55 protein-coding genes and 4 tRNA genes (1 of these 59 cut by a window edge) are annotated in these 55174 nt (G+C 59.5%); 35 read left to right on the top strand and 24 right to left on the bottom strand.

Annotated features, from left to right (window positions below; genetic code table 11):
* The first annotated feature begins 64 nt into the window (after window positions 1–64).
* Window positions 65–1279: an MFS transporter gene (locus M0808_RS18370; protein ID WP_247842079.1), complete on the top strand. Its 1215-nt coding sequence runs from the start codon at window positions 65–67 to the stop codon at window positions 1277–1279.
* 229 nt (window positions 1280–1508) lie between these two features.
* The gene (locus M0808_RS18365) at window positions 1509–2294 is read left to right on the top strand and encodes a sulfite exporter TauE/SafE family protein (protein ID WP_064586898.1); all 786 of its coding nucleotides are present in this window, start codon (window positions 1509–1511) and stop codon (window positions 2292–2294) included.
* An 80-nt stretch (window positions 2295–2374) separates the two neighbouring features.
* Here M0808_RS18365 and M0808_RS18360 read toward each other — a convergent pair whose 3' ends face one another.
* Window positions 2375–2848 carry a GNAT family N-acetyltransferase gene (locus M0808_RS18360; protein ID WP_135295383.1) on the bottom strand — a complete coding sequence of 158 codons (474 nt, stop codon included), beginning with the start codon at window positions 2846–2848 and terminating at the stop codon, window positions 2375–2377.
* A 209-nt stretch (window positions 2849–3057) separates the two neighbouring features.
* On the opposite strand from M0808_RS18360, the gene M0808_RS18355 reads away from it, so the two are divergent.
* Window positions 3058–3630 carry a DUF4174 domain-containing protein gene (locus tag M0808_RS18355; RefSeq protein WP_247842078.1) on the top strand — a complete coding sequence of 191 codons (573 nt, stop codon included), beginning with the start codon at window positions 3058–3060 and terminating at the stop codon, window positions 3628–3630.
* 87 nt (window positions 3631–3717) lie between these two features.
* Here M0808_RS18355 and M0808_RS18350 read toward each other — a convergent pair whose 3' ends face one another.
* Entirely contained in the window at window positions 3718–4338 is a 621-nt protein-coding gene (locus tag M0808_RS18350; protein ID WP_247842077.1) for a retron system putative HNH endonuclease, read from the bottom strand.
* Window positions 4331–5698 (bottom strand): AAA family ATPase, encoded by a 1368-nt coding sequence (locus tag M0808_RS18345; RefSeq protein ID WP_247842076.1) that lies wholly within the window; start codon window positions 5696–5698, stop codon window positions 4331–4333. The genes M0808_RS18350 and M0808_RS18345 overlap by 8 nt, the downstream gene beginning before the upstream one ends.
* A gap of 119 nt (window positions 5699–5817) precedes the next feature.
* Between M0808_RS18345 and M0808_RS18340 the strand changes: the two genes are divergently transcribed.
* Window positions 5818–6144 (top strand): hypothetical protein, encoded by a 327-nt coding sequence (locus M0808_RS18340; RefSeq protein WP_247842075.1) that lies wholly within the window; start codon window positions 5818–5820, stop codon window positions 6142–6144.
* 115 nt (window positions 6145–6259) lie between these two features.
* Complete coding sequence (locus M0808_RS18335) at window positions 6260–6493, top strand: hypothetical protein (RefSeq protein ID WP_247842094.1); 234 nt, start codon at window positions 6260–6262, stop codon at window positions 6491–6493.
* A gap of 62 nt (window positions 6494–6555) precedes the next feature.
* Here M0808_RS18335 and ampC read toward each other — a convergent pair whose 3' ends face one another.
* Window positions 6556–7722 (bottom strand): class C beta-lactamase, encoded by a 1167-nt coding sequence (ampC, locus tag M0808_RS18330; protein WP_247842074.1) that lies wholly within the window; start codon window positions 7720–7722, stop codon window positions 6556–6558.
* 160 nt (window positions 7723–7882) lie between these two features.
* Between ampC and M0808_RS18325 the strand changes: the two genes are divergently transcribed.
* Window positions 7883–8755, top strand: coding sequence for a LysR family transcriptional regulator (locus M0808_RS18325; RefSeq protein ID WP_098968074.1), 873 nt, complete (start codon window positions 7883–7885; stop codon window positions 8753–8755).
* A 133-nt stretch (window positions 8756–8888) separates the two neighbouring features.
* Here M0808_RS18325 and gudD read toward each other — a convergent pair whose 3' ends face one another.
* Window positions 8889–10232: a glucarate dehydratase gene (gene gudD / locus M0808_RS18320; protein WP_247842073.1), complete on the bottom strand. Its 1344-nt coding sequence runs from the start codon at window positions 10230–10232 to the stop codon at window positions 8889–8891.
* Between the two features lie 34 nt (window positions 10233–10266).
* Window positions 10267–11613 (bottom strand): MFS transporter, encoded by a 1347-nt coding sequence (locus tag M0808_RS18315; RefSeq protein ID WP_103369510.1) that lies wholly within the window; start codon window positions 11611–11613, stop codon window positions 10267–10269.
* A 366-nt stretch (window positions 11614–11979) separates the two neighbouring features.
* On the opposite strand from M0808_RS18315, the gene M0808_RS18310 reads away from it, so the two are divergent.
* Both M0808_RS18310 and M0808_RS18305 read left to right on the top strand, forming a co-directional pair.
* Window positions 11980–12693, top strand: coding sequence for a FadR/GntR family transcriptional regulator (locus tag M0808_RS18310; RefSeq protein ID WP_247842072.1), 714 nt, complete (start codon window positions 11980–11982; stop codon window positions 12691–12693).
* Window positions 12694–12785: 92 nt separating this feature from the next.
* A complete protein-coding gene (locus M0808_RS18305; RefSeq protein WP_247842071.1) occupies window positions 12786–13016 on the top strand; it encodes a hypothetical protein in 231 nt (76 codons plus the stop codon).
* Between the two features lie 135 nt (window positions 13017–13151).
* On the opposite strand, the gene M0808_RS18300 is transcribed toward M0808_RS18305, so the two are convergent.
* Window positions 13152–14045 (bottom strand): DMT family transporter, encoded by an 894-nt coding sequence (locus M0808_RS18300; RefSeq protein ID WP_247842070.1) that lies wholly within the window; start codon window positions 14043–14045, stop codon window positions 13152–13154.
* A gap of 101 nt (window positions 14046–14146) precedes the next feature.
* Here M0808_RS18300 and M0808_RS18295 point away from each other — a divergent pair, with 101 nt between their 5' ends.
* Window positions 14147–15010, top strand: a complete 864-nt coding sequence (locus M0808_RS18295; RefSeq protein ID WP_247842093.1) for a LysR substrate-binding domain-containing protein — start codon at window positions 14147–14149, stop codon at window positions 15008–15010.
* A 140-nt stretch (window positions 15011–15150) separates the two neighbouring features.
* Here the strand turns inward: M0808_RS18295 and yegQ are convergent, their stop codons facing one another.
* Window positions 15151–16494: a tRNA 5-hydroxyuridine modification protein YegQ gene (yegQ, locus tag M0808_RS18290; RefSeq protein ID WP_247842069.1), complete on the bottom strand. Its 1344-nt coding sequence runs from the start codon at window positions 16492–16494 to the stop codon at window positions 15151–15153.
* 192 nt (window positions 16495–16686) lie between these two features.
* On the opposite strand from yegQ, the gene M0808_RS18285 reads away from it, so the two are divergent.
* Window positions 16687–17373 carry an isochorismatase family protein gene (locus M0808_RS18285; RefSeq protein WP_210557591.1) on the top strand — a complete coding sequence of 229 codons (687 nt, stop codon included), beginning with the start codon at window positions 16687–16689 and terminating at the stop codon, window positions 17371–17373.
* A 117-nt stretch (window positions 17374–17490) separates the two neighbouring features.
* The gene (locus M0808_RS18280; protein WP_027613894.1) at window positions 17491–18552 is read left to right on the top strand and encodes an AI-2E family transporter; all 1062 of its coding nucleotides are present in this window, start codon (window positions 17491–17493) and stop codon (window positions 18550–18552) included.
* On the opposite strand, the gene M0808_RS18275 is transcribed toward M0808_RS18280, so the two are convergent.
* The 3 genes from M0808_RS18275 to M0808_RS18265 all read right to left on the bottom strand — a co-directional run bounded on the left by M0808_RS18275 (window position 18549) and on the right by M0808_RS18265 (window position 19608).
* Entirely contained in the window at window positions 18549–18731 is a 183-nt protein-coding gene (locus M0808_RS18275) for a hypothetical protein (RefSeq protein WP_097087786.1), read from the bottom strand. The genes M0808_RS18280 and M0808_RS18275 overlap by 4 nt on opposite strands.
* 102 nt (window positions 18732–18833) lie before the next feature.
* On the bottom strand, window positions 18834–19028 hold the full coding sequence (locus M0808_RS18270) for a hypothetical protein (protein WP_025108897.1): 195 nt from the start codon (window positions 19026–19028) through the stop codon (window positions 18834–18836).
* Window positions 19029–19257: 229 nt separating this feature from the next.
* Window positions 19258–19608, bottom strand: a complete 351-nt coding sequence (locus tag M0808_RS18265) for a hypothetical protein (protein WP_007965394.1) — start codon at window positions 19606–19608, stop codon at window positions 19258–19260.
* 257 nt (window positions 19609–19865) lie between these two features.
* Between M0808_RS18265 and M0808_RS18260 the strand changes: the two genes are divergently transcribed.
* Entirely contained in the window at window positions 19866–20684 is an 819-nt protein-coding gene (locus M0808_RS18260) for a shikimate 5-dehydrogenase (RefSeq protein WP_103369500.1), read from the top strand.
* 212 nt (window positions 20685–20896) lie between these two features.
* Window positions 20897–21415, top strand: coding sequence for a cupin domain-containing protein (locus M0808_RS18255; protein ID WP_247842068.1), 519 nt, complete (start codon window positions 20897–20899; stop codon window positions 21413–21415).
* Window positions 21416–21547: 132 nt separating this feature from the next.
* Here the strand turns inward: M0808_RS18255 and M0808_RS18250 are convergent, their stop codons facing one another.
* Window positions 21548–22192: a DUF480 domain-containing protein gene (locus M0808_RS18250; protein ID WP_247842067.1), complete on the bottom strand. Its 645-nt coding sequence runs from the start codon at window positions 22190–22192 to the stop codon at window positions 21548–21550.
* Window positions 22193–22317: 125 nt separating this feature from the next.
* Here M0808_RS18250 and M0808_RS18245 point away from each other — a divergent pair, with 125 nt between their 5' ends.
* The gene (locus M0808_RS18245; RefSeq protein WP_247842066.1) at window positions 22318–22827 is read left to right on the top strand and encodes a DUF1993 domain-containing protein; all 510 of its coding nucleotides are present in this window, start codon (window positions 22318–22320) and stop codon (window positions 22825–22827) included.
* Window positions 22828–23066: 239 nt separating this feature from the next.
* On the opposite strand, the gene sstT is transcribed toward M0808_RS18245, so the two are convergent.
* Window positions 23067–24299 (bottom strand): serine/threonine transporter SstT, encoded by a 1233-nt coding sequence (gene sstT / locus M0808_RS18240; RefSeq protein ID WP_098968087.1) that lies wholly within the window; start codon window positions 24297–24299, stop codon window positions 23067–23069.
* 337 nt (window positions 24300–24636) lie between these two features.
* Here sstT and M0808_RS18235 point away from each other — a divergent pair, with 337 nt between their 5' ends.
* Window positions 24637–25800, top strand: coding sequence for an MFS transporter (locus tag M0808_RS18235; protein WP_210557597.1), 1164 nt, complete (start codon window positions 24637–24639; stop codon window positions 25798–25800).
* Here the strand turns inward: M0808_RS18235 and nhaR are convergent.
* Window positions 25795–26694, bottom strand: a complete 900-nt coding sequence (gene nhaR / locus M0808_RS18230) for a transcriptional activator NhaR (RefSeq protein WP_086794737.1) — start codon at window positions 26692–26694, stop codon at window positions 25795–25797. The two genes, M0808_RS18235 and nhaR, sit on opposite strands and share 6 nt — an antisense overlap.
* Before the next feature lie 152 nt (window positions 26695–26846).
* Between nhaR and M0808_RS18225 the strand changes: the two genes are divergently transcribed.
* Window positions 26847–27089 carry a hypothetical protein gene (locus M0808_RS18225; protein ID WP_007965379.1) on the top strand — a complete coding sequence of 81 codons (243 nt, stop codon included), beginning with the start codon at window positions 26847–26849 and terminating at the stop codon, window positions 27087–27089.
* 29 nt (window positions 27090–27118) lie between these two features.
* Window positions 27119–27868, top strand: a complete 750-nt coding sequence (locus M0808_RS18220) for a TerC family protein (protein WP_027613902.1) — start codon at window positions 27119–27121, stop codon at window positions 27866–27868.
* A gap of 88 nt (window positions 27869–27956) precedes the next feature.
* On the opposite strand, the gene M0808_RS18215 is transcribed toward M0808_RS18220, so the two are convergent.
* Complete coding sequence (locus tag M0808_RS18215; protein ID WP_179353273.1) at window positions 27957–28112, bottom strand: hypothetical protein; 156 nt, start codon at window positions 28110–28112, stop codon at window positions 27957–27959.
* Between the two features lie 244 nt (window positions 28113–28356).
* Between M0808_RS18215 and M0808_RS18210 the strand changes: the two genes are divergently transcribed.
* The 3 genes from M0808_RS18210 (at window position 28357) to M0808_RS18200 (ending at window position 29531) form a co-directional block, all read left to right on the top strand.
* A complete protein-coding gene (locus tag M0808_RS18210) occupies window positions 28357–29028 on the top strand; it encodes a peptidase C39 family protein (RefSeq protein WP_247842092.1) in 672 nt (223 codons plus the stop codon).
* A gap of 89 nt (window positions 29029–29117) precedes the next feature.
* Window positions 29118–29324 carry a DUF6021 family protein gene (locus tag M0808_RS18205; RefSeq protein ID WP_047597456.1) on the top strand — a complete coding sequence of 69 codons (207 nt, stop codon included), beginning with the start codon at window positions 29118–29120 and terminating at the stop codon, window positions 29322–29324.
* Window positions 29325–29336: 12 nt separating this feature from the next.
* Entirely contained in the window at window positions 29337–29531 is a 195-nt protein-coding gene (locus M0808_RS18200) for a hypothetical protein (RefSeq protein ID WP_047291581.1), read from the top strand.
* 150 nt (window positions 29532–29681) lie between these two features.
* Here M0808_RS18200 and pbpG read toward each other — a convergent pair whose 3' ends face one another.
* On the bottom strand, window positions 29682–30620 hold the full coding sequence (gene pbpG / locus M0808_RS18195; RefSeq protein WP_247842065.1) for a D-alanyl-D-alanine endopeptidase: 939 nt from the start codon (window positions 30618–30620) through the stop codon (window positions 29682–29684).
* A 229-nt stretch (window positions 30621–30849) separates the two neighbouring features.
* Window positions 30850–31704, bottom strand: coding sequence for a bifunctional methylenetetrahydrofolate dehydrogenase/methenyltetrahydrofolate cyclohydrolase FolD (gene folD, locus M0808_RS18190; RefSeq protein WP_003223627.1), 855 nt, complete (start codon window positions 31702–31704; stop codon window positions 30850–30852).
* Between the two features lie 275 nt (window positions 31705–31979).
* Between folD and M0808_RS18185 the strand changes: the two genes are divergently transcribed.
* From M0808_RS18185 to M0808_RS18140, 10 genes are all read left to right on the top strand, one after another.
* Window positions 31980–32056, top strand: a tRNA-Arg gene (locus M0808_RS18185).
* 32 nt (window positions 32057–32088) lie between these two features.
* Window positions 32089–32164 (top strand) — tRNA-His (locus M0808_RS18180).
* Window positions 32165–32222: 58 nt separating this feature from the next.
* Window positions 32223–32307: transfer RNA gene (locus tag M0808_RS18175), tRNA-Leu, on the top strand.
* 76 nt (window positions 32308–32383) lie between these two features.
* Window positions 32384–32459 (top strand) — tRNA-His (locus M0808_RS18170).
* 398 nt (window positions 32460–32857) lie between these two features.
* The gene (gene tig / locus M0808_RS18165; protein ID WP_027614582.1) at window positions 32858–34168 is read left to right on the top strand and encodes a trigger factor; all 1311 of its coding nucleotides are present in this window, start codon (window positions 32858–32860) and stop codon (window positions 34166–34168) included.
* A 92-nt stretch (window positions 34169–34260) separates the two neighbouring features.
* A complete protein-coding gene (gene clpP / locus M0808_RS18160) occupies window positions 34261–34896 on the top strand; it encodes an ATP-dependent Clp endopeptidase proteolytic subunit ClpP (RefSeq protein ID WP_007951559.1) in 636 nt (211 codons plus the stop codon).
* A 112-nt stretch (window positions 34897–35008) separates the two neighbouring features.
* Entirely contained in the window at window positions 35009–36292 is a 1284-nt protein-coding gene (gene clpX / locus M0808_RS18155) for an ATP-dependent Clp protease ATP-binding subunit ClpX (protein ID WP_003223632.1), read from the top strand.
* A gap of 162 nt (window positions 36293–36454) precedes the next feature.
* Window positions 36455–38851 carry an endopeptidase La gene (gene lon / locus M0808_RS18150; protein ID WP_003223634.1) on the top strand — a complete coding sequence of 799 codons (2397 nt, stop codon included), beginning with the start codon at window positions 36455–36457 and terminating at the stop codon, window positions 38849–38851.
* A 148-nt stretch (window positions 38852–38999) separates the two neighbouring features.
* On the top strand, window positions 39000–39272 hold the full coding sequence (locus tag M0808_RS18145) for an HU family DNA-binding protein (RefSeq protein WP_008077714.1): 273 nt from the start codon (window positions 39000–39002) through the stop codon (window positions 39270–39272).
* A gap of 236 nt (window positions 39273–39508) precedes the next feature.
* Window positions 39509–41380, top strand: a complete 1872-nt coding sequence (locus tag M0808_RS18140; RefSeq protein ID WP_247842064.1) for a SurA N-terminal domain-containing protein — start codon at window positions 39509–39511, stop codon at window positions 41378–41380.
* Window positions 41381–41939: 559 nt separating this feature from the next.
* Here the strand turns inward: M0808_RS18140 and M0808_RS18135 are convergent.
* Entirely contained in the window at window positions 41940–43133 is a 1194-nt protein-coding gene (locus tag M0808_RS18135; RefSeq protein WP_247842063.1) for an MFS transporter, read from the bottom strand.
* Between the two features lie 120 nt (window positions 43134–43253).
* Here M0808_RS18135 and M0808_RS18130 point away from each other — a divergent pair, with 120 nt between their 5' ends.
* The gene (locus M0808_RS18130; protein ID WP_247842062.1) at window positions 43254–44153 is read left to right on the top strand and encodes a LysR family transcriptional regulator; all 900 of its coding nucleotides are present in this window, start codon (window positions 43254–43256) and stop codon (window positions 44151–44153) included.
* Between the two features lie 91 nt (window positions 44154–44244).
* Window positions 44245–45123 carry a DUF2242 domain-containing protein gene (locus M0808_RS18125; RefSeq protein ID WP_247842061.1) on the top strand — a complete coding sequence of 293 codons (879 nt, stop codon included), beginning with the start codon at window positions 44245–44247 and terminating at the stop codon, window positions 45121–45123.
* A gap of 387 nt (window positions 45124–45510) precedes the next feature.
* Here M0808_RS18125 and M0808_RS18120 read toward each other — a convergent pair whose 3' ends face one another.
* A complete protein-coding gene (locus tag M0808_RS18120; RefSeq protein ID WP_247842060.1) occupies window positions 45511–46551 on the bottom strand; it encodes an AraC family transcriptional regulator in 1041 nt (346 codons plus the stop codon).
* 3 nt (window positions 46552–46554) lie between these two features.
* Entirely contained in the window at window positions 46555–47685 is a 1131-nt protein-coding gene (locus tag M0808_RS18115; protein WP_247842059.1) for a carbon-nitrogen hydrolase family protein, read from the bottom strand.
* 206 nt (window positions 47686–47891) lie between these two features.
* On the opposite strand from M0808_RS18115, the gene M0808_RS18110 reads away from it, so the two are divergent.
* Both M0808_RS18110 and M0808_RS18105 read left to right on the top strand, forming a co-directional pair.
* Window positions 47892–49931 (top strand): NADPH-dependent 2,4-dienoyl-CoA reductase, encoded by a 2040-nt coding sequence (locus tag M0808_RS18110; RefSeq protein WP_247842058.1) that lies wholly within the window; start codon window positions 47892–47894, stop codon window positions 49929–49931.
* A 227-nt stretch (window positions 49932–50158) separates the two neighbouring features.
* Window positions 50159–51082, top strand: coding sequence for a pyridoxal-phosphate dependent enzyme (locus M0808_RS18105; RefSeq protein WP_247842057.1), 924 nt, complete (start codon window positions 50159–50161; stop codon window positions 51080–51082).
* A gap of 126 nt (window positions 51083–51208) precedes the next feature.
* Here the strand turns inward: M0808_RS18105 and M0808_RS18100 are convergent, their stop codons facing one another.
* The 3 genes from M0808_RS18100 to M0808_RS18090 all read right to left on the bottom strand — a co-directional run bounded on the left by M0808_RS18100 (window position 51209) and on the right by M0808_RS18090 (window position 54035).
* Window positions 51209–51763, bottom strand: a complete 555-nt coding sequence (locus tag M0808_RS18100; RefSeq protein WP_134785965.1) for a cytochrome b — start codon at window positions 51761–51763, stop codon at window positions 51209–51211.
* Between the two features lie 193 nt (window positions 51764–51956).
* Window positions 51957–52784 carry a phosphonoacetaldehyde hydrolase gene (gene phnX, locus M0808_RS18095; protein ID WP_007961173.1) on the bottom strand — a complete coding sequence of 276 codons (828 nt, stop codon included), beginning with the start codon at window positions 52782–52784 and terminating at the stop codon, window positions 51957–51959.
* A gap of 141 nt (window positions 52785–52925) precedes the next feature.
* Window positions 52926–54035 (bottom strand): 2-aminoethylphosphonate--pyruvate transaminase, encoded by a 1110-nt coding sequence (locus M0808_RS18090; protein ID WP_225138419.1) that lies wholly within the window; start codon window positions 54033–54035, stop codon window positions 52926–52928.
* A gap of 113 nt (window positions 54036–54148) precedes the next feature.
* On the opposite strand from M0808_RS18090, the gene M0808_RS18085 reads away from it, so the two are divergent.
* Window positions 54149–55009, top strand: coding sequence for a LysR substrate-binding domain-containing protein (locus M0808_RS18085; protein WP_247842056.1), 861 nt, complete (start codon window positions 54149–54151; stop codon window positions 55007–55009).
* Window positions 55010–55131: 122 nt separating this feature from the next.
* On the opposite strand, the gene M0808_RS18080 is transcribed toward M0808_RS18085, so the two are convergent.
* On the bottom strand, window positions 55132–55174 hold the end of the coding sequence (locus tag M0808_RS18080) for a LysR family transcriptional regulator (RefSeq protein ID WP_135295403.1). Its footprint extends 830 nt past the window's final position; the window shows 43 of its 873 coding nt (coding positions 831–873); the start codon falls outside the window, past its right edge — the gene reads right to left on this strand; its stop codon occupies window positions 55132–55134.

Raw genomic sequence — 55174 nt, 5'->3', positions numbered from 1 at the left:
TTGCGCGTGGGATTTTTGTATACAATCCATCGCTACTATTGATCCAAAGGGAGCTGCATCTGTCATGACCGACTCCGCAAGCACCGACTTCAACCGTATCGACCGCGCTACCCGCACAGAAAAACTGCCCTATGCCGCGTTACTGGCGTTCGCCATGACCGGCTTCATCGCCATCCTCACCGAGACCCTGCCGGCCGGGCTGCTGCCGCAGATCGGCGCCGGGCTTGGGGTCAGCGAAGTGCTCGCCGGGCAACTGGTGACGCTGTATGCACTGGGCTCTATTGTTGCGGCGATTCCGCTGACCGTCGCCACCCGGGGCTGGCCACGGCGGCGGGTACTGCTGATGACGGTCGGTGGCTTCCTGGTGTTCAACACCGTGACTACGTTCTCCAGCCATTACGGCTTGACCTTGGCGTCGCGGTTCTTGGCCGGGATGGCGGCAGGGCTGTCGTGGGGCATCATGGCCGGCTACGCCCGTGGCATCGTGCCGGTGCACCAGCAGGGGCGGGCACTGGCAATCGCCATGCTCGGCACCCCGGTGGCGCTGTCGCTGGGCACCCCGGCGGGAACCTGGCTGGGCAACCTGATCGGCTGGCGCGCTTCGTTCGGGATCATGTCGGCGCTGGCGTTGGTGCTGGCGGCGTGGATTGTGCTGGCGGTGCCGGATCGTCCGGGTCAGGCCAGCGCCGAACGCCTGCCGTTGCTGCAATCGCTGCGCCTGCCGGGCGTACGGCCGGTGCTGTTCGTGGTGCTGACCTGGATGCTTGGGCACAACATTCTCTACACCTACATCGCGCCATTCCTGATGCAGGCCGGGCTGGCCGAGCGCGTCGATCTGGTGCTGCTGGTGTTCGGCCTGTGTTCGCTGATCGGGATCTGGATCATCGGCCTGCTGGTGGATCGCTGGTTGCGCTGGCTGACGCTGATCAGCCTCGCGGTGTTTGCTGTGACCGCACTGGTGCTGGCGCTGATATCCCCGTCACCGTGGCTGATCTACACCTGCATGGCCGTGTGGGGCCTGTCATTTGGTGGTTCGGCGACGTTGCTGCTGACGGCGGCGGCGGATTCGGCCGGCGAGCATGTGGACGTGGTGCAAGCGATGCTCACCACCTCCTGGAATGTGGCGATTGCTGGCGGCGGCCTGTTTGGCGGGTTGTTGTTGGATCGGGCGGGGGCGATGTCGTTTCCGTGGGCGCTGTTGATCCTGTCGCTGATTGCGCTTGCGACGGTGTGGATCAACCGGCATCACAGTTTCAAACCGGGCCGGCGCGTGCATTGATCTACCTGGCACCATAGAACCCCTGTGGGAGCGGGCTTGCTCGCGAAAAGGGCGTGTCAGTCGATATCTACGTGAATGACACACCGCCTTCGCGAGCAAGCCCGCTCCCACTCAGATAAAGGCGGTGTGGCTGGAAGGCATAACGATAGACCGCATCGATATATGTGGTTATATGAAAAATCGCTATGCTGCGGGCCAGATTTTTCCTGTCGTTTTTCTGGACGTCTTAATGGAATTGGCAAATTTCGGCCTGGTGATTGCCGGGCTGGTGGTGGGTTTTATTGTCGGCATGACCGGTGTCGGCGGCGGTTCGTTGATGACGCCGATCCTGCTGTGGTTCGGCATCAACCCGGCAACAGCGGTGGGCACCGACCTGTTGTACGCGGCCATTACCAAATCCAGTGGCGTGCTGGTGCACAAAAAGAACAACAACATCGACTGGGCCATCACCGGCTGGCTGACCCTCGGCAGCGTGCCGGCAGTCGCCATGACCCTGTGGTTTCTCAGTACGCTGCACACCGCGCCCGAGGCGATGAACGCGATCATCAAACAGGCCTTGGGCTTCGTGCTGTTCGCCACGGCGCTGGCGATTCTGTTCAAGAAGCGCCTGCTCGAATTCGCCCACAAACGCGCGGGCGGCAACTACAACCCGAGCGGCGCGCGCCTGAATGTGATGACAGTGATCACCGGGCTGATCCTCGGCACCATGGTCGCCCTGACCTCGATCGGCGCCGGCGCCCTCGGCACGGTCGCGTTGTTCATCCTCTATCCGCTGCTGCCCACCCGGCGCCTGGTCGGCACCGAAATCGCCCACGCCGTGCCGCTGACCCTTGTTGCAGGTCTGGGCCACGCGAGCATGGGTAACATGGACTGGGGCGTGCTGGGCTTTCTGCTGATGGGTTCGCTGCCGGGCATCTGGCTGGGCAGCCACCTGACCGGGCGCATTTCCGATGAGTTGCTGCGCCCGTGCCTGGCGACCATGCTGCTGTTGATCGGCTATAAGCTGGCGTTCTGATGTAGGAGCTGCCGCAGGCTGCGATCTTTTGATCTTCGTTTTTACGATCAGGATCAAAAGATCGCAGCCTGCGGCAGCTCCTACGCTGCGGTATGAAGGATGTTGAATTTCATGACGGTCACCGGCAAATCCTCGTAGACCAGATCCTCGACCACCTCCCAACCCAACCCCGCATACAGCGATTGCGCAGCGTCGGTGTACAGATACAACTCAGTCACTCCCAGCGTCGCCGCCTCGGCGACGATCCTGTTGACCAGTTGCGAAGCAATTCCGCGTCCGCGTTCTTCGGCTTTCACGTAGACGCCCGCCAGCCACGGCGTCAGTTGCGGGCGGATCTTCATGTCGCTGTCGATCAGCAGCGCGCCACCGAGCAATCTGTCGTCTTCAATGGCCACCACCACGCTGGGAACCGCACCCTTGCCGCAGGCCGCGCGCATCCGCTCGGTGCGGGCTTCAAGGGTATCGCCGTCACGGAATTCGCCCCATTCCTTGAAATTGAGTTCGGCGAGTTCCTCAATCAAATGCGGGTGATCGCACAGGTAGTCGATGTGCATGGGTTGAACTCCATTTCGTGGGCAGAATGACCACCCTAATGCGCTCACAAAAGGTAATCAAATCCGCGTCACGATTACGCCGATGCAGTTGCGCAATGACGCGGCTGACCTAAGCTTCTGACAAGGCGAAACATATTTGCCGGGCACGACCCCGGAACAATCGCCGCGATGCGCAATCATTAGAGCGTGGATATCAAAAGGAGATGCGCATGCTCATCAGGTCACTGACCCTGACACTCTTGCTGGCGATTGCCGGCCCCTTGTTCGCCGCTGACAATGACTCGCCCATAGCCGGGGATATGGGACGGGCCCGACCGTTGATCGTAATTGCACAAAGTACCGTCGACCCGGTGTGGGTGGGACTGAAAAAGTCGCTGGAAGATCCGGCGAACAAGAAGGGCGTCGCCGACCGCAACATCAAGGTCTACACCATCCTCAATATGGCCGGACAACTCGATGGCAAGGATCTCGGCCAGCAAGACACCATGGCTTTGCTGCGGTCGCTGAAACTCGGTGCCGGCGCGTATCCTAAAGTGTTCCTGCTGGGCAAGGACGGCGAGACCAAACTGTCGGCCTCGGGCGATGAAGCGAAATCGGTGGACCTGAAGAAAATCTTCGACACGGTTGACGCGCTGCCGGCCAGCGAAAAGGAAATCAGCGCACCGACAGTCGCTGAAACCAAGGCCACCGCCGCCGAACCGGCAGCCAAGAAAGGCGAGAAGGGCGCCAAGCCAGCCAAACCGGCGAAACCGAGCAAGCCACCGGAAATGCCGGATGATTGATTGAGGCAGGCTCTGAATAAAAAATGGCGGACGCTTTAAACGTTCGCTATTTTTTTGTCCGCTTGGATGACCACGATACTCTGAATATCAGGGCAGGAGCTGACGGATGACATTGACCAGAACCGGAGAAAAAGCCGCAAGCTGGCCATTCTTGGGAGTCAGCATGTCATCAAGGAGAATGCCCAGAAGCTCTTCATCTTCAAGGTCACCGGGTTGCATGCCTCCTGTAAAGATCAACTGATCAACCAGTTGTTTCCGTGCCCCTATGAGTCCGCGATTGCTTTCTTCGGTATGACCGAGATTCAAAATTTCCAGAGCCGAATTTGCGCGTTCGGTTTTGCCGGTCACTCTACCGGACAGATAAAACTTCAATTCCGACTCGCATTCCTCCATCAAGGGCGTCAGATCTAGTGGGCGCGTGCCTCGATGATGTCCACATTGATTCTGGCGCTGGCAACTGGCGACGATGTTGGTGAACTCCAAGGTGCGATTGGGAGCTTTATCCTGGGCCTCAACGTGCTCGTTATGTGAGTTGTCGCCTGCAATGGTCTGGCAGCAATAGGCGCAAAGGCTGAACTGTTCCGCTATACAGGCCGTGCGCACGCTCACGCGTTCTTCGCCGGGCAGGTCCCGGTAACGTAATGTTGTGTTGGCGCGTTTCCATCTGATGAGTTGTTCCGGCTCGGCTCCCTTGGTGATCTTACGCACGGCGCAACTCCAGTTTGCGCAGCAACAGCGCGGCTTTCGCCAGTTCGATATGACCGTCCGGAAGTTCTTCTGCCAGTTCGGCGAATAGTTTTTGTGCGGTTTCCAGATCACCGTCCTGCAAGCGTTCGAGCAGTGCGTTCAAGCGTTTTTGAACGTCGCTGTTACGGATGTCGGTGTCCATGACTTCCAGCAGCACCTGATTGGCATCAAGTCCGTACAGGCCGTTGTGTTCGTGAAGTTCACCGTCATTGAGCACGTAAACCAGCACATCTTTTGCGTCGCTGATGACCAGTGGTGAGTGCGTGGTCAGCACGAACTGGCAGTTGGGGAAGGTTTCGCTCAGTTGGCGGATCAGACTGCGTTGCCATTTCGGGTGCAGGTGAAGATCCACTTCGTCGATCAGCACGATGCCGTCCCCGTGGAGCGGGTTGTCCAGCGACTGGTTCATCATTGCCAGACGACGGGCGATATCACCGACCAGCGCCATCATCGACTTCTCGCCTTGCGAGAGCTGGGCGACGTTGAGAGTGACGCCGTCCTTGTCGATGGCCATGTGCAGGCGCGGCTTGCGTTGCACGCGCAGGTTGGTGAAGCCAGGCATGAAAGCGGCGATGGCGGAGCGGACGGCGGTTAGCTGACGGTCGCGGGAAGAGGCTTTCAGGTTGGACAGGGTTTTCCAAACATCACTTTCATAGCCGAACTTTATGGAGATTTCAGCCAGTGCAGTGTCGGAAATACCCGTCTCGTTTTCGCTGTCCTCACGCTCGCGAAACCACTCGAAGAAGCGGCGGAAGTCTACGCCTCGGTTGAGCGAGTTGTCGTAACCGTCGAGTTGGTCGAAGGTGTGTTTGGTTTTGATTTTTAAAGGGATTTCGAGAACGGAACGTTCGACCGGGTAGTAGGCTATTAATGGAAGCGAAGCTTTGTCATCGGTCGTTAGCAGAGTTCGATAGTGGTCTGCAAGTTGACTCGCTTGCACTAGTTCGCTATGGAGTGCGGTCTTTCGCCCTTGCCTGCCGCGTGCAATACCCCATCCGAACAAATGTCTTTTCGATTGCACTTCGGAAAGGTCGGAGCTGCGAAGTAGATAGTCGGCAGCGACCGTTGAGATGTAAGCGTCGGTAGCGCTGTTCTGAATGTCTCCTTCAGAGATATGGTTGCCATTGCCTTTCTCGGTACGAATCCTTGCGACCAGCCAGCTTAGGGCAGTGGCAAGCGATTTCAAAAGGGTGGTCTTTCCTGCACCGTTGTTCCCCACTAGAACTGTCACGTTCGATGTGTGCTTACCTGTGGGTGCTAGCAGAATGCTCAGATCTTTGAACCGACCTACATTCCTGAGACTGAGACCTCTGATTTCCATTAAATCGCCCTTTGACGGTCAGCGGGGTTAAATATCGTATTCATTATGTCATCGCTAGCTACGGATTGATTCGATGCAGTTTAGATACATCCACTCCGGTCGGTCATCCATGTGAATAGTTGCCGCATATTCCTATCAAAGTGGCCTGCGTAAGGGCCTTCAACCCTGTCGGAAATTTCCTTCAAAGCGCGGCGGCGTTGGTGAACTGGTGGCTTGGGTTGAACGCCGATAACCTCTTCGGGCCGCTGCAAAATCAGCGGCCGGATGTGGAAGTCCGGTTTGCAGACTCATTCACCAAGCCCCGTTATGCGCATGGCGACATCTTTTATGTCAACATCGCTAACTTATGGTGGCTGTATGCGGGAGCGCTTTCGAGTGCGCCGGGTTCGGGTGATTGGCTCGGTCTTCCACACCTGCGTGCAGCTGCCACCTTCATGTGGAAGTGAGATGAGTAGCGTTTTCAGCAATCCCCATTGGAGTTTCACCCATGAAGAAAACGGATGTCGAATCACCTGAAATTTCCACCGATTCAACCAAACCCCGCTACATCCCCATACCGGCATCGACTGCCAGATCCCCTGCCTCCTGATCGACCGCGAAGCCCCGGTAGATGTACTCCACGGCACCGCCGCCTACCGCTTGCGCAGCGTGACGCAGTTGTTGGAAACCCTCTCGCTCGGCGACGGCATCGGCCACGATGCCTTGTTGCTGCAGGATTTCGCCCGGGTGCTGGCAATCCCTCTGCGCGACAGCTGCGACCTGATGGATGTATTGGGCTGGAAGCTACAGGCGTAGTTTTCAATCCCCTCAAATAAAAATGGGCGACCTTCACAGGTCGCCCATTTTTCATGGTCCGATTACCGGGTGAGCTCACCCAGAATCTTGTGCGCAATCTTCACCCGCTCCGCATTCGGGTAGTTCCGGTTCGCCAGAATCACGATCCCGACTTTCTTCGACGGCACGAACGCGATGTAGGCGCCGTAGCCTGCGGTGGAACCGGTCTTGTTCAGCAGCACGTTCGCCGGCTCCGGCTGTGGCGGGTTGAGCCATTTGACCTTGTGCGCTTCCATGGCCATCGGCGTCGAGTTGCCGTCCAGCAGGCGGTCGAGGCTGATCGGGTAGGTGTAACGTTCCCAGCCCAGGCCCTGGGTCATGTCGCCGACGGTGTAGTAGCCGGTGTGGGTGAGGGCGATGGCTTTTTGAAGGGGTGTTTCGAGTTTGGCGGTGTCGAGGTTGGCCTGGACGAATTGCAGCAGATCAGCGGCGCTGGTTTTTACGCCGTAGGCTTCGGAGTCGAGGGCGCCGGGGCTGACTCGAATCGGTTTGTTGTTCTTGTCATAGCCTTGGGCGTAGAGCTTTTGTTCAGACGCCGGCACCGACAGGAAGGTGTGCTTGAGCCCGAGTTTCGGCAGCAGGGTTTCAGTCATGACCTGATTGAACGGTTGGCCAAGGCTTTTCGCCGCCAGATAGCCGAACAGGCCGATGCTCGGGTTGGAATACAGGCGATGGCTGCCGGGCGGAAAAGTCGGTTTCCACTGTTGGTAATAGCCGAGCATCTTGTCGGAAGAATCCGCAGCATCCGGGAATTGCAATGGAAGGCCGCCGGCGCTGTAAGTGCCCAGTTGCAGCAGGCTGATGTGGTCAAAAGCGCTGCCATTCAGCTCGGGCCAGTGCTGGCTGGCCTTGTCGGAGAATTGCAGTTTGCCGCTGGCCTGGGCGTAGGCGGCGAGGGTTGCGGTGAAGGTTTTGCTTACCGAGCCGATTTCGAACAGGGTGTTTTCACTCACCGGTTGCCCGGTGCTTTTGTCGGCGACACCGTAGTTAAAGTAGTGCACCTTGCCATCGACGGTCACGGCCACGGCCAGCCCCGCGATGTTCTGTTGCTGCATGACCGGGGTCACGGTGGTCTTGACCAGCGCCTGCAACTGATCGTCGGTTTGCTGGGCAGCCATGCACGCGGTGGCGCCGAAAAACAGGCCGAAAGCGCTGCGGGAAATGAATTTGCTCGGGGTGATGAAGGACATGAGTGAACCACTCTCCATGAGTGTTGAGGGTGATATCCCGCTACACTGCGGGCGATTTTGTTGTTGGGCAACTGATCAGCGCCGACAATTTAGGCAGTCTGGCACTCGTCGACAAACGATGAAAACTCGGACGAGCCATTAGAAAAATTTGGGACCAGGCATGATTCGACCTCAACTGCCGCTCAATGCACTGCGCGCGTTCGAAGCCTCGGCGCGGCATTTGAGCTTTACCCGCGCCGCTGTGGAATTGTGCGTGACCCAGGCGGCGGTGAGCCATCAGGTGAAAAGCCTCGAAGCGCAACTCAACGTCACCCTGTTCAAACGCCTGCCTCGCGGGCTGATGCTGACCAGTGAAGGCGAGACCCTGTTGCCGGTTTTGACCACGTCGTTCGATCATATCGCGCAGATGCTCGAGCGACTGGCTGGCGGTCAGTATCGGGAAATGTTGACCGTGGGTGCCGTCGGAACCTTCGCGGTCGGTTGGTTGCTGCCACGGCTGGCAGACTTCCAGGCGAAACATCCGCTCATAGATTTGCGGCTGTCGACTCACAACAACCGGGTCGACGTCGCCGCCGAGGGGCTGGATTACGCGATTCGTTTTGGCGCCGGAGCGTGGCATGGCATCGAGGCAACGCGTCTGCTCGACGCTCCACTATCGGTACTGTGCGTACCGGAAATTGCCCGGCAGCTGCACACCCCGGGCGATCTGCTGCAACAGCGCTTGCTGCGTTCCTATCGCACCGATGAATGGCCGGAATGGTTTCACGCCGCCGGCCTGGCGACCCACGCGGCGCCGCCGCAGAGCATTGTCTTCGATTCGTCGCTGGCGATGATGGAGGCCGCGCTGCAGGGCAGCGGGGTGGCGTTGGCACCGCCGCTGATGTTCGCCCGGCAACTGGCGGCGGACGTGATTCGTCAGCCGTTTGCGATTGAAATCACCACCGGCAGTTATTGGCTGACGCGCTTGCAGTCACGGCCGGAGACGGCGGCGATGACGGCGTTCAAGCAGTGGCTGGTACAAAACTCTGCCTGACACAAGTCCCCTCCTGTGGGAGCGGGCTTGCTCGCGAAGGCGGCGTGTCAGTCAACTCAAATATTGACTGATGCACCGCCTTCGCGAGCAAGCCCGCTCCCACAGGGGACAGTGGTGGACTGCAGATCAGAATTCAGCGCACCAGACACGGCCGCTTGTTATCGAACGTCCACCCCGGTATCAAAAACTGCATCGCCACGCTGTCATCCCGCGCGCCGAGACCCATGCCTTTGTACAGTTCGTGGGCCTTGGCCAGCTGATCCATGTCCAGCTCCACCCCCAGCCCAGGTTTCTGCGGCACTTGCACGCAACCGTCGACAATTTGCAGCGGTGCCTTGGTCAGGCGCTGGCCGTCCTGCCAGATCCAGTGCGTGTCGATGGCGGTGATGTCGCCCGGTGCCGCCGCCGCGACATGGGTGAACATCGCCAGCGAGATATCGAAGTGGTTGTTGGAGTGTGAGCCCCAGGTCAGGCCCCACTCATGGCACAACTGCGCGACACGTACCGAGCCTTGCATGCTCCAGAAGTGCGGGTCGGCCAATGGGATGTCCACCGACTGCAGCTGAATGGCGTGACCCATCTCGCGCCAGTCGGTGGCGATCATGTTGGTCGCCGTCTTCAGTCCGGTAGCGCGGCGGAACTCGGCCATGACTTCGCGCCCCGAGTAACCGTTTTCCGCACCGCACGGGTCTTCGGCGTAAGCCAGCACCTTATGTTGATCGCGGCACAGGCGGATCGCTTCTTTCAGTGACCACGCGCCGTTCGGATCGAGGGTGATGCGTGCCTCGGGAAAGCGTTCGGCCAGAGCCGTCACGGCTTCGATTTCCGCGTCGCCGCTAAGCACGCCGCCTTTGAGTTTGAAGTCCTGGAAACCGTATTTTGCCTGGGCCGCTTCGGCCAGACGCACCACCGCTTCGGCGCTCATGGCCTTTTCGTGACGCACGCGGAACCAGTCGTTATCGGCGTCCGGATCGCTGCGGTAGGCGAGGTTGGTCTCACGTTGATCGCCGACATAAAACAGATAACCGAGCATCTTCACTTGATCGCGTTGCTGGCCTTCGCCGAGCAGCGCCGCGACCGGTACGTCGAGGTGTTGCCCGAGCAAGTCGAGCAGGGCGGCTTCGAGTCCGGTGACCGCGTGGATGGTGATGCGCAGGTCGAACGTCTGCAGGCCACGGCCGCCGGCATCACGTTCGGCGAAGGTCTGGCGCACCTGATTGAGGATCTTCTGATAGTTACCTATTGTGCTGCCGAGCACCAGGCTGCGGGCATCCTCCAGCGTCTGGCGGATGCGCTCGCCACCGGGCACTTCACCGACGCCAGTGTGGCCGGCGTTGTCCTTGAGAATGACGATATTGCGGGTGAAAAACGGCCCGTGGGCGCCGCTCAGGTTGAGCAGCATGCCGTCGTGGCCGGCCACGGGAATCACCTGCATGTCAGTGATGATTGGCGCTTTGGCAGTGTCGTGTGCGGTCATGTTTTTATCCTTGTCAGCATTCTTCAAAACGAATTCAGGCGTGCTTCGGCGCGGCTTCGGCCACGGCGAGGTCAGCAGCGGGTTTCGGGGTGGTGCGTGCAGCGAAGACGATGATCGCGGCGATGATCGAGGTTGCGGCCAGGCCATAGAGGCCGCCCTGAATCGAACCAGTGTGTTCTTCGAGCAGGCCGAAGGTGGTCGGCGCGACGAAGCCGCCGAGGTTGCCCACTGAATTGATCAACGCAATTACTGCCGCGGCGATCCGTGCATCCAGATACGCCTGTGGAATCGGCCAGAACAACGACGAGGCGGACTTGAAGCCCAGCGCGGCAAAACAGATCGCGACAAAGGCGAAGATCGGCCCGCCGGTGGTGGACATGAACATCCCCGCCGCGGCGATCAACAACGCGGTGGCGACCCAGGCTTGCTGGTGCTTCCACTTGGCCGAGAAAGCGGCGAAGGCGTACATGCCGACGATCGACAGCAACCACGGGATCGAGTTGAACAGCCCGACCTGGAAGTCACTCATCTCGCCCATTTTCTTGATGATGCTCGGCAGCCAGAACGTCGCGGCGTAGATCGTCAGCTGAATGAAAAAGTAGATCAGGCAGAACAGGATGATTTGCCGGTCCTTGAGCAGTTTGCCCATCGATGGGCGGATCGGCGTCGCGGCTTCGCGGGCCTTCTGTTCATCGTCGATGGCGCTGACCAGTGCGTCCTGTTCGGCGCGGGTCAGCCATTTCGCGTCATGCGGTTTGGCGTCGAGCCAGAACCAGACGAACACGCACAGCCCGACGGAAAACATGCCCTCGATGAAGTACATCCATTGCCAGCCGTGCATGCCGAGGCCGTTGATCTGCAAGAGCAGGCCGGACAGCGGGCCGGAGATCAGCGAGGCCACTGCCGAACCACTGAGGAAAATCGCGATCGCCTTGCCGCGTTCGGCGCCGGGCAGCCAGCGGGTGAAGTAGTAGATCACCCCGGGAAAGAACCCGGCCTCGGCCACGCCGAGCAGAAAGCGCAGGATGTAAAAGTGCGTTTCGTTCTGGATGAACGCCATGCCGGCGGCGACCAGGCCCCAGGTGAGCATGATGCGGGTCAGCCAGATACGCGCGCCGACTTTCTGCAAAAGCATGTTGGACGGCACTTCGAACAGCGCGTAACCGATGAAGAACAGACCGGCGCCGAAGCCGTAGGCGGCAGCCCCGATGCCCAGGTCATGTTCCATGTGAGTGCGGACGAAACCAATGTTCACCCGGTCAATGTAATTGACGATGAACATGATCACGAAGAGCGGCAGGACGTGGCGTTTCACTTTCGAGATGGCGGACGCGAGTGTCGAATCGACGCCCTCGTTCATCCCGGAGACGGAGGTTTTCACTTGGTTTTCTCCCACTGATTATTTTTATGCGGGGTAGGGCTGGATGCTGCGTTGTTGATAGACATCATACAACTTGATTTTTTTGTCCTACAAGTGGGGTGCAGCGATTAAATTTGTCTGGTGAAGGAATTTTTTATTTCTTTTTGGTGTTTTTCCCCGTTTTTATTGGTTTTAATCGCGGCCGTCAGACGCGCCTCTTGGGTTCACGATCCAAATGTTCAAACAGGGTGTAGCGCTTGATTGTTGCGTTTTTTTTCGTTTTATTGAGTGTTGTCATACAAGTTGGGGGCGGTTTCGGCGCTAAAATCGACTCGTCAGCCACCGCGCAGTGCTACGATCGACAAGCCCCGATGACCGGAACCGATCATGCAAGAAGACCTCGGCGCCCCTGCGCCCAAACGTGCACACAACCTCGCACACGATCTGGTGGAGAAACTCACCCAGAGCATCCTGCTTGGCCAGTTGTCGCCCGGCGACAAGCTGCCGTCGGAGAACGCCATCGTTCAGGAGCACGGCGTCAGTCGCACGGTGGTGCGCGAAGCGATTTCCAAGTTGCAGGCCTCGGGCCTGGTCGAGACGCGGCACGGCATCGGCAGTTTTGTCATCGAGCGCGCTGCCGAGCAGGGCTTGCGACTGAATGTCGACACCGCTCTCGGGGTGCGCAGCATTCTGGAATTGCGCATGGGCCTGGAGACGCAGGCTGCGGCGTTGGCCGCGTCACGTCGCAGCGAGCAGCAATTGCTGCAAATGCGTCAGGCGCTGGATGACTATCAGCGTTTGCTGGACAGCAATGACAGTTGTGTCGAGGCTGATCGACGTTTTCATCTGCTTATTGCCGAAGCCACCGGCAACGTCTGCTTCAGCGAAATCATGCAGCACCTGGGCAGCGCGATGATTCCACGTCAGCGGCTCAATGCCGCCGAGCGTGGCGCGGCGGATCTGAGCAAGCTGGGGCAGTTGGCCCATCTGGAGCACGAAGCGATCCTGAATGCGATCAAGCGGCAGGATCCGGACGCGGCGCGCGCGGCCATGTGGCTGCACCTGACCAACAGCCGCGACCGTTTCAGTTCTCAAGGCTGATTGCCGTTGGTCTGCTCGATAGCACCGCCTGCAGATGTACGCTTCCAAGCTGTATGGCCCGGGTTCTCCGGACCTCCTTGGTGAGGTGTGTCATGGCTGATGATTTGCTGTTTCAGGGTGGTGTGCTGCCGACCGATCCAACCCGTCCGGTACCCGGCACGGATGAACCGACACTGGCCGATCACGATGCGCCGCCGGGCATGAGCCCGGGGCGCGATCCGTTGAGTGATGCCGATCGGCCGGAAGACTGGAAGGACCCGGCGGCGGACGATGATGTGCCGCCAGCGGATGAGCCGACGCCGTTGTCGGATGACAGGCGCTGAGGCTAACCCGGCATGAGATATTTATAGTCTGCGCCGGCCCTTTCGCGAGCAAGCTCGCTCCCACAGGCAGAACGCATCCCCCTGTAGGAGTGAGCCTGCTCGCGATGGGGTCATAGCCTCAGTAAAAAACCTCGATCAGACCTCAACCGGTCGACCCTCCACCCGCCGCTCCAGATTCAACGCCAGCACACTGATCAACACCACCGCCGCGCCAATCAGAACCATCAGCGCCGGCTGCTCGCCGAGGCCCACTGAAGCAATCCCCATCGCTGTCGGCGGTATCAAATAAAGTGTCATCGTCGCCCGACTCAAGTCCACATGTTTGAGCACAAAGCCCCAGGCCAGATAGGCCAGTGCACTGGGAAATACCCCCAGTGCCAGCACTGCCCACTGCACTTGCAGCGGCGCTTTCACCACCGCCGCACTCAGCCCCGGCAGATAAATCAGCAACAGCAGCGTCCCCGACCACACCGCATAACAAGCCAGACTGAAACCGTCATAACGCCGTGCGTGATGTTTTTGCAGGGCGAAGTAAATGCTCCATGAGAGCGCTGCCAGCAGGATCAGCAAGCCATGCGCGTCGATCTGCCCCAGGCCCCGATCGGCGCTGACCACGATCACCACCCCGACCAGTCCCAGCAACACGCAGCCCCATCGCCAGACACTGACCTGATCCTTGAACACGTAGCGCGCCAGCAGCGTACTGAACAGCGGGCTCGACTGCGCCAGTACGCTGGAGGCGCCGGCACTGACGCTTTGCTGGCCGATGTTCAGCGCCACGTGATGCAGGCTGACGGCAAAAAATCCCAGGGCGAACAACAGCGGTACGTCGCGCGGTTGCGGCAGGCGAATGCCCTTGAACGCCGCAATCACGGCCATGAACAACGACGCCAGCAGAAACCGCAGCAACGCCAGATGCCCGGGGTCGTAGGCTTGCAGGCCGATGTGAATGCCGGTCGGCGAATAGCCCCAGCAGCCGACCACGAAGGCCATGGTCAGAATGATTTTCAAGGGAGAAGGAGACGGCATGATCGGCGCACCGCAAGGGTTGATGCGCCGAGTATCCGGGCGGCGAACAAGTCTCCACAACTGACTTATACTGCGCCGAATATTCACTTTGAGTGATGAGTATGGAGCTGGCGCAGATCCGCATGTTCAAGACCGTGGCCGACGAGGGCAGCATTGCCCGGGCCGCTGAAAAGCTGTTTTGCGTGCCATCGAACATCACCGCACGGATCAAGGCGTTGGAAGCTGAACTCGGTGTGGCGCTGTTTCTGCGCGAAGGGCGCGGGCTGCGGATCAGCCCGGCGGGGCATACGTTTCTTGCGTATGCCGAGCGGATTCTGGCGCTGACCGCCGAAGCCAAGCGCGCGCTGGATCCCGTCGCTGAACCGTCCGGCCCGCTGCGTATCGGCGCGATCGAGTCCTCGGCCACCGGGCGTTTGCCGCGGCTGTTGGCCAAGTTTCACCAGCGCTATCCGCAGGTGGTGCTGGAATTGACCACTGGCACCTGGGGCCAATTACTCGACGACACCGTCAGCCATCGCCTCGACGGTGCGATCGTCGCGGTGGACGTCGAGCGCGCGCAACTGAAACGCACGCCGATGTACCGCGAAGAATTGCTACTGATTGCCTCGACATCATTCGGCCCCGTGCGCGACATTCATGATCTGCAGGACAAAACCGTGTTCATGTGGCCGCAGGGCTGTCCGTATCGGGCGGCGCTGGAGCACTGGCTGTTGCGTCAGGGGCAGGCGCTGCCGATTGTCAGCCTGGCGAGTTACGGGGCGATTGTCGGTTGCGTGAGTGCTGGCGCCGGGGTGGCATTAGTACCTAAAGGCGTGTTCGAGCAATACGCCAAAGGCGCTGGATGCGTGGGCTATGAGTTTCCCGAACTGACGGCGATCGACAACCTGTTTTACTGGCACGAAAACGCCGGGGTACACCCGGCGCGTGAGGCGTTCGTGGCGATGTTGCGCGAGGAATTCCTCTGACTACAGAGCTTCACTGTGGCGAGGGAGCTTGCTCCCGCAAGAGTGCGCAGCACGCTCAATAAAAGCGTTGATTGCGAAATCGTTTGGTCGCCTCGCACCCGGCGCGAGCAAGCTCGCTCGCCACCGTTTATCCACGTATTTCAGTTCGATTGAGCAGTCAGGTCGCGCATCAGCAGGCCAAAGCGCAAATCCACCGCATCCGGAATCGGCAGGTACACCGTGTGCCCATCCCCCGGCGCAACCTCGATCGCTTCACCCTTGGCACTCTGCAACTGGTGCAGATCGAAGTGGAAATTGCCCTTGGGCGTCATCAATTCCAGATGATCGCCCAAGGCAAAACGGTTCTTCACTTTGACCTCGGCCAACCGGTCGCGGCGCTCGCCGGTCAGTTCGCCGACGAACTGCTGACGCTCTGACACCGAGCTGCCATTCTGATAATTCTGGTATTCGTCATGCACATGGCGACGCAGGAAACCTTCGGTGTAGCCGCGCTGGGCCAGTGATTCCAGATCGGTCATAAGGCTGCGATCGAACTCACGTCCGGCCACTGCATCGTCGATCGCCCGTCGATAGACCTGGGTGGTGCGCGCGCAATAGAAGTGCGATTTGGTCCGGCCCTCGATCTTCAGCGAATGCACGCCCATGCGCGTCAGGCGTTCGACGTGTTGCACCGCGCGCAGATCCTTGGCGTTCATGATGTAGGTGCCGTGCTCGTCTTCAAAAGCGGGCATCAACTCATCGGGGCGATTGGCTTCCTGCAGCAGAAACACCTGATCGGTCGGCGCGCCGATGCCCAGGGTCGGCTCCGGCTGGAAGGTCTGCACGATCTCGCCGAGCTGGTTTTCCGTGGCTTGCTGCGCCGAATACTTCCAGCGGCAGGCGTTGGTGCAGGTGCCCTGATTGGCGTCGCGCTTGTTCATGTAGCCCGACAGCAGGCAGCGCCCGGAGTAGGCCATGCACAGTGCGCCATGGACGAACACTTCCAGTTCCATGCCCGGTACCTGTTCACGGATTTCGCCGATTTCTTCCAGCGACAATTCCCGCGACAGGATGATCCGGCTCAGGCCTTGTTGCTGCCAGAACTCGACGCTCGCCCAGTTCACCGTGTTGGCCTGCACCGAAAGGTGGATCGGCATCTGCGGGAAATGCCGGCGCACCAGCATGATCAGGCCCGGGTCGGACATGATCAGCGCGTCCGGCGCCATCTCGATCACTGGCGCCAGATCCTTGAGGAAGGTCTTCAGTTTGGCGTTGTGCGGGGCGATGTTGACCACCACGTAGAAGCGCTTGCCCTGGGCCTGCGCTTCGCGAATGCCGAGGGCGAGGTTGGCGTGGTCGAACTCGTTGTTGCGCACCCGCAGGCTGTAACGCGGCTGGCCGGCGTAGACCGCATCGGCACCGTAGGCGAAGGCATAGCGCATGTTCTTCAGGGTGCCGGCAGGGGCGAGCAATTCCGGGGCGGTGAGGGGGAGGTCTGGCTTCATGGCGGCATCGGTCGCAAAAGCGCGGCAGGGTAGTGCAGTGGCAAGTGCGGTTTATTGATCTGGATCTACGTTTGAGTGCGTGGACTTTATCTGTGCAGAAAGGGCACAGATCATGTGTCGGTTTCACTGTGTTCGGTTTGACGTTGGCTTCGTAACCTTGGCGCATCCACTCAACCGCAAGAGAAACTTCCCATGCAGAACTTTACTCGTCGTTTTCTCACCGCTTGTGCATTTTCCGGTGTAATGGCCAGCAGCGCAGCGATGGCCGACAACCACCCGACCATTCGGGCAATGTCCGGCGCGACACCGGCTGATCATTTGCCAGCGGGCAAATCCGCACTGGTGGTGATCGATTTCCAGAATGAATATTTCAGCGGCCGGATGCCGATCCCGGACGGTGCCGCTGCCCTGGCCAAGACTCGTGAGCTGATCACTTTCGCTGACAGTCACAAGATCCCGGTGTATCACGTGCAGCACGTTGCTCCGGCCGGCTCGCCAGTGTTTGCCATCGATGGCCAGACCGTTAAATTTCACCCGGACATGCAGCCGCGCCCGCAAGACGTGGTGCTGCAAAAGAGCACCGTCAGTGTGTTCGCCAGCACCGACCTTGACCAGCAACTGAAAAAGGCCGGCATCCAGACCCTGATCATTTCCGGCCTGATGACCCACGCCTGCGTGGCGGGTGCCGCACGGGACGCCGCGCCTCTGGGCTACAACGTGATTGTCGCGTCCGATGCCTCGGCGACCCGCGCCATCACCCGCGCCAACGGCGTGTCAATCGACAAGGATTCGCTGCACAAGGCCGCGCTGGCGGAAGTCGAAGACACCTTCGGCGATGTGTTGAGCACTGCGCAGATCGTCAAACTGCCGGTGCGCTGATTAGCCGGGCTGCATCGTCCAGGCAATCTATGCTCCATGAACAAAGATGGCACTCGCGCGCGCCCCGGCTGACTAAGGTTCGGGGCGTGCGAGACGCCTGACTGACATGGATCGGACATGAACGAAAAAACCCTGCAATTCAAATCCCTCACCGTGCTGTTGCTGTTGGTGACGGTCGCCTTCATCTGGATTCTGCTGCCGTTCTACGGCGCGGTGTTCTGGGCGGTGATTCTCGGCATTCTGTTTGCGCCGATGCAGCGCAAGTTACAGCTCAAATTCGGCTGGCGGCGCAACCTGACAGCGCTCTGCACTCTGGGCATCTGCCTGGTGATCGCGATTCTGCCGGTGATCATCCTCAGCATCCTGTTGGTCCAGGAAGGCGCGACGGTGTACAACAACATCGAAAGCGGCCAACTGGACATCGGTGCCTATCTGGCACAGTTCAAACACAGCCTGCCCCCGTATTTTCAGCATTTGCTCGATCGCTTTGGCATGGGCGAACTCAACGGTCTGCGCGAGAAAATCGTCAAGGCGTCGATGCAGGGCAGTCAGGTGCTGGCCAGCCAGGCGTTCAGTTTCGGTCAAGGCACATTCGAGTTCGTGGTCAGCTTCGGCATCATGCTGTACCTGCTGTTTTTCTTTCTGCGCGATGGCGCCGAGCTGGTGCGCAAGGTACGCACCGCGGTGCCGTTGGAAGAGAGCCACAAACGCCGTTTGCAGTTGAAGTTCAATCGGGTGGTACGCGCGACGGTCAAGGGCAACCTGGTGGTGGCGGTCACTCAGGGCGCATTGGGTGGGGCGATTTTCTGGTTTCTCGACATTCCCAGCGCGTTGCTGTGGGCGGTGCTGATGGGCTTTCTGTCGCTGTTGCCGGCGGTGGGTGCGGGGATCGTCTGGGCGCCGGTGGCGGTGTACTTCCTGCTCAGCGGGATGATCTGGCAGGGCGTGGTGCTGGGGCTGTTCGGGGTGTTTGTGATCGGTCTGGTGGACAACGTGCTGCGCCCGATCCTGGTCGGTAAGGACACGCGCATGCCGGATTACATGATCCTCATCTCGACCCTCGGCGGCCTCGCGGTGTTTGGCCTCAACGGTTTCGTGATCGGGCCGCTGATCGCAGCGCTGTTCATGTCCAGTTGGGCGTTGTTCATCGAGACCAAACCGAAAGTCCAGTTGCCTTAAGCGTGGAATGGGCCGCTGACGATTTTCTGTGACAGGGCCTGTGCGGCGGGCAGTGAAGTGAGCGGGCCGCTGATCGGCTCGCCATCGCGCACCAGATACCAGCAGGCGAGCAATCCCGACGCTCTGAGCGATGCGGGAACAGCGCTACCGACTACCGACATGATTTGAACCTGAGCCATGACAAGTACCTCCATCAATCTGTGGAGCTACCTTAGGGATTCGCTGCGCTCAGGGACAATCAACGCTTTCGATAGTGGTCATTGATCACAGTGAGGACTGCATCAGTCGACAACCTGGTCGAGCATGTGCACCACTTCGCGCTCATTGAGCAGGCCCTTGTGCACGAGATTCTCCGCCAGCAACGAAAGAAACTTGGCGCAGCGGTGGCCTTCCAGGTGTTTCAGTTCAGTCAGCGCGCTGTACACCTTGCTCGAAGTGCACAGGCCGACGATGCGGTGCGGATTTTGTGTAGGCATGGGTCGTCCTTGTTTTTATCAACCTGTTGTTTACGGACGGATTCAGATTGCGGTTCCGTCATGACAAATGGATGACCGTTTTGTGTTTTGCCCCCGACGGTCAAGTCCATCATGCCGACTTTAGCTGCCGGGACTGTCCTCACAGCGACCTTGGCGAGATTTTTTCAGACTCTGCCCGACCGACGGTCATAAAAAAGCCCCGCTATAAAGCGGGGCTCGTTGGTTGCGATTACCAGCGCGGGCCACCGTAGTAGCCGTGTGGCCGGCCGTAGTAGCCGCGTGGTGGGCCGTAGTAGACCGGGCCAGGCACGTAGACCGGTTGTTGCACATAGACCGGCGCCGGCTGGTAGTAGACCGGTGGCGGCGGCTGTTGCACATAAACCGGTGCCGGTTGAGCGTAAACAGGCTGTTGCACGTAGACCGGCCGGTCCTGGTTGATCAACGCGGAGCCGATGATGGCCGAGCCGACGATCGCACCAAACACTGCCGGACCCTGCCAGCCACCGCCGTGGGCTTCTGCCTGACCTGTGATAGCGAATGCACCAATCAACAAGGCCACGATGGGGAGTTTACGAATCATGATAATTCCTCGGTTCTTCGACCCGGCGTCCGGGCCTGCACCAGGCCCAAAGTTGTCGCGGGGATACTTCTATGACAGCGAAATTCTGAAAATCAGCACAGCCGCTGGGTAAATTTTGTGTAAGGTCTGTACCGGCTTCTTTACCGGTTGGTCAAAGGGGCTCGCAGCCCGTTGCAGACAGGCGCTTATGATCGTCCAGAACCCGATGGAATGGCTAACTCCGTCCATCCGAAAGTCCGTTTTCAAGGAGAAGTTTCATGCAGATGAATCCCAACAAAGACACCCAGCTGTGCATGTCCCTGTCGGGGCGCCCGGGGAATTTCGGTCTGCGCTTTCATAACCATTTGTATGAGCAGTTGGGCCTGAACTTCTATTACAAGGCGTTCAGCAGTCAGGACCTGCCGGGGGCCGTCGGCGGCATTCGTGCGCTGGGGATTCGTGGTTGCGGAGTGTCGATGCCGTTCAAGGAAGCCTGCATCGCGCTGGTCGATGAGCTGGATGCGTCGGCAGCGGCGATCCAGTCGATCAACACCATCGTCAACACCCACGGCCATCTCAAGGCTTACAACACCGATTACATCGCCATCGCCCAGTTGCTGGAAACCCACGCGGTACCGCAAGACACGACGTTCGCCCTGCGCGGCAGCGGCGGCATGGCCAAAGCGGTGGCCAGTGCCTTGCGCGATGGTGGCTACAAGAATGGCTTGATCGTTGCGCGTAACGAGCGCGCCGGACGGGCACTGGCGGACTCGCTGGGCTATCGCTGGCAGGCGGAGCTCGGCGAAGAGCGGCCGCAGATGCTGATCAACGTCACCCCGGTGGGCATGGACGGCGGGCCGGAGGCCGGGCAACTGGCGTTCGAGCCTGAAGTGATCCAGGCCGCCGACACGGTATTCGATGTGGTAGCGATTCCGTCCGAGACGCCGCTGATCGTGCGTGGGCGGGCTGAGGGCAAGAAGGTGATTACCGGGCTGGAAGTGATTGCGATCCAGGCGCTGGAGCAGTTTGTGCTGTACACCGGGGTGCGGCCGAGTGAAGAGCAGTTTGCGGCGGCGGTGGCATTTGCTCGCAGCTGATCATTGAGTTTTGCGCTGATCCATCGGGCCTCTTCGCGAGCAAGCCCGCTCCCACAGGTATCAGGTTGCAACACAACCAGGTGAGCAACCACAAATCCTGTGGGAGCGGGCTTGCTCGCGAAGGCCGCGACTCGGTTGTTAGTCGGTTGCCTATACTGCGGCCTCAGCAAGCCCAGACTTGCCCCTCATAAAAAACCTGATCGAGGCTCCCCATGCATCCGCCCATCCTCAACCTGCACCAGGTCGAACTCGAATCCCTGCCCGAAGCCCTTGCCCCGGAAGGCGAAACCGCTGGTCGTTATCAACAACGCATGGCGCGCATCGGCCAGCAGCTTGGTGCGCAGAAACTCGGCTATCGGTTGTACGCCTTGCCGCCAGGCATGCGCGGCAGTCCGTTTCACAGCCATCGGGTCAATGAAGAGATGTTCTATGTGGTGGCCGGGGAGGGCGAAGTGCGACTGGGGGCTGAACGCTTTCCGATTCGCGCGGGCGACGTGATCGCCTGCCCGCCAGGCGGCCCGGAAGCGGCGCATCAGATCATCAACACCAGCGACGCGGAACTGCGTTATCTGGCGGTCAGCACCCAGCAGCAACCGGATATCTGTGAGTACCCGGACTCCAACAAATACGCGGTGATGGACAACTTCAAAGTCGATGACCAAGGCAATGCGTCAGGCTTCGTTGCCGTGGCGCGGCAGGCGGATGGTGTGGATTACTGGGATGGTGAATAAATAGAGATCTTCGGCTTGGTGCAGACCCTGTGGGAGCGGGCTTGCTCGCGAATGCGGTGTGTCATTCACAGTGATTCGACTGACACAGCCCCTTCGCGAGCAAGCCCGCTCCCACCATAGGATTGGGGGTGATTATTCGAGGCGCGCCAGGCGTTCTTCCAGTGCGGCAATCCGTGCTTCCAGTTCTTCGATGCGTTCAACTGACACACCGCTGGTCGCGCGTTCCCCAGGATTCTGCCGCGCCGTCAGGATCGCCTCGATATCCGCCGGATCGCCCAGCGCATGGGTGTAGCGGTCTTCGCGCTGCCCGGCCTGACGTGGAATTAACACCGCCAGTCCGCGCGCGATCAGGCGCTCAAGCTGATGCACCACTTGCTCGGCATCTTCGAAATCGTGCATCCGGCCGCTGCGGGTCAGCAGCTCATTCACTGTCTGCGGGCCACGCAGGAACATCAAGCCAGTGAGAATCACCTGGGCCGGCACCAGCTCCAGCGCCTTGTCGAGCTTGTGCTCCCAGCGATCGGCGCGACTGCCCATGACCAGTTTGGCGTAACCGTGGCTTTCCAGCGCACGCAGGCTCTGGCCGACCTGGCCTTGAGTCAGGTTCATCACCGGCTCGCGGCTGGTTTTCTGATTGCAGGCCAGCACCAGCGCATTGAGGGTCAGCGGATAGGTTTCCGGGCTGGTGGCCTGTTTTTCGATCAACGCACCCAGGATGCGGATTTCCGTGGCATTGAGCCGTGGTTCGTCGGTGGTGGTTGCAAGTTCGGTGGTCATCGCGCGTTCCCTCAGCAGTCGAAGGCGCCTAGCCTAATCCTTGGCTAACAAAAGGCAAGCCGTGTGGTCATCAAGCATGGCTATAATCGCCTCCACGTTCCACCCAGCCACCACACGAGACTGCCATGACCATTTCCCTGTACGCCGCATCCGTCCCGGTTTTTCAACAAATGCTCAACGCCCTGAGCGATGTCCTGAAAAAGGCTGAAGCCCAGGCCACCGAGAAAAACATCGACCCGAACGCCTTCCTGCAAGCGCGCCTGTACCCGGACATGTTCCCGCTGGTGCGTCAGGTGCAGATCGCCGTCGACTTCGCCAAGGGCGTTTCCTCGCGTCTGGCCGAAGTTGAAATCCCGAAATATGACGACACCGAAACTACCTTCGCCGAGCTGCAAGCGCTGATCGCCAAGGTTCTGGCCTACATCGGCGAGATCAAGCCGGAGCAGATCAACGGCAAGGAAGGCATCGAGATCGTGACCCGTCCGGGCACGCCGAAGGAGAAGCGCTTCAGCGGCCAGGCTTACCTGCTGAGCTACGGTCTGCCGCAGTTCTTCTTCCACGTCACCACCACCTACGCGCTGCTGCGCCACAACGGTGTTGAAGTGGGTAAACGCGACTACATGGGCGCGTACTAAATCGTTAGAAGCCCTCACCCTAGCCCTCTCCCAGGGGGAGAGGGACTGATCGCGTTGTTTGTTCGAGATACGCCGACTTGATCTATCGAGTCGAACTCAAGGCTTGAATGCGACAAAGATCGGCTCCCTTTCCCCCTCGCCCCTTGGGGGGAGAGGGTTGGGGTGAGGGGGGAAAGATCTCGGCCACAAAAAAGCCCGCCAGGGTTCACACCTTGGCGGGCTTTTCATTGCAGCAATTGTTACGCAGTGCGCTGGGCTTTCGCCTCTTCACCCAGGCACGCCGCGGCGGTAAACAGCACATCGGTGGACGAATTCAACGCCGTCTCCGCCGAGTCCTGCAACACCCCAATGATGAAACCGACCGCCACCACCTGCATGGCAATCTCGCTCGGGATACCGAACAGGCTGCACGCCAGCGGAATCAGCAGCAGCGAGCCGCCGGCCACGCCCGAGGCGCCACAGGCGCAGATCGCTGCGACGACGCTGAGCAGGATCGCGGTTGGAATGTCCACGGCAATCCCCAGCGTGTGCACCGCGGCCAGGGTCAGCACGGTGATGGTGATCGCCGCGCCAGCCATGTTGATGGTTGCGCCCAGCGGGATCGATACCGAGTAGGTGTCTTCGTGCAGGCCCAGGCGCTTGCTCAGTTCCAGGTTGACCGGAATGTTCGCCGCCGAGCTGCGGGTGAAGAACGCGGTGATCCCGCTTTCGCGCAGGCACTTGAGGGTCAGCGGGTACGGGTTGCGACGCAGTTTCCAGAACACGATCAGCGGGTTCATCACCAGCGCGACGAACAGCATGCAGCCCAGCAGTACGCCCAGCAGGTGCGCGTAACCGATCAGTGCGCCGAAGCCCGAGGTCGCGAGCGTCGAGGCCACCAGACCGAAAATGCCCAGGGGGGCGAAGCGAATCACCACGCGCACGATCAGCGTCACGCCGTTGGACAGGTCGCCGAGCACTTCGCGGGTGGTGTCACCGGCGTGGCGAATGGCAACGCCCATGCCGATCGCCCAGGCCAGAATGCCGATGAAGTTGGCATTCATCAGGGCGCTGACCGGATTGTCGACCACGCTCAACAGCAGACTTTGCAGCACCTCGGCGATGCCGCCTGGCGCGGTGACTGACACGTTGTCGGTGGATAACACCAGATGCGAGGGAAACGCCATGCTGGCGACAACCGCCACCACCGCCGCAGCGAATGTGCCGAGCAGATACAGAAACAGGATCGGCCGGATGTGGGTTTCCTGGCCGTGCTTGTGGTTGGCAATCGACGCCATCACCAGCACGAACACCAGAATCGGCGCCACGGCTTTCAGTGCCGAGACGAACACTTTGCCGATGAACGCCGAGCCTTTCGCCGCTTCCGGGGCGAACAGCGCCAGAGCGATACCGGCAATCAGGCCGATCAGGATCTGCGTGACCAGGCTGAGGTTTTTCAGGCGTTGCAATAGAGAAGGGGATGAAGCGGTCATAACGGCATCTCTGATTTTTTATAGGGTGCAAGGTTGCGTGAAACCGGTGATACATCGGGGGGCAGGTCACCGGCACGAACCGAAAGGGCTGACGCGCCATCAACGCTGTTAAACAGGCCGCTGAATAGGGTGTACGTTTTTCAGGGCGCGGACTTTATCACAGCGTAGGCGTTATCCTTCAGGCCTGTGACGATCTGCCACCGGATTGATCGGCAAGTCGGCAGGTTTGTGCAAGTCAGCCCGGAAACACTCTGTTAAGATTCGCCATCCTCATTTTCATAGTCTTCCAGCGGGCCTCTTGGTCATCGCTGGTGTCGTCGTTTTGCTGGAGTTGCTCATGCTGTTGCCCATTCTTCTGTTGTCCGCCGCCGGATTCACGGTGCTGACCACGGAATTCGTCATCGTCGGCCTGTTGCCGGCCATTGCCCGCGACCTGGCGGTAACCATTCCGCAGGCCGGTTTGCTGGTGACTCTATTCGCTTTCACGGTGGCGACGTTCGGTCCATTTTTGACCGCGTATTTCGCCCGCTTCGAGCGGCGCAAGTTGTTCATCACGATTTTGATCATGTTCGGCCTGGCCAACACCGTTGCGGCGCTGGCGCCGAACATCTGGGTCATGGCCATCGCCCGGTTGATCCCGGCGCTCGGCCTGCCGGTGTTCTGGGCCTTGGCCAGTGAGACGGCTGTAGACATCGTCGGCCCGGATCACGCCGGCCGCGCGATTGCGAAGATCGGCTTCGGCATTGTTTGCGCGACGGTGTTCGGCATTCCGGTGGGCACCTTGATTTCCGATGCGTTCGGCTGGCGCAGTGCGTTCGCGATTCTGGCGGTGATCGCTTTCGCCAAGGCCTTGCTGCTGTTTGTTTACCTGCCGAAAACCAGTCTGCACCAGCATCAGGTCAGTTTCGCTTCGCAGTTCAAGATCCTGCGCAACCCGCTGATGATCGGCCATGTGCTGTTGTCGATTCTGGTATTCAGCGGCATGTTCACCGCTTATACCTATCTGGCCGACATTCTTGAGCGTCTGGCCGGGTTCAACGGCACGGTGGTCGGCTGGTGCCTGATGGGCTTCGGTGCGGTCGGGCTGATCGGCAACTCGCTGGGCGGCCGCGCCGTGGATCGACATCCGCTGGGCGCTTCGGTGCTGTTCTGCGCGTTCATGATTGCCGGCATGGTCTCGCTGGTGCCGAATATTCACTCGACGGTGGGGCTGGCGGTGGCCATGGGCATCTGGGGCATCACCCAGGCTGCGTTGTTCCTGGTCAGCCACGTGCGCCTGATGAAGGCCGCACCAGAAGCGCCAGCCTTTGCCGCCTCGCTGAATATCGCCGGGGCCAACCTCGGGATCGGCCTCGGTGCGATGATCGGCGGGCGGGTGATCGACAGTGCCGGCCTGGGTTTTCTGGGGTTCGCCGCTGCCGGGTTCATCCTGCTGTCGGTGTTCCTCGCCATGGTGTTGATGACGCTCAAGCCGCGCGACGCGTGCGCCCAGGCGTCATAACGCGGTAAACAGCTCGCGTCGGGCACCTTCGGTAATCGCAACGATGCCGGGGTGCTTGACCTTGCGCTCCACCGAAATGGCATAGAACGACTCGGTCACCGCATCGGTCTGGCCAATCACTTCGACGCCGTACTGGCGTTTGACTTCATCGGCAATCACGCTCGGACCGATGAAGATCCCGCTGCCCGATTGGCCGAAGGCCTGCATCAGGGCGCTGTCATCGAACTCCCCGACGATTCGCGGCTGGATCTGCTGCTCGGCAAACCAGCGCTGCAAACGGCTGCGCACCACGGTTTCCGCGCCGGGAATCAACAGCGGTGCGCCGTTGAGGCTGCGCGGGAAATCCTGCCCGTATTGCGCCGCCAACTGCGCGGTGGCGAAGAAACTGATCCCACATTCGCCGAGCTTCTGGCTGTAGCCCTTGATGTCGAGGTGCGACGGCATCGGGCTGTCGGAAATCACCAGATCCAGGCGCTGGATCGCCAGATCCGCGAGCAGGCGTTCGAGTTTGTCTTCGCGGCAGGTGATGCGTAGCGGCTCGTGCAACTCCATGGTCGGCGCAATCAGGCGATAGACGATGGACTTGGGCACCACGTCCGCCACGCCGACGCGGAACAGTATCTGCTGCTCGTTGGGCTGGGCACGTAGCATCAGCTCCAGTTCGCCGCCTAACTGGAACATCTGCTCGGCATAGGGCAGGGCCTGACGCCCGGCTTCGGTCAGCTCCAACTGACGGCCGACCCGTTGAAACAGTTCGATGCCGTAAGTTTGTTCGAGCAGCGAAATCTGCCCGCTGATGGTTTGCGGCGTGAGGTTCAGCTGTTCGCAGGCGCGTACGATGCTGCCGGTCTTGGCGACCACCCAGAAGTAATGCAGTTGTCGGTAGTTGAGCATGAGCAATGGCCTCTGACTGGATTGCGCAATGTTCGTTAAAACCGAAGTATAGCCGCTAAAAATACGAATTTTACTGAAGTGTTTGTCTCCCTAGAATGCCCAGCCATCGACGGGTGGTCTGTGACCCTGTCTGTTCATTCGAAGGAAGTCCCATGAAATACACAATTCCAGCGTTGATGTTTACGTCTTTACTGCTTATGGCCGGTTGCGATCAGGCCGAGAAAAGCGCCCAGCAGTTGATGGGCAAGGCCGCCGAAAGCGCCAAACAGGCGATCGACGATACGCACAAAGCTGCTGAACAAGCACTCAGCGACGCCACCGGCGGCCTGATCGAGAAAAAAGAAACACCGGAAAAAGATGCGGAAAAATCCGAATCTTCCTCCAAGACCATCTAAACCGTCTTACACAGAGTCAGGACTGACCCATGGAATATCTGTTAGAACTCGCCGCCAGCCCCGCCGCCTGGGTTGCTTTGGCCACACTGGTGGTGATGGAAATCGTGCTCGGCATCGATAACCTGATCTTTATTTCGATCCTGACCAACAAACTGCCCGTGCAGCATCGGCAGAAGGCGCGGCGCATCGGTATTGGCATGGCGCTGATTCTGCGTCTGGCTCTGTTGAGCACCATCGCCTTCATCGTGCAGTTGACTGCCCCTGTGATCGAAATCATGGGCCAGGCGTTCTCTTGGAAGGACATGATCCTGATTGCCGGTGGTCTGTTCCTGGTGTGGAAAGCCACGACCGAGATTCATCACAGCATGGACCCGGCACCGGAAGACCCGAAATCCGCAACATCGACCGTGACCCTGGGTTTTGCGGCTGCGATCGGTCAGATCCTGATGCTGGACATGGTGTTCTCCATCGACAGCATCATTACTGCAGTGGGCATGACTGAGCACTTGCCGATCATGGTGATCGCAGTGGTGGTCTCGGTAATGGTGATGCTGTTTGCGGCTGAACCGCTGGCCAAGTTCATCAACGACAACCCGACGGTGGTGATGCTCGCGCTGGGCTTCCTGATCATGATCGGCATGACGCTGATCGCCGAAGGCTTCGGCGCCCACGTACCGAAAGGTTATGTGTACGCGGCCATGGCGTTCTCGGCAGCGATTGAGGTGCTGAACATGATGTCGCGTCGGGCTAAGCAGAAGAAGCTGGCTCAGCAGGCGTAAGCGCTGACCAGCCAAAAGCCCCCTGAGCGCCAAGCGTTCAGGGGGCTTTTTTATGGGCGGAACGTTTGCAGTATCAACGTTTGCAGTATCAATGTGCGGTCGCGTGCCGTGCGTTGTGCTTTTGCGGTTTTTCGACCGCCACAGGTGGCTGCGGGTGATGGTGGCGCCGCGAAATCCGCAGCACGCCCCACAACATGGCAGTGGCCACGGCCAGCCAGCCGGCGATCAGCATTACGATAGTCATGGTCAGGCTCATCAGTGCCTCCTCTTTGCCCTGCGTCGGGCACTCACTTTTTCAATTCGCTCTGTTTCAGTGACAGTCTAGACAATGGGGTGTTTCAGACTATTGACCAAAGGTCGGTAATGACCAATCAGTTCGCTCTATGCAAACGATCAGTCTGCGGTTTAAGGCTATACCGCAGGCGTGCGTCGCCCTATGATCGCAGGCGTTGCCGGAACACGATGACCGGCGTCTGACGAGAGTGATGATGGTGCAGGTATTTTCTCGATTGCGAGGGGCGTTGCTGGTGGCCGGTTGCGCGGCGGTGTTGGCAGGGTGTGCGGGCAGTGTCGCGCCGCAGGTCAAGCGTCTGCCGGAACGGGTCGAACTCAGCCGCACGTTCTATCGCGGCGAAGCCAATCAAAGTGGTCCGCAAGTGCTGGCCAGCCTGTTGTCGCAGCAAGGCATCATGATCACCCCGGGCTTGCTGGAAAAACCGTTGCATCTGCCGGGGGCACAGGATCAGTTGCAGCAGAATCTGCAGAACCTGGCCCGTGATTACGGCATGGTGGTCTACCCGCTGGACAAGAACCTGCCTGCCTTGTTGACTCAGGTGGCGGCCGGTTATCCGGTGATGGTGCGCTTTAGTGAAGGCTCGGCGTTCTGGGCTGAACCGCGTTACGCGATCCTTTCCGGTTATGACCGGCTGAAACAGAAGGTGCTGTTGCGCGCCGGGATGAATCGCCGCGAACTGATGAGTTTCAGTTCCTTTGAATCCGCCTTCGAAAAATCCGGCGGCTGGGCGGTACTGATCCAGAAGCCGTCGCAGATTCCTGCCGAAGTCGACCGCCAGCGCTGGCTCAAGGCCGCGGACGAGCTGGCGCAGGCCGGGCAGGAACGTGAAGCGGCGCAAGCCAGAAAGGCCTTGGCCGCACATTAAGACTCCGTTCGTCATCTGCCGGGCACCCTCACGCCCGGCAGGCCTCTCACTGATAGAGCCCGAATGTGCGGGTGAATCAGGAGGCGAGCATGGCAGATTCCCCATCCCCGAAAGGCCCACACTCAAGCGAGCATTCGTCCGGTCATGATCTGGGTTTCGATCCGGATTCACCGGATCTCGACGATCCGCAAGTTGATCCGGTCGGCCCCGCCAAGGCGCCGCGAGACGTGCAACCGGACGACGACAGCCAGCGACCGGCCAAGCCCTATGATCCGTTGGCCGATCTGAAACCATGAAGTGAGGTGCGTATGAGTACCGATTCCAGCTTCGACGATAAAAAACCGGACAGCGTGCCGACCACGCCTGAGGACGACGTGGACCCTGTGCTGGATCCGGACAGCCCGCTGCGCGATCCGCTGGCGCGACCTAATGTGCTGACGCCAGATCCGAGCGCTGGTGACGGCATTCCGGACGACGACAAAATGCCGTTACCCAATGATTGAATAACGGGTATTTAACCACTGGCTGAATAACTCTGTGGCGAGGGAGCTTGCTCCCGCTGGACTGCGCAGCAGGCCTTTTCTGTTAAAAAAGAAGGTCCTCTACGCGCCCCAGCGGGAGCAAGCTCCCTCGCCTCAGTTGGATATTTCTAATTACTTGGAGGCTTCGACCACGCCGCTCTGGCGCGACTTGAGGTTTTTCTCGGCCTTGTATTGCTGCGCAACTGCCGGGACGCTGGCGCTACGACCGGTTTCCATCCAGCTGCGGATACGGCTGGCATCGGCAAAATGCGTGTACTTGCCGAACGCATCGAGAATCACCAGGGCAACCGGGCGGTTGCTCATTCGCGTCACCAGCACCAGGCAATGACCCGCCGGGTTGGTGAAGCCGGTTTTGGTGATCTTGATGTCCCAGTCAGCCTTGTTCACCAGGTGATCGGTGTTGCGGAAACCCAGGGTGTAATTGGGTTTGCGGAACGCTACGGTTTTTTCCTTGGTGGTGGTCAGCTCGCTGAGGATCGGATGCTTGCTAGCGGCCACCAGCAGTTTGCTCAAGTCGCGGGCGGTGGACACGTTGCGTTCCGACAACCCGGTCGGCTCGACATAGTGCGTATTGGTCATGCCCAGCGCTTTGGCCTTGGCGTTCATTGCGGCGATGAACGCGGCGTAACCGCCTGGATAGTGATGCGCGAGGCTGGCGGCCGCACGGTTTTCCGAGGACATCAGGGCAATCAGCAGCATCTCGCGACGCGGCAGTTCACTCTTCAGTTTGACTCGGGAGAACACGCCTTTCATTTCCGGCGTATGGCTGATGTCGACGTCGATCCATTCGTCCATGTTCTGGTGCGCTTCAACCACGACCAGTCCGGTCATCAATTTGCTCACCGAGGCGATCGGCACGATCACATCCGGGTTGCTCGAATAGATGACTTTATTGGTCTGCAAATCCATAAGCAGGGCGCTGCCGGAGGCGATCTTCAGTTGTGAAGCGTCGCGTGGCGCGGCGGTGGTTTCTGCGGCGTTGACCGTTGGCGTGACGAATGTGCCTGAAACAGCAAATAACAGGCTCAGGATCGAAAGACGAATTTTCACGCGGGCGAACTCATAAAGGTTGGATATTCCGTTAGTTTGTAACGGGTTATTTCTTCAAAGCGTCGCATTCTAGGAGTATGGCTGAAGATCTGTCGATGGTTGTTTGAATGACCTGAAAATCTCGTGAAAAGGCCTGTAAAAAGAGGGGTTTCCGGCGAACGGTTAGTGTTTTTTCTCAGATACGAAAAACCCCGCACAAGGCGGGGTTCTTTTATTGCGGAAAAACGTCTCAGGCGTGCAGGGTTTCTGCCGCGTAGAGGGTGTTTTCCAGCAGGCAGGCACGGGTCATCGGGCCAACGCCGCCGGGAACCGGAGTGATCCAGCCAGCGCGGGGCAGGGCGGTTTCATACACCACGTCACCGACCAGCTTGCCGTCGTCCTGACGGTTGATGCCGACGTCGATCACGATCGCGCCTTCCTTGATCCACTCACCCTTGACCAGTCCCGGCTTACCGGCGGCGACCACCACCAGATCAGCGCGACCGACGTGGCCGGCCAGGTCCTTGGTGAAGCGGTGGGTGACGGTCACGGTGCAACCGGCCAGCAGCAGTTCCATCGCCATCGGGCGGCCGACGATGTTGGACGCACCCACCACCACCGCATCCAGACCATAAAGGTCAACGCCGGTGCTTTCCAGCAAGGTCATGATGCCTTTTGGGGTGCACGGACGCAGCAACGGAATGCGCTGGGCCAGGCGACCGACGTTATAAGGATGGAAGCCATCGACGTCTTTGTCCGGGCGAATGCGCTCCAGCAGTTTGGAGGCGTCCAGGTGCTCGGGCAGCGGCAGTTGCAGCAGCACGCCGTCGATGGCCGGGTCGTCGTTGAGGCGATCGATCAGATCGGTCAGCGCTTCTTGAGTGGTTTCGGAAGGCAGGTCGTAGGCTTGAGAGAGGAAGCCGACCTCTTCACAGTCTTTACGCTTGTGCGAGACATAAACCTGAGAGGCAGGATCGCTGCCGACCAGGATCACCGCGAGGCCGGGAGTGCGCAGGCCTTGCTGGCGACGCTCGGCAACTCGTTGGGCGATCTGCTGGCGCAGGCTGGCGGCGATCGATTTGCCGTCGATTAGTTGTGCAGTCATTGCGCGTGATTAACCATCGAGAGGGGAAAAAAAGAGAACGCATTCTCGCATGTCAGACGGTGAGGGCAAAGGCGCTTGGTCAGCAAATTCCCCTAACTCCTTTAATTAAATGAATTTTTTTCAAAAAGGATTTGACGACCTTGGGAGCGCTCTATACTATTCGTCGCACTTGTCGGGCACAGCCTAGCACTGGTTAAGAAGGTCGAGCGGAATTAGCGTTCTGCGAAGCTGGAAAGCATTTAGTTTGTAGTCCTCCAAGAGTACAGATTAATAAGGCGCCCGTAGCTCAGCTGGATAGAGCATCCGCCTTCTAAGCGGATGGTCGCAGGTTCGAGTCCTGCCGGGTGCGCCATTAGGCAGCTTTGGCACAAGTAGCGCGATATGGTGGGCGTAGCTCAGTTGGTAGAGCACGGGATTGTGACTCCCGTTGTCGTGGGTTCGATCCCCATCGTCCACCCCATATTTCGAAAGGCGTCAGATGTAACAGTCTGGCGCCTTTGCTTTAAAAAGCTTCATCTGCGGATGTGGTGGAATTGGTAGACACACTGGATTTAGGTTCCAGCGCCGCGAGGCGTAAGAGTTCGAGTCTCTTCATCCGCACCAATTAAAGCTTCATTCATGCCGCAGGTCTGATGAAGTTCAGCAAAGAAGTTGAATGGCTTTTTTGTGACGCAATATGGTGGGCGTAGCTCAGTTGGTAGAGCACGGGATTGTGACTCCCGTTGTCGTGGGTTCGATCCCCATCGTCCACCCCATATTTCGAAAGGCGCCAGATTTAACAGTCTGGCGCCTTTTTTGTTTTACGGCTGGTGGTTTGTCGCGCAGCGTTTCGGGTCGAAGGGCAGGGCGTTTCGTCGTGTTCAGGGGCTTGCTGTCAGTGTGCCGACCGCCGGCCATGTTCGCGGGATCAGCCGTCAGGGAGATGGCTCGCAGTCTCTTCTATATATAGAAGCGGTTGAAGCAGAGCCTTGGCGTGATGGTCTTTATTCGTCTTCGAGGTGGAGTGCATTGCTGCATTCACACCTATAAATGGCCTGCTGTTTTTTTACCCGTTTTCAGTAGGGTGACTTCTTGAGTTTGACCCACTAGAATGCATGCCCTTGATTCTGGGGTCGGAAACGGCCGGCTAACGTCTGTGCAACGAGGAATATCCATGCAAGTTTCTGTTGAAAATACTACTGCTCTTGAGCGCCGCATGAGCGTCACCGTGCCGGCTGAGCGCATTGAGAGCCAGGTCAACAAGCGTCTGCAGCAGACTGCCCAAAAGGCCAAGATTGCTGGCTTCCGTCCAGGCAAAGTGCCAATGAGCGAAATCAAGCGCCGTTTCGGTGCTGACGCTCGTCAGGAAGCTGTTGGTGATGTCATCCAGTCCTCCTTCTACGAAGCCGTGGTTGAGCAGAAGCTGAACCCTGCCGGTTCGCCTTCGATCGAGCCGAAGTCGCTGGAAGCTGGCAAAGACCTGGAATACGTTGCCGTATTCGAAGTGTTCCCTGAGTTCACCGTTGCCGGTTTCGACGGCATCACTGTCGAGCGTCTGAGCGCTGAAGTGGCTGACGCCGATCTGGACAAGATGCTGGACATCCTGCGCAAGCAGAACACCCGTTTTGAAGTGGCCGATCGTGCCGCTCAGAACGAAGACCAGCTGAACATTGATTTCGTTGGCAAGGTTGACGGCGAAGCCTTCGCTGGCGGCTCGGCCAAAGGCACTCAGCTGGTGCTGGGTTCCGGTCGCATGATCCCGGGCTTCGAAGAAGGCCTGGTGGGTGCTAAAGCGGGCGAAGAGCGCGTTCTGAACCTGACCTTCCCTGAGGACTATCAGAACCTGGACCTGGCCGGCAAAACCGCCGAGTTCACCGTGACTGTAAACACCGTGTCCGAGCCGAAGCTGCCAGAGCTGAACGAAGAGTTCTTCGCTCAATTCGGCATCAAGGAAAGCGGCATCGACGGTTTCCGCACCGAAGTTCGCAAGAACATGGAGCGTGAGCTGCGTCAGGCCATCAAGTCCAAGGTAAAAAATCAGGTAATGGACGGTCTGCTGGCCACCAACCCGATCGAAGTGCCGAAGGCTCTGCTGTCCAACGAAGTTGACCGTCTGCGTGTGCAGGCTGTTCAGCAGTTCGGTGGCAACATCAAGCCTGACCAACTGCCGGCCGAGCTGTTCGAAGAGCAAGCCAAGCGCCGTGTAGTGCTGGGTCTGATCGTGGCCGAAGTGGTCAAGCAATTCGACCTGAAGCCTGACGAAGCCCGCGTTCGCGAAATGATTCAGGAAATGGCTTCGGCTTACCAGGAACCTGAGCAGGTCGTGTCCTGGTACTACAAGAACGAGCAGCAACTGAACGAAGTTCGTTCGGTTGTGCTGGAAGAACAAGTTGTGGATACTGTTCTGCAGAAAGCTAGCGTGACCGACAAATCGGTCTCTTACGAAGAAGCGGTCAAGCCGGTAGAAGCTCCAAAAGCCGACTGATTGTTTTTGCGTTAAGAAGTACACACATAAGCCAGCCTTCGAGCTGGCTTATGCGTATTCAAGACATAACTATTTGGGAGTGACTGCAGAGCATGTTCCGTAATTCGTATATTCAGCAGAACTCTGATATCCAGGCCGCTGGCGGCCTGGTCCCGATGGTTGTCGAGCAATCTGCTCGTGGCGAGCGCGCCTATGACATCTACTCGCGCCTTCTGAAGGAGCGCGTCATTTTTCTGGTGGGTCCTGTAGAGGACTACATGGCCAACCTGATCTGTGCGCAATTGCTGTTCCTTGAAGCGGAAAACCCGGACAAGGACATCCATCTCTATATCAACTCCCCGGGCGGTTCGGTGACAGCGGGCATGTCGATCTACGACACCATGCAGTTCATCAAGCCAAACGTCTCGACGACGTGCATTGGTCAGGCGTGCAGCATGGGTGCATTCCTGCTGACGGCCGGTGCTCCAGGCAAGCGTTTCTGCCTGCCGAACTCGCGTGTGATGATTCACCAGCCACTGGGCGGTTTCCAGGGCCAGGCCTCGGATATCGAAATCCATGCCAAGGAAATCCTCTTCATTCGCGAGCGTCTGAACACGCTGATGGCCAAGCACAGCGGTCGTACGCTTGAAGAAATCGAGCGTGACACTAACCGCGACAACTTCATGAGTGCAGAAGCTGCGAAGGAATACGGCCTGATCGACGAAGTCATCAACCAGCGTCCTGCGTAAAATAAGCAGCTCAAAATAAGGTGGGTCGGCAGGTCCGACCACCAGCGGGCTTGAAAAAGCCCGCAATAGCCTTCATCTTGTGTTGCAAGCCTATCGGATTTGGATCGAACGAATGACTGACACCCGCAACGGCGAGGACAACGGCAAGCTGCTCTATTGCTCCTTCTGTGGCAAAAGCCAGCATGAAGTGCGCAAATTGATTGCCGGCCCCTCGGTCTTTATCTGCGACGAGTGCGTCGACCTGTGCAATGACATCATCCGCGAGGAGGTGCAGGAAGCACAGGCCGAAAGCAGCGCGCATAAATTGCCTTCGCCTAAAGAAATCAGCGGCATCCTTGACCAGTATGTAATCGGTCAGGAGCGTGCGAAAAAGGTTCTGGCCGTAGCGGTGTACAACCACTACAAGCGCCTGAATCAGCGTGACAAGAAGGCTGACGACGTCGAACTCGGCAAGAGCAACATCCTGCTGATCGGCCCGACAGGCTCCGGTAAAACCCTGCTGGCCGAAACACTGGCCCGCCTGCTGAACGTTCCGTTCACCATCGCTGACGCAACCACCCTCACCGAGGCCGGTTACGTAGGTGAAGATGTCGAGAACATCATTCAGAAATTGCTGCAAAAGTGCGATTACGACGTGGAAAAGGCCCAGATGGGCATTGTCTATATCGACGAAATCGACAAGATTTCCCGCAAGTCCGACAACCCGTCGATCACCCGCGATGTTTCCGGTGAAGGCGTGCAGCAGGCCTTGCTCAAGTTGATCGAAGGCACGGTCGCTTCCGTTCCACCGCAAGGTGGTCGCAAGCATCCGCAGCAGGAATTCCTGCAGGTCGACACCCGTAACATCCTGTTCATCTGCGGTGGTGCGTTCTCTGGTCTGGAAAAGGTTATCCAAAACCGTTCCACCAAGGGCGGCATCGGTTTCAACGCAGAAGTGCGCAGCAAGGAAGAAGGCAAGAAAGTCGGTGAATCCCTGCGTGAAGTCGAGCCTGACGATCTGGTCAAGTTCGGTCTGATCCCGGAATTTGTCGGTCGTCTGCCGGTTCTTGCGACGCTGGACGAGCTCGACGAGGCTGCGTTGATGCAGATCCTCACCGAGCCGAAAAATGCTCTGACCAAACAGTATGCCAAGCTGTTCGAGATGGAAGGCGTGGATCTGGAGTTCCGGACCGACGCACTGAAATCGGTCGCCAAGCGTGCCCTGGAACGTAAAACCGGTGCCCGTGGCCTGCGGTCGATTCTCGAAGGTGTGCTGCTCGACACGATGTACGAAATCCCTTCGCAGTCTGAAGTGAGCAAAGTCGTCATCGATGAAAGCGTGATTGAAGGCAAGTCCAAGCCACTGTATATCTACGAAAACAGTGAGCCGACGGCCAAGGCAGCGCCGGACGCGTAAGCGTCCACACTGCCGGAACAAAGAAGGGGCCTTCGGGCCTCTTTTTTTTATGTCGTTTTTTACATCCGCTTTGCGCTTGTTTTTTTTCAAGGCAGCCCCCATCTTGGTTTCAAGTTTAATTCCATCTGATTACGGCCATATGGCCGCCGTAGAGGCGAAATCATGAAGACAACCATCGAATTGCCTCTCCTGCCATTGCGTGATGTCGTGGTTTATCCGCACATGGTTATCCCGCTGTTCGTGGGGCGCGAGAAATCCATCGAAGCCCTCGAGGCCGCGATGACGGGCGACAAGCAGATCCTGCTGCTGGCCCAGAGAAACCCGGCTGACGATGATCCCGGTGAAGACGCTCTCTATCGCGTAGGTACTATCGCCACTGTGTTGCAGCTGCTGAAGCTGCCGGACGGCACCGTCAAGGTTCTGGTCGAAGGTGAGCAGCGCGGTGCTGTAGAGCGCTTCAGCGAAGTCGACGGGCATTGCCGCGCCGAAGTCTCGCTGATCGACGAAGTCGACGCCGCCGAGCGCGAATCCGAAGTGTTCGTGCGCAGCCTGCTGTCGCAGTTCGAACAATATGTGCAGTTGGGCAAGAAAGTCCCGGCTGAAGTCCTGTCGTCGCTCAACAGCATCGATGAGCCTGGTCGCCTGGTTGACACCATGGCCGCGCACATGGCGCTGAAGATCGAGCAGAAACAGGAAATCCTCGAAATCATCGATCTGTCGGCCCGGGTCGAGCACGTGCTCGCCTTGCTGGATGCCGAAATCGATCTGCTGCAAGTTGAAAAACGCATTCGCGGCCGCGTCAAAAAGCAAATGGAGCGCAGCCAGCGCGAGTACTACCTGAATGAGCAGATGAAGGCCATTCAGAAAGAGCTGGGCGACGGTGACGAAGGTCACAATGAAATCGAAGAGCTGAAAAAGCGCATCGATGCTGCCGGCCTGCCGAAAGATGCCTTGGCCAAAGCCACCGCCGAGCTGAACAAGCTCAAGCAAATGTCGCCGATGTCCGCTGAAGCCACCGTGGTGCGCTCCTACATCGACTGGCTGGTGCAGGTGCCGTGGAAGGCGCAAAGCAAGGTACGCCTCGACCTGGCGCGTGCTGAAGACATTCTCGACGCCGATCACTACGGTCTCGAAGAGGTCAAGGAGCGCATCCTTGAATACCTCGCCGTGCAGAAGCGCGTGAAGAAGATCCGTGGCCCGGTGCTGTGCCTGGTGGGTCCTCCTGGCGTGGGTAAGACCTCGCTGGCAGAGTCGATTGCCCACGCCACTAACCGTAAATTTGTGCGTATGGCCCTTGGTGGCGTGCGTGATGAAGCGGAAATTCGTGGTCATCGTCGGACTTACATTGGTTCGATGCCAGGAAGATTGATTCAAAAGATGACAAAGGTGGGCGTACGCAACCCGCTGTTCCTGCTCGATGAAATCGACAAAATGGGCAGCGACATGCGTGGCGACCCGGCGTCGGCGTTGCTGGAAGTGCTCGATCCGGAGCAGAACCACAACTTCAACGATCACTATCTGGAAGTCGATTACGACCTGTCCGATGTGATGTTCCTGTGCACCTCGAACTCGATGAACATCCCGCCGGCATTGCTGGACCGGATGGAAGTCATTCGTCTGCCGGGCTACACCGAAGACGAAAAGATCAACATCGCCGTCAAGTACCTGTCGCCCAAGCAGATTGCCGCTAATGGTCTGAAGAAGGGTGAGCTGGAATTCGACGAGGAAGCGATCCGCGACATCATCCGTTACTACACCCGTGAAGCCGGTGTGCGTGGCCTCGAACGTCAGATCGCCAAAGTCTGCCGCAAGGCCGTGAAAGAACATGCGCTGGAAAAACGTTTCTCGGTAAAAGTGACAGCTGACCTGCTGGAGCATTTCCTCGGCGTGCGTAAATTCCGCTACGGTCTGGCAGAGCAACAGGATCAGATCGGTCAGGTGACTGGCCTGGCGTGGACGCAGGTGGGCGGTGAATTGCTGACCATCGAAGCGGCTGTGGTGCCGGGTAAAGGTCAGCTGATCAAGACCGGTTCGCTGGGCGATGTAATGGTCGAATCGATCACTGCGGCGCTGACCGTTGTGCGCAGCCGTGCCAAAAGCCTGGGCATTCCGCTGGACTTCCACGAGAAGCGCGACACGCACATTCACATGCCGGAAGGGGCGACCCCGAAGGACGGTCCTAGCGCGGGTGTGGGCATGTGCACGGCACTGGTGTCAGCCTTGACCGGGATTCCGGTGCGCGCCGATGTCGCCATGACCGGCGAAATTACCCTGCGTGGCCAAGTGTTGGCGATTGGTGGTCTGAAGGAAAAACTGCTCGCGGCTCACCGTGGCGGAATCAAGATTGTGATTATTCCGGAAGAGAACGTGCGCGATCTGAAGGAGATTCCTGACAATATCAAGCAGGATCTGCAGATTAAACCGGTTAAATGGATTGACGAGGTCCTGCAAATTGCGCTGCAATACGCGCCGGAGCCCTTGCCGGATGTGGCTCCGGAGATAGTTTCCAAGGACGAAAAACGTGAGTCTGATTCAAAGGAAAGAATTAGCACGCATTAATACGTTTTTGCCTGGGGGGCTTCCTTGACAGCTTTTTAGAGCCCTTGTTATAAAGCGGCTCTTAAGTGTCTGTAGGCCATTCAGCACTCGTTTTTGCTTTCACCAAAAAACTTAGAATCATCTCAAAATAGATATAAGGGGACTTAGAGTGAACAAGTCGGAACTGATTGATGCTATCGCTGCATCCGCTGATATCCCGAAAGCTGCTGCTGGCCGTGCGCTGGACGCTGTAATCGAATCCGTCACTGGCGCTCTCAAGGCTGGCGACTCCGTTGTTCTGGTTGGTTTCGGCACTTTCTCCGTGACTGATCGTCCAGCTCGCGTTGGTCGTAACCCACAGACCGGCAAGACGCTGCAAATCGCTGCTGCTAAAAAGCCAGGTTTCAAAGCCGGTAAAGCACTGAAAGAAGCTGTTAACTAAGTTAGTTTGTTTCAGGTTTTTACCCATCCGGGTCGGGGTCATGCCTGACTTGGCAGCGGAGCGGTAGAGCAGGTCGCTGGAACAGCCGCCTGTAACGCCGGGATCGAGGGTTCGAGCCCTGTCCGCTCCGCCAGTTACGAGAAGGCGCATCCTCGGATGCGCCTTTCTTCTATCCGGATTCTACCCACGCTCCACGGTTGCCTAATTTTTGAAGTTCAACCGTTTCTGGGGGACGCATGCTGCAGAATATCAGGGACAATTCACAAGGCTGGATTGCCAAGACCATTATCGGGGTCATCGTTGCACTGATGGCTCTGACCGGTTTCGATGCCATTTTCAAGGCCACGACGCACACCAACGATGCGGCCAAGGTCAATGGTGAAGAAATCAGCCAGAACGAGCTGAGCCAGGCCGTTGACATGCAACGCCGTCAGCTGATGCAACAACTGGGCAAGGACTTCGATGCTTCCTTGCTTGACGAAAAAATGCTCCGCGAATCGGCCCTCAAGGGCCTGATCGATCGCAAGCTGCTGCTGCAAGGCGCAGAACAATCGAAATTCGCTTTCTCCGAAGGTGCACTGGATCAGGTGATCCTGCAGACCCCTGAATTCCAGGTGGACGGCAAGTTCAGCTCCGAGCGCTTCGACCAGGTGATTCGTCAACTGGGCTACACCCGCATGCAATTCCGCCAGATGCTGGCTCAGGAAATGCTGATCGGTCAGTTGCGCGCCGGTGTTGCCGGTAGCGGCTTCGTCACCGACGCCGAAGTGCTGGCATTTGCCCGTCTGGAAAAACAGACCCGCGATTTTGCTTCGCTGAACGTCAAGGCCGACCCGGCCGCGGTCAAGCTGACCGACGATGAGGTCAAGGCTTACTACGACGAGCACGCCAAGGAGTTCATGACCCCTGAGCAAGTGGTCGTCGATTATGTCGAGCTGAAGAAGTCTTCGTTCTTCGACCAGGTTGCGGTCAAGGATGAAGACCTGCAGGCGGCGTATCAGAAAGAGATCGCCAACCTGTCGGAACAGCGTCGTGCGGCGCACATCCTGATCGAAGTCAACGACAAGACCACCGACGCTCAGGCCAAGGCGAAGATCGAAGAGGTCCAGGCGCGTCTGGCCAAGGGCGAGAAATTCGAAGCGCTGGCCAAGGAGTTCTCGCAGGATCCGGGTTCGGCCAACAATGGCGGTGACCTCGGTTTCGCCGGTCCTGGCGTCTATGACCCAGCTTTCGAAAAAGCCCTGTACTCGTTGCACAAGGACCAGGTGTCCGAGCCGGTGCGTACCGACTTCGGTTACCACCTGATCAAGCTGCTGGGTGTTGAAGCGCCGGAAGTTCCGACCCTGGCCAGCCTGAAAGACAAGTTGACCCGCGAGCTGAAGACTCAACAGGTCGAGCAGCGTTTTGTCGAGGCGACCAAGCAACTGGAAGACTCGGCGTTCGAAGCGTCTGACCTGGCCCAGCCTGCGGCAGATCTGAAACTGACTGTGCACACCTCCAAGCCGTTCGGCCGTGAAGGTGGCGAAGGCATCGCCGCCAACCGCGCGGTGGTGACGGCTGCGTTCAGTCAGGAAGTGCTGGAAGAAAACGCCAACAGCACCGGTATCGAGCTGGACCCGGAAACCGTGGTCGTGCTGCGCGCCAAGGAACATCTGAAGCCTGAGCAGTTGCCACTCGAAGCGGTGAACACGGCGATCCGTGCCCAACTGACCAAAGAGCACGCCAGCGCTGCGGCCAAGACCAAGGCTGACCAGTTGATTGCTGGTCTGCGCGATGGCAAGACTGCACTGGACAAGGCGGTTGACGGCCAGAACTGGAAGGTTGTGACGGCGGCGACCCGTGCTCAGGAAGGGGTTGACCCGACTGTGCTGCAGGCGTTGTTCCGCATGCCGAAACCGGCAGCCAAGGGCAAGCCGACGTTCAGCAGCGTGACCTTGCAGGACGGTAGTCTGATGATTGTGCGTCTGGACGGTGTGAATGAAGCAGTAGCGCCGACTGATGAAGAGAAGGCGCAGTACCGTCGTTTCCTGGCTTCGCGTGAAGGTCAGCAGGATTTTGCGGCGTTCCGTAAGCAGTTGGAGAGTCAGGCGGACATCAAGCGGTATTGATGGTTGACTGAGTGGTAACTGGAAAGCCCCGATCTTATGGTCGGGGCTTTTTTTATGGTTGAGATTTGGGTGTATATCCGTTGCTTCGGGTGCTGCCGCTGGCGGTTTCGCTCTTACAGCGAGTCACCTTTTCCAGACGCCGAAAAGGTAACCCAAAAGGCTTGGCCCCGGCGTTCGGCCCTCGCCGTGGCTCGGGTTCCTTCGTTACGGGATTCATCCGGGGGCATCGCCTCCGGTTTGCTTCGCTGCACCTCCTCTCGATGTGTTTGGCTTCGCCAAACGTCGCTGCGCTCCTTCCCCCGGATAAACCCCTCCACTCAGCCTGCCGATGGGGCCGGCACGGCAAGATCAAGAGCTTTCGGCGAGCTGACACTCGGCCATTTGAGTGGTGAAGAGCATGCGTTCGGCTTTTGCGCTACTGTGGGAGCTGGCCTGCCGGCGATGGCGGCCTACGAGCCGGCCTGTCTCTAACTGACTATCCGCAGATCAATTGTGGGAGCTGGCTTGCCAGCGAAGACGGCCGACTAGCCGCCCAGCCCCTCACAGACAAACATCCCAATCACACAAACCCATAGCCCCTCGCCCTCAGCACCGCACTCAAGGTCAAAACCAGCAACCCCACAACAATCCACGGAAACCCCCCAACCCCCAGACTCCCCAGCAGCAAACCACCCGCCAAACCACCCCCGGCAATCCCGACATTCCACAGGGTCACCAGCATCGATTGCGCCGTATCGGCAGCCTCTCCAGCGGTTTTCGCCGAGGCAGTCTGCAGCAGCGAAGGCATCGCACCAAACGCCAGACCCCACACGGCGACGGCGAGGTAGACCACGGTCGCCGATTCTCGCCATATGCCCAAGGCGATGGCGGAGAGCATGAACAGCACCGTGCTGATCAGCATCAGTTCGCGCAGCCAGTGATCGATCAGGCTGCCGACGATCCACAGGCTCAGCACTGAGGCGAGGCCGAACACCAGCAGCACCCGGTCGATATCGCTGGCCAGTCCTGACGGTTGCAGGAACGGTGCGATGTAGGTGTACAGCAGGTTGTGGGCGATCACGTAGGTCAAGGTCACGAACAACACCGAGCGTACGCCGGGCAGGGTGAAGACCTGACGTAGGGGCAGGCGTTTTCCTGCGTGTTCTCCGGCAAAGTCCGGCACTTGCCAGCGCACCCAGATCACCAGCAACAGCGTCAGCGCAGTCATGATGGCGAAGCTCAGGCGCCAGCCGATCAGCGTGCCGAGTAGTGTGCCGGCCGGGATGCCCAGCGAGAGTGCCAGCGGCGCGCCAAGCATGGCGACGGTGATCGCCCGGCCTTGCAGGTGTGGGGCAACCATGCGGCTGGCGTAGCCTGCCAGCAACGCCCACAGCAGCCCGGCAAATATCCCGGCGAGCAAGCGTGCGGTCAAAGTCAGCCAGTACCATTCCGACAGGGCGGTGATGCTGTTGGCGATGGCGAAGCCGCCGATGGCTGACAGCAGCAATGGCCGACGACGCCAGCTGCGGGTGACGATGGTCAGCGGAATGGCTGCGAGCATCGAGCCAATGGCGTACAGGGTGACCAGTTGCCCGATCAGTGCCTGGGAGACATTCAGCCCCGCGCTCATTTGTGGCAGCAGGCCGGCGGGCATGGCTTCGGTCAGCACCGTGATGAAACCGGCGGTGGCCAGGGCCAGCAGGGCGCCGAGGGGCAATCGTTCGCGGGTGTCGACTGGCTGGGTGAGGGCCGAGGTCAGTTGTGCGTCGTTCATGAGTCAGCGTCCATGTGCCGAAGTGGGTGAAGGCCATAGGCTAGGGCGCTGCGCATTGGAGAAAAATGGGTTACGGTTCCGAACATATCGGACATGGATGTCGTGAATCGGAGGGGCGGAATGGACAGTCTGGGCAGTATTTCGGTGTTTGTTCAGGTCGCCGAGACCCGCAGTTTTACCGAGGCTGGGCGGCTGCAGGGCGTGTCGTCTTCAGCGGTGGGCAAAAGTATCGCCCGGCTGGAGGCGCGATTGGGCGTGCGGCTGTTTCATCGCACCACCCGCAGCATCACCCTGACCAGCGAGGGCGCGCTGTTCCTCGCACGCTGTCGCAAAATTCTTGCCGAGGTGGAAGCCGCCGAGTTCGAACTTTGCGATTCCGCCTCGCAGCCCCATGGCAAACTGCGCATCAGCCTGCCGCAGGTGCACGGCCTGGTAATGCCGGTGATGAATGAGTTCATGGCGCTGTACCCGCAGATCGAGCTGGATCTGGACCTGACTGATCGCATGGTCGACGTGGTCGAGGAGGGCTTTGATGCGGTGATTCGTACCGGTCAACCACGTGATTCACGCCTGATGGCGCGGCCCTTGGGCGAGTTTCACATGGTGCTGGTGGCGAGCCCGCTGTATCTGCAACAGCACGGCGTGCCGCAAATTCCCGCCGATCTGGCGGAGCACGCCTGCTTGCGGCACACCTTTCATGCCACTGGCAAGCTGGAGCCATGGCCATTGATTGGCGAGGAGGGCGCGCCGGAGCCGAGCTTGCCGACGCGGCTGGTCACTACCTCCATCGAAGCCGTCCATCATGCGGCGCTGGCAGGGATGGGTATCGCCTGCCTGCCGGATTTCATGACCCATGAGGATGTGGCGCAGGGGCGCTTGCAGCGAGTGCTGGATGCCTATATGCAGCACACCGGTCAGTTCTGGGTATTGTGGCCCTCCAGTCGCCATGCCACCGCCAAATTGCGCGTCTTCATCGATCACTTGTCGCTGCGACTTTTTCCGGCAATCAAGGGTCAATAGGGTTGTAACGGCTTTAAGACACAATCCATGCGCCGCAGGGCCACGTTCTGTTGCACAATACGCCCCGGACTGTTTTTCCTCAGGATGTTCAATGTTGATTTCAACTCCCATGCGTGTCGTTGGGTTGGCGCTGTTGTTGACCGCTGTTGCTGGCTGTTCGAAGGACAAGCCGATCTATGAGCATGAGAACTTCGATGATTCCGGCACGTTCTCGCGCAATTATCCGGTGGCCGACACCGCGAGTTGCGAGGCGGCCCGTCGTGCGTTGCTCAGCCAGGGCTACATCATCACCAGCAGTGACCCGAAACTGATCAGTGGCCACAAAAGCTTCCAGCAAACCGGTGAAACCCACATGGAGATCAGCTTCAATGTGGTGTGTACCGAAGATGGCAGCTCCAAGCACCATGCCACGGTGTTCGCCAATGCCCTGCAGGATCGCTATGCGCTGAAGAAGACCAACAACTCTGCCAGTCTCGGGGTTGGCGTATTGGGTTCGGTGTCGATGCCGATCGGTTCGTCGGACGATTCGATGGTCAAGGTCGCCAGCGAAACCGTGACCTCGCAGAAGTTCTACGAGCGGTTCTTCACGCTGGTTGAGTTGTTCCTGCCAGCCGATGCGAAGAAAGCCGCGCACATCGAAGAAAAACCCAAGACCGATCTCGGTGTGCCTGAGCCCAAGCCTGCCGCTGTAGCGCCGGTTACACCTGCACCGGCGGTAGAGGCAACGCCTGCACCGCCGCCAGCCGGGATTGTCGAGCCTGCCCAAAACATGACGCCGGCAGCGACCCCGGCCCCCGCTCCGGTTGCGCCGACGCCAACGGGTTCTGAGCCAGTGGTGCCGCCGGCCGAGTCAGCGCCGATCACCCCGGCACCGAGTGCAGAGCCTGCACCGGCTACCGAAACGATCACGCCGCCGGCCAACCCGACCAATATCCCGCCGCCATCGGAGCCGATTCCGGCGATGCAATAAGCTGCGCGCAGCCCTCCTGTGGGAGCGGGCTTGCTCGCGAAAGCGGAGTATCAGTCAATGTATATGTTGATTGACACTGCGCTTTCGCGAGCAAGCCCGCTCCCACATTTGTTTTGTGGTGTACTCAAATCTCGTTACATTCCCCCGACAAAAATCCTGCGATAAATTCCTGACCACCTGCTACGTTTTATTCATGAAGGCGGGATGTCACTTTTCCTTCATACGGGCACGATAGGCTCGAGGCACTGGTCAGTTGACCGGGCTATTTTTCAAACGGGCAGCAGGGGGATCACACGATGGACGACTATCAAGAAGAACTGCTCGAATACCAGGCGTATGAACTGGATCAGCCAGAGCCGGCCGAAGACGCCACCGAGTTGTAAGGTGTCAGGCGGTTTTGCGGTGACTGCGGCGAAACTCGCCGGGGGTCTGGCCGCTCCAGCGCTTGAAGGCGCGTTGAAACGCCTCGGCTGAAGCAAAGCCCAGCAGGTAGGCGATCTCGCCGAACGCCAGTTCGGTGTCGCGGATGTAGGTCATCGCCAGATCACGGCGGGTGTCATTGAGGATCGCGCGAAACTGCGTGCCTTCCTCGGCCAGTTTGCGCCGCAAGGTCCAGGTCGGCAGCTTCAGGCGCGCCGCCACTTCTTCCAGGTCGGGTTCCCGGCCACCATTGAGCAACGGCCCCAGCAGCTGAGTGATGCGTTCGCGCAGGCTGCGGGTGCGGGTCAGTTGCTCCAGTTCCCGTTCACACAATTGCAGCAGATGCCGCCAGGTACTCGGACAGTGCTCGGGATTACGCTGTGCGAGGCTGTTCAGGTTCAGGCGCAATTGATTGCGCTCAGCGCCGAACTGGATTGGGCAGTCGCCCAAGACGTTGTAGGCGTCGCGATAGTCCGGCGTGTCAAATTCGATCTCGATGCGCTCGGCGCGCAGTGGCTCGCGACCGACGCTGGACAGTTGATGCAACCAGCCGGCGATGATCGAATCCACTACAAAACGGTTATAGGCGTTGTACGGGCTGATCGAATAGAAGCGCAGCCACGCGCCATGAGCGTCTTCGTGAAAACTCGACTGCCCGCGATAGTTGGAGCCGTACAGCGGCTCGAAGCGGATCAGACAACGGGCGGCCTCGCGCACGGTCGGCGCCTGCGCGGCAGTGACCCCGGCGAGCCCGGCCTGACTCAAACGGCTGAGCTGGCCCATGCGCAAGCCCAGTGCCGGATCGCCGGTCAACTGAATCGCGCTGTGCCCCAGACGCATGTAGCGCGGAATCGACAACCGCGCGCCGGCCTCGGCCAGTCGCGCAGCATCCAGCCCATATTGTTCGAGCAGCGGTTGCGGATCGGCACCTTGGCTGCGCACGGCATCAGCGAGGCTATGCACGAAACCTACCGACAGATCCCCCAGACGCATCGGCAGCGGCTTCATGGCTTACAACCAGATGTTCAGCAGACGCGCGCCACGGGCTTCGCCATCGGCGAATTGCTGGCCGTTGCTGCTGAGGAAGCTTTGCCCCGAACCGGGCTTGTCCCAGAACTGGCCGCGCAGGAACACACTCATGCCAGCAATCGCGCGACTGCTCGGCGGCTGCGCGGTCAGCGTCAGGCGATGCCAGGCCTGACTTTCACTGATTTCCCCGGGCTTGAGGCTGACCGACCCCGGTGTGCTCGAACCCTTGTAACCGGCCCACGGCTGATCCCACGCACCGTGACCGACGACGAAGGCCGGCACCGCCACCAGTTGCGCGCCTTGCTCGTCGAGTCGGCGATAGTTGTCGGGGTACCAGCTGTCGCTGCCGATCAGCACACCCAGACGCCCGGCCGGGGTCTCGATCACGTTGATCGCGTGGGCGTCGTCGCCCTCGATCACATCGCGCTGTTCGAAGATCGGGTGCATCTGCCGCTGTGGCTGGCCCAGCGGTACGCCATCGCTACCGAACACCACGCTGCTGTTGAACAGCGCGCCGCTGCCGGGCCTGAGTTGGCCATCACGAATGCTCGGTTCGGGCAGGACGATGGAACCGGCCACCAGTGTGACGTGGAATTCCTTGGCCAGACCACCGAATAACGTCTGGTAATCCTTGGCCATGGCTTTGGACTTCATCCGCAGATGCGCGTCGTCGAGGCGATTTTCGCCCTTGGCAGTGAGCCAGGCGCGGGCGAACAGCAACGGATTGCTCGCCGCCAGCCAGTTCATCGCTTCGACGAGGGTCGGCGCCTGGTAGAGCTCGTCTTTCTCGCCGCTGATCATCAGCCAAGTGCCGACATGCTCGGGCAGTACCACCACGGTTTTTTCGTTCAGCAGCCCCTGATCCTGGGCCTGCTGCAGATAGGCCGCGAGTTTGCGGTGCAGGCGTTCCGGGCTTTGGTAGTCGGTGGGAAACAGTTCCGGCTGGATGCCCAGCAGATTGCCACGGTCGGCGGGCGTGCCCTGATCGACCGCAAGTTTGATGCGCAGGTCCGACAGGTAATGCCCCGCCGGCCGGTCCGCCGCCCACATGGCGTAGGTGGTCAGGGCGGCAACGATGGCCATGGAGAAAAAAAGATACAGAAGTTTGCGCATGAAAACCAACAACAGCCGGGTACAGGGTGTGGCGACTAGGGTAGGGCGCATACCTGCGCTTGCCAAGGGGCGCTGCGCATTTGGATCAATAAGTTGTCAGTTTCGGTCATTGAGTGACAGCAGTGCGACTCTTAGTCTGTCGAACATGACTGACGGGGGACGCAGAGCTCCCGCAATTTCCGTGATCGCACGTTGTGGAGTTACCGATGACCGCCGCTCATTACCCGCACCTGTTGGCCCCGCTGGACCTGGGATTCACCACGCTGCGCAACCGCACCCTGATGGGCTCGATGCACACCGGCCTTGAAGAGAAACCGGGTGGCTTCGAACGCATGGCGGCGTACTTCGCCGAGCGTGCCCGTGGCGGCGTCGGCCTGATGGTCACCGGCGGTATCGGCCCGAACGATGAGGGCGGCGTGTACTCCGGCGCAGCCAAACTGACCACCGAGGAAGAAGCGCTCAAGCACCGCATCGTCACCCGCGCAGTGCACGAGGCGGGCGGCAAGATCTGCATGCAGATCCTCCACGCCGGGCGGTATGCCTACAGCCCGAAACAGGTCGCGCCGAGTGCGATTCAGGCGCCGATCAACCCGTTCAAGCCCAAAGAGCTGGACGAGGAGGGCATTGAGAAACAGATCAGCGATTTCGTCATCTGTTCGGTACTGGCGCAGAGCGCCGAGTATGACGGTGTGGAAATTATGGGCTCGGAAGGTTATTTCATTAACCAGTTCCTCGCCGCGCACACCAACCACCGCACCGACCGCTGGGGCGGCAGTTACGAAAACCGCATGCGCCTGCCGGTGGAAATCGTCCGCCGCGTACGTGAAGCGGTCGGGCCGAACTTCATCATCATTTTCCGTTTGTCGATGCTTGATCTGGTCGAGGGCGGCAGCAGCTGGGAAGAGATTGTGACCCTGGCCAAAGCCATCGAGCAGGCCGGCGCGACCCTCATCAACACCGGCATCGGCTGGCACGAAGCGCGGATCCCGACCATCGCCACCAAGGTGCCGCGCGCGGCGTTCAGCAAGGTCACCGCCAAATTGCGTGGTTCGGTGAACATTCCGCTGATCACCACCAACCGCATCAACACCCCGGAAATCGCCGAGCAGATCCTCGCTGAAGGCGATGCCGACATGGTCTCGATGGCACGGCCGTTCCTCGCCGATCCGGACTTCGTCAACAAAGCCGCAGAAGGCCGCGCCGACGAAATCAACACCTGCATCGGTTGCAACCAGGCGTGCCTCGATCACACCTTCGGCGGCAAACTCACCAGTTGCCTGGTCAACCCGCGTGCCTGCCATGAAACCGAGCTCAACTATTTGCCGGTGCAGCAGATCAAGAAAATCGCTGTGGTCGGTGCCGGCCCTGCCGGTCTGTCCGCCGCGACCGTGGCCGCCGAGCGCGGTCATCAGGTAACCCTGTTCGATTCGGCCAGCGAAATCGGCGGCCAGTTCAACATCGCCAAGCGTGTGCCGGGCAAGGAAGAATTCTTCGAAACCCTGCGCTACTTCAAGCGCAAGCTGCAGACCACGAATGTCGAGGTGTGCCTGAACACCCGCGTCGACGTGGCGAAGCTGGTCGAGGGCGGTTACGACGAAATCATCCTCGCCACCGGCATCGCGCCGCGCGTGCCGGCGATTCCGGGCGTCGAGAATGCCAAGGTGCTGAGCTACCTGGACGTGATCCTCGAGCGCAAACCGGTGGGCAAGCGCGTCGCGGTGATTGGCGCGGGCGGCATCGGTTTCGATGTCTCGGAATTCCTTGTGCACGAAGGCGTGGCCACCAGTCTGGATCGCACTGCGTTCTGGAAAGAGTGGGGCATCGACACCCATCTGGAAGCGCGTGGTGGCGTGGCCGGGATCAAAGCAGCGCCGCACGCGCCGGCTCGCGAAGTGTTCCTGTTGCAGCGCAAGAAAACCAAGGTCGGTGATGGTCTGGGCAAGACCACTGGCTGGATTCACCGCACGGGCTTGAAGAACAAGCAGGTGCAGATGCTCAACAGCGTTGAATACCTGAAAATCGACGATGAAGGCCTGCACATCCGTATCGGCGAAACCGGCGAGCCGCAAGTGCTGGCGGTGAACAATATCGTGATCTGCGCCGGCCAGGATCCACTGCGCGATCTGCAGGAAGGTCTGGTCGCGGCGGGGCAGAATGTGCACTTGATCGGCGGCGCCGATGTGGCGGCGGAGCTGGATGCCAAGCGCGCGATCAACCAGGGTTCGCGTCTGGCTGCTGAACTCTAAGCCCCACAAATCTCCAATGTGGGAGCGGGCTTGCTCGCGAAGGCGTCGTGTCAGTTGACCTATGCAATGACTGACAGACCGCATTCGCGAGCAAGCCCGCTCCCACAGTAGATTTGTGGTGTTCGCAGAATATATGCATGCCGCGGAGCCTGTAGGAGTGAGCCTGCTCGCGATGGCGTCCTGTGAGCGACTAGAATGCCGGCTCTGCCTCGAATGATCAGTCGCCCATGCTTCTTCCCCCCGCCAACTGGCTACCCCAAGCCCCCCTCGAATTGCTTCAACTCGACTGGCTCACCAACGCCGGAATCGAGGTCGCCATCCTGCGCCTCGACCAGATCGACCCGCTGATCAGCGGCAACAAATGGTTCAAACTCACCGAACACCTCAAGGCTGCCGACCGCGCCGGCGCGCAGGGCATCATCAGCCTGGGTGGTGCGCATTCCAATCATCTGCATGCGCTGGCGGCGGCTGGCAAGCGTCTGGGTTTCGAAACCGTTGGGCTCTTGCGTGGCCATCCACAGCAGACGCCCACGGTTGAGGACCTGCAGGCGTTCGGCATGCAACTGCACTGGCTGGGGTTCGGCGGCTATCGGGATCGGCATGCGCCGGGGTTCTGGCAGCCGTGGCAGACACAGTATCCGGACTTTCATTCGGTGCCGGAGGGCGGCGGCGGATTGCTCGGGGCGCTCGGTTGTGCGGCGCTGAAGGCGCAGGTCAACGCGCAATTGGCCGGATTGGCCTGGAGCGATTATCACGGCTGGTGGCTGGCCTGCGGCACCGGGACGACCCTGGCGGGGCTGGTGCTCGCCGAGGCGGGTGCACATCCGGTGTACGGCGCTCTGGCGGTGCCCGAGGATCATGGCGTGACACCGCAGGTTGAGGCGATTGTTCAGGAGTCGGGGCTTGCTGTGGCGGACTACGCGTTGTTCGACGCGAGCCGCGGCGGGTTCGCCAAGGTCGATCCGGTGTTGCTTGAGTTCATCGAGAGCACTGAGCGCAGTAGCGGCGTTCCGCTGGAGCCGCTGTACACCGGCAAGGCGTTATTGGCGCTGAAGCAGCAGGTTGAAGCGGGCAGGTTCGAGCACGGCACGCGGCTGATCTTCTTGCATACCGGTGGCTTGCAGGGGCGCCGCGGATTCACCAGGATTTAGCGTGAATGGTTTTGTAGCGAGGGGATTCATCCCCGATGGGCGGCGCAGCAGCCCTTTCTTTCAGGGCCGCTACGCGCCCCATCGGGGATGAATCCCCTCACCACAAGGCATGGACAAAACTGGGCCTCAGCGTTCCGCGCGCTTGGGCATCATCCGCAGCAAGGTGTTATCGCCCACCACATAATGGTGATAAAGCCCCGCCAGCGCATGCAGGCCGATCAGCCAGTAGCCGATATTGCCGATCAACACATGCCAGTGCTCCACCTGCTTGGCGAATGCCTTGTCTTCATGAACCAGCAACGGCAGATCGAAACCGTAGAACATCACCTGATGCCCCTCGGCGCTGGTAATCAGCCAGCCAAGAATCGGCATGCTGATCATGAACAGGTACAACAACCAGTGCATCACCCGCGCCAGCAGGGTTTGCCACTGCGGCGAGGCCGGGAAGATTTTCGGTGCCGGGCCGATGCTGCGCGCTACGAGGCGAAACCACACCAGCACGAACACGGTCAGGCCGAGCATGTAGTGCACTTCGCGGATCAGTGAGCGGCCGCCACTGCCTTTGGGAAAAATCCCGCGCAACTCCATGCTGGCATACACCAGGATCAACAGGACCAGCATCAGCCAGTGCAGCAGCACGGACACGGTGCTGTAGCGGGATTCGGAACTTGTCCACGGCATACGGTGTTTCCTCACAGATCAGGGTCGCCACGTGCCGTTCTTGTGCGACGGCATGCTTTAACTGTAATCCGCTTTGGCGGATTTGCCTGAGGCTGATCGGAGTTTCACTGCGCTGACTCAAGGCTTCAGCCATAAAAAAACGCCAGTGTCGCGAAGACCCTGGCGTTTTTTGTTGTTTTGACAAAAGAAGCAATCAGCTCGATTGCGGCATTTCACCGTTGGCCAGACGCTTGTTGATGTCGGCAATCACTTCCGGCAGGTCGCTGATGGTGTCGATCATGTAGTGCGGGCGCGAGTCGGCGAACAGCGCGTGGATGCGTTTGCGTTCGCTGGCCAGTTCGTCGCTGCCCAGTGCCCGGTAGCCGGCGTAATCCAGGCCCAGCGCGTTGCCCGAGCAGATCAGCGCCACGGTCCACATCCCGGCGCGACGGCCTTCGAGGATGCCCGGCACGGTGTCGTCGATCTTCACGCAGGCCGCGACATCATCGATGCCCAACGCAATCACGTTGGCCAGGGCCTGGGCCGGCCATGGGCGACCGTTCGGCACTTCGTCGGTGGCGACCACGTGGTCGGCAACGTAGCCGTTAGTGGCAGCGAGGGCCACGACCTTGTCCATCACCTGTTTCGGGTAGCCGGAGCAGGAACCGATCTTGATCCCTTGCTGACGCAGGTTGGCAATGGTTTCCAGCGCGCCGGGAATCAGCGCCGAGTGCTCGGCGATCTTCTCGATCTGCAGCGGCATGAAGCGGTTGTAGATCGCGGTCACGTCATCGTCGGTCGGGGTGCGGCCGAACGCTTTGCGATAACGCTCGGCGACCTGCGGTTGGTCGCACAGGGTACGAATGTGGTCCCACTTGCCCATGCCCATCGGGCCACGGGCTTCTTCGATGGACACCTGAACGTCGAACTCGGCGAAGGCTTCGACGAAGATCTGCGTTGGCGCGAACGAACCGAAATCGACCACGGTGCCGGCCCAGTCGAGGATCGCGGCTTGCAGCTTGCTTGGGTTGGTGTAGTTCATGGCAATCAATTCCTGAGTTGGTAATACAGTTCAAATGTGGGAGCGGGCTTGCTCGCGAATGCGCTGGCACATTCAACATTGATGGCGGCTGACACTCCGCCTTCGCGAGCAAGCCCGCTCCCACAGGGGATTAGTGGTGTTTCAGATATCGAGGACTTCCATCTCGCGCAGCACTTCTCCCACTGCCGCCACGGCCTGGCGCATTTCGTCCGGGTTGACGTGGCCGATGCAGCCGACGCGGAAGGTTTCGACCTGGGTCAGTTTGCCGGGGTAGAGGATGTAACCCTTGGCCTTGACCCGTTCGTAGAAGTCCTTGAACTGGTAACGCGGGTCTTGCGGGGCATGGAAGGTGGCGATGATCGGTGCCTGGATCGCTGCCGGCAGGAAGCTGCGCAGGCCGAGCTTGCCCATCTCTTCCATCAACGCCTGGCAGTTGGCGGCGTAGCGCGCATGCCGCGCGGGCAGGCCACCTTCTTCGTTGTATTGCAACAGCGCTTCATGCAGCGCCGCGACCACATGAGTCGGCGGAGTGAAGCGCCACTGGCCGGTCTTCTGCATATACGTGTGCTGGTCATACAGGTCCATCGCCAGCGAATGCGAGTTGCCGGCCGCTGCTGCCAGCGATTCCTTGCGGGCGAAAACGAAACCCATCCCCGGCACACCTTCCAGGCACTTGCCGGAAGCGGCGATCAGCGCATCGAACGGCACTTTTTGCGCGTCCACCGGCAGTGCGCCGAACGAGCTCATGGCATCGATGATCAGGCGTTTGCCGTGTTGCGCGACGACCTCGGCGATTTCCGGCAACGGGTTGAGAATGCCGGTGCTGGTTTCGCAATGAATCAGCGCGACGTGGCTGATGTCGCCGTCGGCGCGCAGCAGACGATCGACGTCGGCAGCGGTGGTCGGTTCGTCTTCGGCGGTTTCAAAGGTGCTGAACGAGCGGCCGAGCACTTCGCAGATTTTCGCCAGACGCTTGCCGTAGGCACCGTTGATCAGCACCAGCACCTTGCCGTCACGCGGTACCAAGGTACCGATGGCCGCTTCGACAGCGAAGGTGCCGCTGCCCTGCAATGGCACGCAGTGGTGAGTGGCGGCGCCGTTGAGGATTGCCAGCAATTGCTCGCAGAGGCTGGCGGTCAGTTGATTGAAGCGGTCATCCCATGACCCCCAGTCGATCATCATTGCCTGGCGGGTGCGGGCCGACGTGGTCAACGGGCCGGGAGTGAGCAGGATGGGTGCGGCAGTACTCATTCGTGTGTCCTCGCGATAGCGCTGTGGGATGAAGCTACGGGGCATACGTTGCAATTCGGCGGTCTATCAATCAAATTGTTTGTTGTTATGCCAGCCATCAGTGAGGGTTATCCATGAATCTGTTCCAGCTGCGCGCCTTCGACGCCGTGGCCCGGGAAGGCAGCTTCACCCGCGCCGCCGCGCGCCTGTTCATCAGTCAGCCGGCGGTCACCGGACACATCAAGGCGCTGGAGGAGCACTACCAGATCACCCTGTTACGGCGCACCGCGCGTCGGGTCGAACTGACCGAGGAGGGCACCAAACTGGCGGCGATCACCCGCGCCATGTTCGGTTTGGCCGAAGAAGCGCAAACCCTGCTCGAAGCCAATCGTCAGTTGCTCACCGGGCGCCTCGAAGTGGCGGCGGACGGTCCGCACATGGTCATGCCGATGCTCGCCAGCCTGCGTGCGCGCTATCCTGGAATCACGGTGAACCTGCGTCTGGGCAATGCGCAGGAAACCCTCGCCGCGCTGTTGTCCGAGCATGCCGACGTGGCGGTGCTGACCGAGGTCGAACCGCGCAAGGGCCTGCATCTGCAAGCGTTGAGCGAATCGCGGATCTGTGCGCTGGTGCCGGCGGCGCATGCGTGGGCGCAGCGTGCCGGCGAAGTAAAACTCAAGGAGCTGGATCAGGTGATCATGGTGCTGCGCGAGCCGAGTTCTATCACCCGGCGTACCTTTGATCAGGCGTGTGCGCAGGCGACGGTCAATCCACGGGTGTTGCTGGAACTGGACAGCCGTGAGGCGGTGACCGAAGCGGTGGCGGCGGAGCTGGGGGTGGGTGTGGTGTCTTCGGTGGAGGTCAGCCATGACCCGCGGGTGGTGGCGATTCCGATTGTCGGCGACGGGCTGGTCAATCGGCACATGATTGGCTGCATGGAGCGGCGGCGGGAGTTGCGCTTGATTCAGGCGTTCTTCGGTCTGACGACAGTCTGATACACCGTGTTGCTCCAATCGCGAGCAGGCTCACTCCTACAAGTGTTGTGGGGAGCACACAATGTTTGACCGACATAGATCCTCTGTAGGAGTGAGCCTGCTCGCGATGAGGCCAGGCCTGTTTACACTAGGCTCTCGCGCACCATATCGAGAAATGTCGCCACC

The organism is Pseudomonas sp. MWU12-3103b, assembly GCF_023100615.1.
GTDB lineage: Bacteria > Pseudomonadota > Gammaproteobacteria > Pseudomonadales > Pseudomonadaceae > Aquipseudomonas > Aquipseudomonas putida_A.
This window is presented reverse-complemented; position numbering and strand designations above follow the sequence as displayed.

What these genes read in the sequence shown, in the direction of transcription:
- M0808_RS18370 (WP_247842079.1), top strand. Translation starts at nt 65, where the DNA reads ATGACCGACTCCGCAAGCACCGACTTCAACCGTATCGACCGCGCTACC.
- M0808_RS18365 (WP_064586898.1), top strand. Translation starts at nt 1,509, where the DNA reads ATGGAATTGGCAAATTTCGGCCTGGTGATTGCCGGGCTGGTGGTGGGT.
- M0808_RS18360 (WP_135295383.1), bottom strand. Translation starts at nt 2,848, where the DNA reads ATGCACATCGACTACCTGTGCGATCACCCGCATTTGATTGAGGAACTC.
- M0808_RS18355 (WP_247842078.1), top strand. Translation starts at nt 3,058, where the DNA reads ATGCTCATCAGGTCACTGACCCTGACACTCTTGCTGGCGATTGCCGGC.
- M0808_RS18345 (WP_247842076.1), bottom strand. Translation starts at nt 5,698, where the DNA reads ATGGAAATCAGAGGTCTCAGTCTCAGGAATGTAGGTCGGTTCAAAGAT.
- ampC (WP_247842074.1), bottom strand. Translation starts at nt 7,722, where the DNA reads ATGTCCTTCATCACCCCGAGCAAATTCATTTCCCGCAGCGCTTTCGGC.
- M0808_RS18325 (WP_098968074.1), top strand. Translation starts at nt 7,883, where the DNA reads ATGATTCGACCTCAACTGCCGCTCAATGCACTGCGCGCGTTCGAAGCC.
- gudD (WP_247842073.1), bottom strand. Translation starts at nt 10,232, where the DNA reads ATGACCGCACACGACACTGCCAAAGCGCCAATCATCACTGACATGCAG.
- M0808_RS18310 (WP_247842072.1), top strand. Translation starts at nt 11,980, where the DNA reads ATGCAAGAAGACCTCGGCGCCCCTGCGCCCAAACGTGCACACAACCTC.
- M0808_RS18305 (WP_247842071.1), top strand. Translation starts at nt 12,786, where the DNA reads ATGGCTGATGATTTGCTGTTTCAGGGTGGTGTGCTGCCGACCGATCCA.
- M0808_RS18300 (WP_247842070.1), bottom strand. Translation starts at nt 14,045, where the DNA reads ATGCCGTCTCCTTCTCCCTTGAAAATCATTCTGACCATGGCCTTCGTG.
- M0808_RS18295 (WP_247842093.1), top strand. Translation starts at nt 14,147, where the DNA reads ATGGAGCTGGCGCAGATCCGCATGTTCAAGACCGTGGCCGACGAGGGC.
- yegQ (WP_247842069.1), bottom strand. Translation starts at nt 16,494, where the DNA reads ATGAAGCCAGACCTCCCCCTCACCGCCCCGGAATTGCTCGCCCCTGCC.
- M0808_RS18285 (WP_210557591.1), top strand. Translation starts at nt 16,687, where the DNA reads ATGCAGAACTTTACTCGTCGTTTTCTCACCGCTTGTGCATTTTCCGGT.
- M0808_RS18280 (WP_027613894.1), top strand. Translation starts at nt 17,491, where the DNA reads ATGAACGAAAAAACCCTGCAATTCAAATCCCTCACCGTGCTGTTGCTG.
- M0808_RS18275 (WP_097087786.1), bottom strand. Translation starts at nt 18,731, where the DNA reads ATGGCTCAGGTTCAAATCATGTCGGTAGTCGGTAGCGCTGTTCCCGCA.
- M0808_RS18270 (WP_025108897.1), bottom strand. Translation starts at nt 19,028, where the DNA reads ATGCCTACACAAAATCCGCACCGCATCGTCGGCCTGTGCACTTCGAGC.
- M0808_RS18265 (WP_007965394.1), bottom strand. Translation starts at nt 19,608, where the DNA reads ATGATTCGTAAACTCCCCATCGTGGCCTTGTTGATTGGTGCATTCGCT.
- M0808_RS18260 (WP_103369500.1), top strand. Translation starts at nt 19,866, where the DNA reads ATGCAGATGAATCCCAACAAAGACACCCAGCTGTGCATGTCCCTGTCG.
- M0808_RS18255 (WP_247842068.1), top strand. Translation starts at nt 20,897, where the DNA reads ATGCATCCGCCCATCCTCAACCTGCACCAGGTCGAACTCGAATCCCTG.
- M0808_RS18250 (WP_247842067.1), bottom strand. Translation starts at nt 22,192, where the DNA reads ATGACCACCGAACTTGCAACCACCACCGACGAACCACGGCTCAATGCC.
- M0808_RS18245 (WP_247842066.1), top strand. Translation starts at nt 22,318, where the DNA reads ATGACCATTTCCCTGTACGCCGCATCCGTCCCGGTTTTTCAACAAATG.
- sstT (WP_098968087.1), bottom strand. Translation starts at nt 24,299, where the DNA reads ATGACCGCTTCATCCCCTTCTCTATTGCAACGCCTGAAAAACCTCAGC.
- M0808_RS18235 (WP_210557597.1), top strand. Translation starts at nt 24,637, where the DNA reads ATGCTGTTGCCCATTCTTCTGTTGTCCGCCGCCGGATTCACGGTGCTG.
- nhaR (WP_086794737.1), bottom strand. Translation starts at nt 26,694, where the DNA reads ATGCTCAACTACCGACAACTGCATTACTTCTGGGTGGTCGCCAAGACC.
- M0808_RS18225 (WP_007965379.1), top strand. Translation starts at nt 26,847, where the DNA reads ATGAAATACACAATTCCAGCGTTGATGTTTACGTCTTTACTGCTTATG.
- M0808_RS18220 (WP_027613902.1), top strand. Translation starts at nt 27,119, where the DNA reads ATGGAATATCTGTTAGAACTCGCCGCCAGCCCCGCCGCCTGGGTTGCT.
- M0808_RS18215 (WP_179353273.1), bottom strand. Translation starts at nt 28,112, where the DNA reads ATGACTATCGTAATGCTGATCGCCGGCTGGCTGGCCGTGGCCACTGCC.
- M0808_RS18210 (WP_247842092.1), top strand. Translation starts at nt 28,357, where the DNA reads ATGGTGCAGGTATTTTCTCGATTGCGAGGGGCGTTGCTGGTGGCCGGT.
- M0808_RS18205 (WP_047597456.1), top strand. Translation starts at nt 29,118, where the DNA reads ATGGCAGATTCCCCATCCCCGAAAGGCCCACACTCAAGCGAGCATTCG.
- M0808_RS18200 (WP_047291581.1), top strand. Translation starts at nt 29,337, where the DNA reads ATGAGTACCGATTCCAGCTTCGACGATAAAAAACCGGACAGCGTGCCG.
- folD (WP_003223627.1), bottom strand. Translation starts at nt 31,704, where the DNA reads ATGACTGCACAACTAATCGACGGCAAATCGATCGCCGCCAGCCTGCGC.
- tig (WP_027614582.1), top strand. Translation starts at nt 32,858, where the DNA reads ATGCAAGTTTCTGTTGAAAATACTACTGCTCTTGAGCGCCGCATGAGC.
- clpP (WP_007951559.1), top strand. Translation starts at nt 34,261, where the DNA reads ATGTTCCGTAATTCGTATATTCAGCAGAACTCTGATATCCAGGCCGCT.
- clpX (WP_003223632.1), top strand. Translation starts at nt 35,009, where the DNA reads ATGACTGACACCCGCAACGGCGAGGACAACGGCAAGCTGCTCTATTGC.
- lon (WP_003223634.1), top strand. Translation starts at nt 36,455, where the DNA reads ATGAAGACAACCATCGAATTGCCTCTCCTGCCATTGCGTGATGTCGTG.
- M0808_RS18140 (WP_247842064.1), top strand. Translation starts at nt 39,509, where the DNA reads ATGCTGCAGAATATCAGGGACAATTCACAAGGCTGGATTGCCAAGACC.
- M0808_RS18135 (WP_247842063.1), bottom strand. Translation starts at nt 43,133, where the DNA reads ATGAACGACGCACAACTGACCTCGGCCCTCACCCAGCCAGTCGACACC.
- M0808_RS18130 (WP_247842062.1), top strand. Translation starts at nt 43,254, where the DNA reads ATGGACAGTCTGGGCAGTATTTCGGTGTTTGTTCAGGTCGCCGAGACC.
- M0808_RS18125 (WP_247842061.1), top strand. Translation starts at nt 44,245, where the DNA reads ATGTTGATTTCAACTCCCATGCGTGTCGTTGGGTTGGCGCTGTTGTTG.
- M0808_RS18120 (WP_247842060.1), bottom strand. Translation starts at nt 46,551, where the DNA reads ATGAAGCCGCTGCCGATGCGTCTGGGGGATCTGTCGGTAGGTTTCGTG.
- M0808_RS18115 (WP_247842059.1), bottom strand. Translation starts at nt 47,685, where the DNA reads ATGCGCAAACTTCTGTATCTTTTTTTCTCCATGGCCATCGTTGCCGCC.
- M0808_RS18110 (WP_247842058.1), top strand. Translation starts at nt 47,892, where the DNA reads ATGACCGCCGCTCATTACCCGCACCTGTTGGCCCCGCTGGACCTGGGA.
- M0808_RS18105 (WP_247842057.1), top strand. Translation starts at nt 50,159, where the DNA reads ATGCTTCTTCCCCCCGCCAACTGGCTACCCCAAGCCCCCCTCGAATTG.
- M0808_RS18100 (WP_134785965.1), bottom strand. Translation starts at nt 51,763, where the DNA reads ATGCCGTGGACAAGTTCCGAATCCCGCTACAGCACCGTGTCCGTGCTG.
- phnX (WP_007961173.1), bottom strand. Translation starts at nt 52,784, where the DNA reads ATGAACTACACCAACCCAAGCAAGCTGCAAGCCGCGATCCTCGACTGG.
- M0808_RS18090 (WP_225138419.1), bottom strand. Translation starts at nt 54,035, where the DNA reads ATGAGTACTGCCGCACCCATCCTGCTCACTCCCGGCCCGTTGACCACG.
- M0808_RS18085 (WP_247842056.1), top strand. Translation starts at nt 54,149, where the DNA reads ATGAATCTGTTCCAGCTGCGCGCCTTCGACGCCGTGGCCCGGGAAGGC.